The 57671-nt window shown below is 41.3% G+C and carries 59 protein-coding genes and 2 other annotated features; of the genes, 40 read left to right on the plus strand and 19 right to left on the minus strand.

Going from position 1 to position 57671, the window contains the following annotated elements; all coding sequences use genetic code 11:
• The first annotated feature begins 6 nt into the window (after nt 1-6).
• From ACUXV2_RS07830 to metH, 4 genes are read left to right on the plus strand one after another with little or no spacing between them, the layout of a single operon-like run.
• Nucleotides 7-1128, plus strand: coding sequence for a methionine biosynthesis PLP-dependent protein (locus ACUXV2_RS07830; protein ID WP_446246452.1), 1122 nt, complete (start codon nt 7-9; stop codon nt 1126-1128).
• Nucleotides 1121-2305, plus strand: coding sequence for a cystathionine beta-lyase (gene metC / locus ACUXV2_RS07835; RefSeq protein WP_446246453.1), 1185 nt, complete (start codon nt 1121-1123; stop codon nt 2303-2305). Before ACUXV2_RS07830 ends, metC begins: the two co-directional genes overlap by 8 nt.
• Nucleotides 2306-2323: 18 nt before the next feature.
• Nucleotides 2324-4174 carry a bifunctional homocysteine S-methyltransferase/methylenetetrahydrofolate reductase gene (locus tag ACUXV2_RS07840; RefSeq protein ID WP_446246454.1) on the plus strand — a complete coding sequence of 617 codons (1851 nt, stop codon included), beginning with the start codon at nt 2324-2326 and terminating at the stop codon, nt 4172-4174.
• Nucleotides 4155-7604, plus strand: coding sequence for a methionine synthase (gene metH / locus ACUXV2_RS07845; protein WP_446246455.1), 3450 nt, complete (start codon nt 4155-4157; stop codon nt 7602-7604). The genes ACUXV2_RS07840 and metH overlap by 20 nt, the downstream gene beginning before the upstream one ends.
• A 100-nt stretch (nt 7605-7704) precedes the next feature.
• Here the strand turns inward: metH and sda are convergent, their stop codons facing one another.
• Nucleotides 7705-7869 carry a sporulation histidine kinase inhibitor Sda gene (gene sda / locus ACUXV2_RS07850; RefSeq protein WP_446246456.1) on the minus strand — a complete coding sequence of 55 codons (165 nt, stop codon included), beginning with the start codon at nt 7867-7869 and terminating at the stop codon, nt 7705-7707.
• A gap of 26 nt (nt 7870-7895) precedes the next feature.
• On the minus strand, nt 7896-8096 hold the full coding sequence (locus ACUXV2_RS07855; RefSeq protein WP_446246457.1) for a hypothetical protein: 201 nt from the start codon (nt 8094-8096) through the stop codon (nt 7896-7898).
• Nucleotides 8097-8726: 630 nt separating this feature from the next.
• On the opposite strand from ACUXV2_RS07855, the gene ACUXV2_RS07860 reads away from it, so the two are divergent.
• The 4 genes from ACUXV2_RS07860 (at nt 8727) to ACUXV2_RS07875 (ending at nt 12754) form a co-directional block, all read left to right on the plus strand.
• Complete coding sequence (locus ACUXV2_RS07860; protein ID WP_446246458.1) at nt 8727-9797, plus strand: alpha/beta fold hydrolase; 1071 nt, start codon at nt 8727-8729, stop codon at nt 9795-9797.
• Nucleotides 9798-10114: 317 nt separating this feature from the next.
• Nucleotides 10115-10960: an STAS domain-containing protein gene (locus ACUXV2_RS07865; RefSeq protein WP_446247020.1), complete on the plus strand. Its 846-nt coding sequence runs from the start codon at nt 10115-10117 to the stop codon at nt 10958-10960.
• A gap of 187 nt (nt 10961-11147) precedes the next feature.
• The gene (locus tag ACUXV2_RS07870) at nt 11148-12128 is read left to right on the plus strand and encodes a ring-cleaving dioxygenase (RefSeq protein WP_446246459.1); all 981 of its coding nucleotides are present in this window, start codon (nt 11148-11150) and stop codon (nt 12126-12128) included.
• 17 nt (nt 12129-12145) lie between these two features.
• Entirely contained in the window at nt 12146-12754 is a 609-nt protein-coding gene (locus ACUXV2_RS07875; RefSeq protein ID WP_446246460.1) for an alpha/beta hydrolase, read from the plus strand.
• Between the two features lie 50 nt (nt 12755-12804).
• Here ACUXV2_RS07875 and ACUXV2_RS07880 read toward each other — a convergent pair whose 3' ends face one another.
• Both ACUXV2_RS07880 and ACUXV2_RS07885 read right to left on the minus strand, forming a co-directional pair.
• Complete coding sequence (locus ACUXV2_RS07880; RefSeq protein ID WP_446246461.1) at nt 12805-13257, minus strand: GNAT family N-acetyltransferase; 453 nt, start codon at nt 13255-13257, stop codon at nt 12805-12807.
• A gap of 41 nt (nt 13258-13298) precedes the next feature.
• On the minus strand, nt 13299-14219 hold the full coding sequence (locus ACUXV2_RS07885; RefSeq protein ID WP_446246462.1) for a hypothetical protein: 921 nt from the start codon (nt 14217-14219) through the stop codon (nt 13299-13301).
• Nucleotides 14220-14495: 276 nt separating this feature from the next.
• On the opposite strand from ACUXV2_RS07885, the gene ACUXV2_RS07890 reads away from it, so the two are divergent.
• Nucleotides 14496-15038: a hypothetical protein gene (locus ACUXV2_RS07890; protein ID WP_446246463.1), complete on the plus strand. Its 543-nt coding sequence runs from the start codon at nt 14496-14498 to the stop codon at nt 15036-15038.
• A 161-nt stretch (nt 15039-15199) separates the two neighbouring features.
• A complete protein-coding gene (locus tag ACUXV2_RS07895; RefSeq protein ID WP_446246464.1) occupies nt 15200-15811 on the plus strand; it encodes a YitT family protein in 612 nt (203 codons plus the stop codon).
• 46 nt (nt 15812-15857) lie between these two features.
• On the opposite strand, the gene ACUXV2_RS07900 is transcribed toward ACUXV2_RS07895, so the two are convergent.
• On the minus strand, nt 15858-16628 hold the full coding sequence (locus tag ACUXV2_RS07900; protein WP_446246465.1) for an MBL fold metallo-hydrolase: 771 nt from the start codon (nt 16626-16628) through the stop codon (nt 15858-15860).
• 266 nt (nt 16629-16894) lie between these two features.
• On the opposite strand from ACUXV2_RS07900, the gene ACUXV2_RS07905 reads away from it, so the two are divergent.
• The 8 genes from ACUXV2_RS07905 to ACUXV2_RS07940 all read left to right on the plus strand — a co-directional run bounded on the left by ACUXV2_RS07905 (nt 16895) and on the right by ACUXV2_RS07940 (nt 24686).
• Entirely contained in the window at nt 16895-17197 is a 303-nt protein-coding gene (locus tag ACUXV2_RS07905; RefSeq protein ID WP_446246466.1) for a TIGR04104 family putative zinc finger protein, read from the plus strand.
• Nucleotides 17198-17331: 134 nt separating this feature from the next.
• Nucleotides 17332-18333, plus strand: a complete 1002-nt coding sequence (locus ACUXV2_RS07910; RefSeq protein ID WP_446246467.1) for a DUF3231 family protein — start codon at nt 17332-17334, stop codon at nt 18331-18333.
• A 20-nt stretch (nt 18334-18353) separates the two neighbouring features.
• On the plus strand, nt 18354-18509 hold the full coding sequence (locus ACUXV2_RS07915) for a hypothetical protein (RefSeq protein ID WP_446246468.1): 156 nt from the start codon (nt 18354-18356) through the stop codon (nt 18507-18509).
• 265 nt (nt 18510-18774) lie between these two features.
• A complete protein-coding gene (locus ACUXV2_RS07920; protein ID WP_446246469.1) occupies nt 18775-19572 on the plus strand; it encodes an alpha/beta fold hydrolase in 798 nt (265 codons plus the stop codon).
• Nucleotides 19573-19783: 211 nt separating this feature from the next.
• Nucleotides 19784-20500: a YwaF family protein gene (locus ACUXV2_RS07925; RefSeq protein ID WP_446246470.1), complete on the plus strand. Its 717-nt coding sequence runs from the start codon at nt 19784-19786 to the stop codon at nt 20498-20500.
• Nucleotides 20501-20606: 106 nt separating this feature from the next.
• Nucleotides 20607-21164, plus strand: coding sequence for a glycerol-3-phosphate acyltransferase (locus ACUXV2_RS07930; protein ID WP_446246471.1), 558 nt, complete (start codon nt 20607-20609; stop codon nt 21162-21164).
• Nucleotides 21165-21222: 58 nt separating this feature from the next.
• The gene (locus ACUXV2_RS07935; RefSeq protein ID WP_446246472.1) at nt 21223-22836 is read left to right on the plus strand and encodes an aminotransferase class V-fold PLP-dependent enzyme; all 1614 of its coding nucleotides are present in this window, start codon (nt 21223-21225) and stop codon (nt 22834-22836) included.
• Nucleotides 22836-24686 (plus strand): LTA synthase family protein, encoded by a 1851-nt coding sequence (locus tag ACUXV2_RS07940; protein ID WP_446246473.1) that lies wholly within the window; start codon nt 22836-22838, stop codon nt 24684-24686. The genes ACUXV2_RS07935 and ACUXV2_RS07940 overlap by 1 nt, the downstream gene beginning before the upstream one ends.
• A gap of 72 nt (nt 24687-24758) precedes the next feature.
• On the opposite strand, the gene ACUXV2_RS07945 is transcribed toward ACUXV2_RS07940, so the two are convergent.
• Both ACUXV2_RS07945 and ACUXV2_RS07950 read right to left on the minus strand, forming a co-directional pair.
• Nucleotides 24759-26018 (minus strand): ATP-binding protein, encoded by a 1260-nt coding sequence (locus ACUXV2_RS07945; protein ID WP_446246474.1) that lies wholly within the window; start codon nt 26016-26018, stop codon nt 24759-24761.
• 141 nt (nt 26019-26159) lie between these two features.
• On the minus strand, nt 26160-27164 hold the full coding sequence (locus tag ACUXV2_RS07950; protein ID WP_446246475.1) for a DMT family transporter: 1005 nt from the start codon (nt 27162-27164) through the stop codon (nt 26160-26162).
• Nucleotides 27165-27580: 416 nt separating this feature from the next.
• On the opposite strand from ACUXV2_RS07950, the gene ACUXV2_RS07955 reads away from it, so the two are divergent.
• Nucleotides 27581-28438, plus strand: a complete 858-nt coding sequence (locus ACUXV2_RS07955) for a YitT family protein (protein WP_446247021.1) — start codon at nt 27581-27583, stop codon at nt 28436-28438.
• Between the two features lie 94 nt (nt 28439-28532).
• Here the strand turns inward: ACUXV2_RS07955 and ACUXV2_RS07960 are convergent, their stop codons facing one another.
• Both ACUXV2_RS07960 and ACUXV2_RS07965 read right to left on the minus strand, forming a co-directional pair.
• Nucleotides 28533-29186 carry a YdcF family protein gene (locus ACUXV2_RS07960; protein ID WP_446246476.1) on the minus strand — a complete coding sequence of 218 codons (654 nt, stop codon included), beginning with the start codon at nt 29184-29186 and terminating at the stop codon, nt 28533-28535.
• Nucleotides 29183-29512 (minus strand): NIPSNAP family protein, encoded by a 330-nt coding sequence (locus ACUXV2_RS07965; RefSeq protein WP_446246477.1) that lies wholly within the window; start codon nt 29510-29512, stop codon nt 29183-29185. The genes ACUXV2_RS07960 and ACUXV2_RS07965 overlap by 4 nt, the downstream gene beginning before the upstream one ends.
• Nucleotides 29513-29708: 196 nt before the next feature.
• Nucleotides 29709-29923: a binding site (T-box leader), on the plus strand.
• Nucleotides 29924-30011: 88 nt separating this feature from the next.
• Nucleotides 30012-30227, plus strand: a binding site (T-box leader).
• Nucleotides 30228-30273: 46 nt separating this feature from the next.
• Here ACUXV2_RS07965 and thrS point away from each other — a divergent pair.
• Complete coding sequence (thrS, locus tag ACUXV2_RS07970) at nt 30274-31476, plus strand: threonine--tRNA ligase (RefSeq protein ID WP_446246478.1); 1203 nt, start codon at nt 30274-30276, stop codon at nt 31474-31476.
• Between the two features lie 275 nt (nt 31477-31751).
• Nucleotides 31752-32489, plus strand: a complete 738-nt coding sequence (gene pyrH, locus ACUXV2_RS07975; protein ID WP_446246479.1) for a UMP kinase — start codon at nt 31752-31754, stop codon at nt 32487-32489.
• A gap of 45 nt (nt 32490-32534) precedes the next feature.
• Here pyrH and ACUXV2_RS07980 read toward each other — a convergent pair whose 3' ends face one another.
• Complete coding sequence (locus tag ACUXV2_RS07980) at nt 32535-32759, minus strand: hypothetical protein (protein WP_446246480.1); 225 nt, start codon at nt 32757-32759, stop codon at nt 32535-32537.
• A gap of 401 nt (nt 32760-33160) precedes the next feature.
• On the opposite strand from ACUXV2_RS07980, the gene pssA reads away from it, so the two are divergent.
• Both pssA and ACUXV2_RS07990 read left to right on the plus strand, forming a co-directional pair.
• Nucleotides 33161-33847, plus strand: coding sequence for a CDP-diacylglycerol--serine O-phosphatidyltransferase (gene pssA / locus ACUXV2_RS07985; RefSeq protein ID WP_446247022.1), 687 nt, complete (start codon nt 33161-33163; stop codon nt 33845-33847).
• Between the two features lie 329 nt (nt 33848-34176).
• Nucleotides 34177-34938 carry a nucleotidyltransferase domain-containing protein gene (locus ACUXV2_RS07990; protein WP_446247023.1) on the plus strand — a complete coding sequence of 254 codons (762 nt, stop codon included), beginning with the start codon at nt 34177-34179 and terminating at the stop codon, nt 34936-34938.
• Nucleotides 34939-35238: 300 nt separating this feature from the next.
• Here the strand turns inward: ACUXV2_RS07990 and ACUXV2_RS07995 are convergent, their stop codons facing one another.
• The gene (locus ACUXV2_RS07995; RefSeq protein ID WP_446246481.1) at nt 35239-35706 is read right to left on the minus strand and encodes a hypothetical protein; all 468 of its coding nucleotides are present in this window, start codon (nt 35704-35706) and stop codon (nt 35239-35241) included.
• 339 nt (nt 35707-36045) lie between these two features.
• On the opposite strand from ACUXV2_RS07995, the gene ACUXV2_RS08000 reads away from it, so the two are divergent.
• Together ACUXV2_RS08000 and ACUXV2_RS08005 are read left to right on the plus strand one after the other, a co-directional pair.
• A complete protein-coding gene (locus ACUXV2_RS08000) occupies nt 36046-37524 on the plus strand; it encodes an esterase/lipase family protein (protein WP_446246482.1) in 1479 nt (492 codons plus the stop codon).
• A gap of 265 nt (nt 37525-37789) precedes the next feature.
• On the plus strand, nt 37790-38839 hold the full coding sequence (locus tag ACUXV2_RS08005) for a M14 family metallopeptidase (RefSeq protein ID WP_446246483.1): 1050 nt from the start codon (nt 37790-37792) through the stop codon (nt 38837-38839).
• 52 nt (nt 38840-38891) lie between these two features.
• Here the strand turns inward: ACUXV2_RS08005 and ACUXV2_RS08010 are convergent, their stop codons facing one another.
• Entirely contained in the window at nt 38892-39560 is a 669-nt protein-coding gene (locus ACUXV2_RS08010) for an SGNH/GDSL hydrolase family protein (protein ID WP_446246484.1), read from the minus strand.
• Between the two features lie 194 nt (nt 39561-39754).
• On the opposite strand from ACUXV2_RS08010, the gene ACUXV2_RS08015 reads away from it, so the two are divergent.
• A complete protein-coding gene (locus ACUXV2_RS08015) occupies nt 39755-40525 on the plus strand; it encodes an alpha/beta hydrolase (protein WP_446246485.1) in 771 nt (256 codons plus the stop codon).
• A 31-nt stretch (nt 40526-40556) separates the two neighbouring features.
• On the opposite strand, the gene ACUXV2_RS08020 is transcribed toward ACUXV2_RS08015, so the two are convergent.
• Nucleotides 40557-40973 (minus strand): universal stress protein, encoded by a 417-nt coding sequence (locus tag ACUXV2_RS08020; protein WP_446246486.1) that lies wholly within the window; start codon nt 40971-40973, stop codon nt 40557-40559.
• Nucleotides 40974-41238: 265 nt separating this feature from the next.
• Between ACUXV2_RS08020 and ACUXV2_RS08025 the strand changes: the two genes are divergently transcribed.
• Entirely contained in the window at nt 41239-42720 is a 1482-nt protein-coding gene (locus ACUXV2_RS08025) for a SulP family inorganic anion transporter (protein WP_446246487.1), read from the plus strand.
• 49 nt (nt 42721-42769) lie between these two features.
• Here ACUXV2_RS08025 and ACUXV2_RS08030 read toward each other — a convergent pair whose 3' ends face one another.
• Nucleotides 42770-44398 (minus strand): M4 family metallopeptidase, encoded by a 1629-nt coding sequence (locus ACUXV2_RS08030; RefSeq protein WP_446246488.1) that lies wholly within the window; start codon nt 44396-44398, stop codon nt 42770-42772.
• Nucleotides 44399-44642: 244 nt separating this feature from the next.
• On the opposite strand from ACUXV2_RS08030, the gene ACUXV2_RS08035 reads away from it, so the two are divergent.
• The gene (locus ACUXV2_RS08035) at nt 44643-44972 is read left to right on the plus strand and encodes an HIT domain-containing protein (protein ID WP_446246489.1); all 330 of its coding nucleotides are present in this window, start codon (nt 44643-44645) and stop codon (nt 44970-44972) included.
• Between the two features lie 45 nt (nt 44973-45017).
• On the opposite strand, the gene ACUXV2_RS08040 is transcribed toward ACUXV2_RS08035, so the two are convergent.
• On the minus strand, nt 45018-46232 hold the full coding sequence (locus ACUXV2_RS08040; protein WP_446246490.1) for a S8 family peptidase: 1215 nt from the start codon (nt 46230-46232) through the stop codon (nt 45018-45020).
• Between the two features lie 424 nt (nt 46233-46656).
• On the opposite strand from ACUXV2_RS08040, the gene ACUXV2_RS08045 reads away from it, so the two are divergent.
• The 6 genes from ACUXV2_RS08045 to ACUXV2_RS08070 all read left to right on the plus strand — a co-directional run bounded on the left by ACUXV2_RS08045 (nt 46657) and on the right by ACUXV2_RS08070 (nt 49524).
• On the plus strand, nt 46657-47346 hold the full coding sequence (locus ACUXV2_RS08045; RefSeq protein WP_446246491.1) for a Type 1 glutamine amidotransferase-like domain-containing protein: 690 nt from the start codon (nt 46657-46659) through the stop codon (nt 47344-47346).
• On the plus strand, nt 47346-47864 hold the full coding sequence (locus ACUXV2_RS08050; RefSeq protein ID WP_446246492.1) for a GrpB family protein: 519 nt from the start codon (nt 47346-47348) through the stop codon (nt 47862-47864). The genes ACUXV2_RS08045 and ACUXV2_RS08050 overlap by 1 nt, the downstream gene beginning before the upstream one ends.
• Before the next feature lie 14 nt (nt 47865-47878).
• Nucleotides 47879-48223: a hypothetical protein gene (locus ACUXV2_RS08055; RefSeq protein ID WP_446246493.1), complete on the plus strand. Its 345-nt coding sequence runs from the start codon at nt 47879-47881 to the stop codon at nt 48221-48223.
• Nucleotides 48224-48260: 37 nt separating this feature from the next.
• Complete coding sequence (locus tag ACUXV2_RS08060) at nt 48261-48515, plus strand: hypothetical protein (RefSeq protein ID WP_446246494.1); 255 nt, start codon at nt 48261-48263, stop codon at nt 48513-48515.
• Between the two features lie 27 nt (nt 48516-48542).
• A complete protein-coding gene (locus tag ACUXV2_RS08065) occupies nt 48543-48701 on the plus strand; it encodes a hypothetical protein (protein ID WP_446246495.1) in 159 nt (52 codons plus the stop codon).
• Between the two features lie 262 nt (nt 48702-48963).
• On the plus strand, nt 48964-49524 hold the full coding sequence (locus ACUXV2_RS08070) for a GNAT family N-acetyltransferase (RefSeq protein ID WP_446246496.1): 561 nt from the start codon (nt 48964-48966) through the stop codon (nt 49522-49524).
• Between the two features lie 117 nt (nt 49525-49641).
• Here ACUXV2_RS08070 and ACUXV2_RS08075 read toward each other — a convergent pair whose 3' ends face one another.
• The 3 genes from ACUXV2_RS08075 to ACUXV2_RS08085 form a co-directional block, all read right to left on the minus strand.
• A complete protein-coding gene (locus tag ACUXV2_RS08075) occupies nt 49642-50199 on the minus strand; it encodes a GNAT family N-acetyltransferase (RefSeq protein ID WP_446246497.1) in 558 nt (185 codons plus the stop codon).
• 81 nt (nt 50200-50280) lie between these two features.
• Nucleotides 50281-50889, minus strand: a complete 609-nt coding sequence (locus ACUXV2_RS08080) for an FMN-binding negative transcriptional regulator (RefSeq protein WP_446246498.1) — start codon at nt 50887-50889, stop codon at nt 50281-50283.
• Between the two features lie 130 nt (nt 50890-51019).
• A complete protein-coding gene (locus ACUXV2_RS08085; RefSeq protein ID WP_446246499.1) occupies nt 51020-51514 on the minus strand; it encodes a DinB family protein in 495 nt (164 codons plus the stop codon).
• A 367-nt stretch (nt 51515-51881) separates the two neighbouring features.
• On the opposite strand from ACUXV2_RS08085, the gene ACUXV2_RS08090 reads away from it, so the two are divergent.
• From ACUXV2_RS08090 to ACUXV2_RS08115, 6 genes are all read left to right on the plus strand, one after another.
• Nucleotides 51882-52445 (plus strand): sigma-70 family RNA polymerase sigma factor, encoded by a 564-nt coding sequence (locus ACUXV2_RS08090; RefSeq protein ID WP_446246500.1) that lies wholly within the window; start codon nt 51882-51884, stop codon nt 52443-52445.
• Nucleotides 52442-53458, plus strand: a complete 1017-nt coding sequence (locus tag ACUXV2_RS08095) for a DUF4179 domain-containing protein (protein ID WP_446246501.1) — start codon at nt 52442-52444, stop codon at nt 53456-53458. Before ACUXV2_RS08090 ends, ACUXV2_RS08095 begins: the two co-directional genes overlap by 4 nt.
• A gap of 49 nt (nt 53459-53507) precedes the next feature.
• A complete protein-coding gene (locus ACUXV2_RS08100) occupies nt 53508-53876 on the plus strand; it encodes a hypothetical protein (RefSeq protein WP_446246502.1) in 369 nt (122 codons plus the stop codon).
• 88 nt (nt 53877-53964) lie between these two features.
• A complete protein-coding gene (locus ACUXV2_RS08105) occupies nt 53965-54075 on the plus strand; it encodes an RAxF-45 family protein (RefSeq protein ID WP_446246503.1) in 111 nt (36 codons plus the stop codon).
• Nucleotides 54076-54181: 106 nt separating this feature from the next.
• Nucleotides 54182-55375, plus strand: a complete 1194-nt coding sequence (locus tag ACUXV2_RS08110) for an MFS transporter (protein WP_446246504.1) — start codon at nt 54182-54184, stop codon at nt 55373-55375.
• 901 nt (nt 55376-56276) lie between these two features.
• Nucleotides 56277-56861: a nucleotidyltransferase family protein gene (locus tag ACUXV2_RS08115; RefSeq protein ID WP_446247024.1), complete on the plus strand. Its 585-nt coding sequence runs from the start codon at nt 56277-56279 to the stop codon at nt 56859-56861.
• Between the two features lie 49 nt (nt 56862-56910).
• Here the strand turns inward: ACUXV2_RS08115 and ACUXV2_RS08120 are convergent, their stop codons facing one another.
• Nucleotides 56911-57519, minus strand: a complete 609-nt coding sequence (locus ACUXV2_RS08120; RefSeq protein WP_446246505.1) for a hypothetical protein — start codon at nt 57517-57519, stop codon at nt 56911-56913.
• Nucleotides 57520-57671: the final 152 nt, after the last annotated feature.

The raw sequence follows: 57671 nt of genomic DNA on the forward strand, positions 1-57671 counted from the left end.
AAAAATATGAAAAAACACATCGATACCATTCTCGTTCAATCAGGAAATCGTACGGACGCAGGGACAGGAGCTGTAAGTCCCTCCATTCACTTGTCAACGGCATATGAGCACAAGGGGATCGGTCAATCATCAGGATTTGATTATTCCCGGACTGGAAATCCCACCAGGTCCATTCTGGAAGATACACTCGCCCTTTTGGAGGAAGGCAATAGAGCTTTTGCCTTCAGCTCGGGAATGGCAGCCATTCAGGCTGTGCTGAGCCTATTCTCATCTGGAGATGAATTAATTGTCTCCCAGGACTTATATGGGGGAAGCTATCGTTTATTCCTACAGTATCAAAGTCAATATGGTATCAGGTTTCATTTCGTGGATACTCATGAAGAAAGCCGTGTTGTCGAGAAGATAAACGAAAAGACCAGAGCGATATTCATCGAGACTCCAACCAATCCATTAATGAATGAAACCAATATTTCCACCGTTTCCTCCATCGCAAAAGAAAACGGGTTATTGCTGATTGTGGATAACACATTTTACACGCCAATCCTGCAAAAGCCAATTACAGAAGGTGCCGATATCGTCGTTCACAGTGCTACAAAATATTTAGGCGGTCACAATGACGTGCTTGCGGGTGCGGTCATCGTCAGAAATGAAGAATTGGGAGAGAAGCTATTTACCATTCAGAATTCAATCGGTGCCGTACTTTCACCATTTGACTGTTGGCTGTTACTCCGCGGCATGAAAACCCTTAGCTTGCGAATGGCCAGGCATGAAAAAAATGCGATTGAAATTGCAGAGTATTTGACTCATCACGATTGCGTGACTGATGTCCTATATACCGGCAGAGGCGGAATGCTGTCTTTTCGGATCTCAAAGGAAGAATGGGTAGGGCCTTTCCTTGAGAAATTAGAGGTGATTACGTTCGCTGAAAGTCTTGGCGGGGTTGAAAGCTTCATTACGTATCCTGCAACCCAGACCCATGCTGATATTCCTGAAGGTGAAAGGGTTACACTCGGTATATGTAACCGACTCTTGAGGTTTTCAGTCGGGATTGAGAATGTGGAGGATATCATTTCAGATTTGGAGAACGTGTTCAATCAATTAAGAGGAGAGGTGCTTATACATGAGTGAAAAAACGTACTCAGTGCAAACTTCCCTGCTTCATTCTCACGGATACGATGCCCATACTGGAGCGGTTTCTACACCACTGTACCACGCAACCACTTTTCATCAGAATGATTTTGACCGATTTGGGACGTATGATTACAGCCGGTCTGGAAATCCGACCAGGGAAGCGTTGGAAGATACAATTGCAGAACTCGAAGGTGGTATTAAAGGGTTTGCTTTTTCATCTGGCATGGCAGCCATTTCAACCAGTTTCCTCATGCTTTCCCAGGGGGACCATGTCCTCATTTCGGAGGAAGTATATGGGGGCACCTATCGATTGATCACAGAGGTATTGAATCGATTTGGTATACAGTATTCTTTTGTTGACATGCGGGATCTTCATGAGGTGGCCCGCTCGATCAGACACAATACAAAAGTGGTTTATATCGAAACTCCTTCGAATCCCTTACTTAACATCACCGATATTGAAGGGGTCGTAAAATTGGCAAAAGCCAATGACTGTCTGACCTTTCTGGATAATACGTTCATGACCCCTCTGCTGCAAACGCCTTTATCACTTGGTGTGGATGTGGTTTTGCACAGTGCAACTAAATTTTTGGCAGGTCACAGTGATGTACTTGCCGGACTCGCTGTGACCGGAAACGAAAAAATAGCCCAGAGACTTTCTTTCCTACAAAATTCATTTGGTGCTGTTTTGGGACCGCAAGACAGCTGGCTCTTATTGAGAGGTCTTAAAACATTACATGTCCGCCTGAAGCAGTCATCCGAAAGCGCCTATAAGATTGCCCGTTTTTTAGAATCGAAAGAGGAAGTGGAGGAAGTGTATTACCCGGGACTGAGCTATCATAAAGGCCAAGAAATCCATGTCCGGCAGTCAAAAGGACCTGGAGCTGTTCTATCTTTTCGCTTAAAAGGTGAAGAAGAAGTCAGGAAATTGACTAAACAATTAGATATTCCGGTATTTGCAGTAAGCTTGGGTGCAGTTGAATCCATCCTTTCATACCCGGCAAAAATGTCGCATGCATCCATGCCGGAAAAGGAAAGAGAAAGACGGGGAATCACAAATGGTCTGCTGAGGTTATCAGTCGGATTGGAGAACGCAGATGAACTGATACAGGACCTTGACCAGGCTTTTCATTCTCTTAAAGAAGCACCTATTAAAAAAGTCATCAATTTTTAATAAAGAAGGAGGGATCGAGTGAAACCGCTGATACAATCTTTGAAAGATAGAATTTTAATAGCAGATGGAGCAATGGGGACTCTCCTGTATTCATACGGAGTGGATCGTTGTTTTGAGGAGTTGAACCTTTCACACCCCAAGGAAGTCTTGAAGGTCCACAGAGATTATATCGAAGCAGGAGCAGATATCATCCAGACCAATACGTATGGAGCAAATTATGAAAAACTTTCACGTTACGGACTGGAGGATTCTGTTAAAGAAATCAATACAGCAGCGGCCAGACTTGCCAAAAAGGCTGCAGGGGATCACACCTATGTTGCAGGGACCATTGGTGGCATCAGAGCGATCAAGCAAAATATTCCCCTGGAGGAAATTAAAAGAAGCTTCAGGGAACAACTTTACTGTTTGCTTCTTGAAGGTGTCGATGGAATCCTTCTTGAAACGTATTACGACTTTGAGGAATTGACGACAGTCCTTAAAATTGCAAAGCGGGAAACCGATCTTCCCGTCATTGCACAGGTATCGCTGCATGAAACGGGAGTCCTTCAGAATGGCATGAATGTTAAAGATGCACTTCATCAGCTGGAAATGCTCGGTGCAGATGTTGTCGGCATCAATTGCAGGATGGGACCGTACCATATGGTTTCTTCTTTGGAGGAAGTCCCGATTCCCAAGGGAGCTTTTCTATCCGTTTATCCTAATGCCAGTCTGCCGAACTATGAAGAAGGAAGATTCTATTATTCTGCCGAACCTGAGTATTTCGGGGATATCAGCAACGAACTGCGTGAACAAGGGGCGAGGATCATAGGCGGGTGCTGCGGAACGACTCCTGAGCACATCCGGGCTGTGTCAAAGAAATTAAAAAGCAGGGTGCCTGTGACGGAAAAAATAGTGAAGACCAAAAAATCAGTACAACTATCATCTCAGCCTTTAAAAGAAAAGCTCCTGCATCATAAAGTGAAAGAGAAGAAGACGGTGATTGTCGAGCTGGATCCTCCGAAGCACCTTGATACAGATTTGTTCTTCAAGGGTGCTCAAGCTTTAAAGGAAGAGGGGATTGATGCATTGACCCTTGCAGATAATCCGTTGGCATCTCCGAGAGTGAGTAATGACGCCATCGGGACAATGATAAAGGAAAGATACGACCTCACGCCATTGGTTCATATTACATGCCGTGACCGTAATCTGATCGGTCTTCAATCTCATTTAATGGGCCTGCACACACTGGGGATCCACAATATTTTAGCGATTACAGGCGACCCCGCCAAGATTGGGGACTTTCCGGGGGCAGCTTCCGTATACGATCTATCAAGTCTGGAACTGATCGAATTGATCAAACAAAATAATGAAGGAATATCATTTTCAGGCAAGTCACTCAGGCAAAAGACACAATTCTCAGTCGGTGCTGCTTTCAATCCGAATTTCAGACACTTGGATGCGTCTGTGAAACGCCTTGAGAGAAAAATAACTGCAGGAGCCGATTATTTTATTTCTCAGCCGGTATTTGGAGTGGAAGAACTATTCCAAGTCTATGAAGCTACCAAACATTTGGACACCCCGATTTTCATCGGGATCATGCCTTTATTGAGTTCGAGGAATGCAGAATTCCTTCACCATGAAGTTCCCGGAATCAAGGTTCCTGAAGAAACAAGAAAGAGAATGAAGGATGCAGGTACAGACCCTGTTCATACAAGGGCAGTCGGAATGGAAATTGCAAAGGAACTATTGGACACCGCACTTAGGTTGTTTAACGGTATCTATCTGATTACCCCATTTGTCCGTTATGATATGAGCATAGAATTGCTTCAGCATATGAAAGGAAAAGCCGGGACAGAAAAGGAGGTTCCTTATGGCCAGCGCATTATTTAAAAGACAGCTTAGAAAGAAAATATTAGTACTGGACGGGGCTATGGGAACGATGCTGCAGGAAGCTAGTTTATCTCCGGAAGATTTCGGTGGTGAGGAACTTGATGGGTGTAACGAACATCTTGTCCTCACTGTTCCGGAAGTCATTTACAATATCCACAGTGAATATCTGCGGGCCGGAGCGGATGTGATTGAAACGAACACATTCGGAGGTACTCCCGTTGTACTGGATGAGTATGATTTAGGCTTTAAAGCCTACGAAATAAATAAAACAGCCGCTGAAATTGCAAGAAAAGCGGCAAATTCCTTCTCGACTGATGAATGGCCAAGATTCGTAGCAGGCTCTATGGGGCCTACGACTAAGACGTTATCGGTAACAGGGGGGATCAGTTTCGATGAATTAGCAGAAAACTACCGCATACAGGCGAAAGGACTTCTGGATGGTGGAGTCGATGTTCTTTTACTCGAAACAAGTCAGGATGCGTTGAATGTGAAAGCAGCCAACCTGGGTATCCGGGCAGCCTGTGAAGAGAGTGGAAGGGAAGTCCCCATTCTTTTATCCGGAACCATTGAACCCATGGGTACCACATTGGCAGGCCAAAATATAGAAGCTTTTTATTTGTCGCTTGAACATCTGAATCCTCTGGTGGTTGGGTTGAACTGTGCGACTGGACCAGAATTTATGAGGGACCATCTTAGGTCTCTTTCAAATTTAGCGACGACTTATGTTAGCTGTTATCCAAATGCAGGACTGCCTGATGAGGAAGGGAATTATAATGAAACTCCGGAATCGCTCAGCTTAAAAATGCGGGGATTTCTTGAGAAAGGGTGGCTGAACCTAATAGGGGGATGCTGCGGGACCACTCCTGAGCATATACGTGCTTTATCTCACTTGGCAAAAGAATTTCAGCCAAGGATACCGAACGAATCACATGCTCATGCCGTATCAGGAATCGAACCATTTTTATATGAGGACAAGGACAACCGCCCCATCCTGGTGGGTGAACGGACGAATGTGATTGGATCAAGGAAATTCAAGCGATTGATAGCCGAGAATAAAATCGAAGAAGCTTCAGAAATCGCAAGGGCACAGGTGAAAAACGGAGCCCAGGTCATCGACATTTGTGTGGCCGATCCGGACCGGGATGAAGTGGAAGATATGAATACCTTTATCCAGGAAGTCGTGAAAAAGGTGAAGGTTCCCCTGGTCATCGATTCTACCGATGAAGAGGTTCTGGAAACGGCTTTGAAATACTCACAAGGTAAAGTGATCATCAACTCCATCAACCTGGAGGACGGGGAAGAACGATTTGAAAAAATTTCTCCGCTCATAAAGAAGTACGGAGCTGCAGTGGTAGTAGGCACCATTGATGAAAAGGGAATGGGAGTGACGGCAGAGCGAAAGGTCGAGATCGCTCTAAGATCCCATGAACTGTTGACGGGGAAATACGGACTCGCTTCACAGGATATCATCTTCGATTCTCTTGTATTTCCTGTAGGGACAGGGGATGCACAATATATAGGATCGGCGAATGCCACCGTTGAAGGAATCAAGAAAATTAAAGAGCTGCTCCCTGATTGTCCGCACATACTCGGGATAAGCAACGTCTCTTTCGGTCTGCCCCCGGTCGGCAGGGAAGTGCTAAATGCCGTATATTTATATCATTGTACGAAAGCAGGGCTGGATTACGCGATTGTGAACACAGAGAAACTCGAACGGTTCGCTTCCATTCCGGCGGAAGAGGTGGAACAGGCAGAAAAGCTCTTGTTTGAAACAACGGATGCGACTCTTGCAGCTTTCACTGAATTTTATCGTGGAAAGAAAAAAGAAGTGAAAATACCCGTCAATACGATGACACTCCAAGAACGACTTGCTCACTATATTGTCGAAGGGACAAAAGAAGGATTGATTCCTGACCTTGAACTGGCTCTAAAACAATATAGTGCACCGCTGGATATCATCAATGGTCCTTTAATGGATGGAATGAGTGAAGTGGGACGCTTATTCAATGATAATCAGCTTATCGTGGCAGAAGTACTCCAAAGTGCCGAAGTCATGAAAGCATCTGTCGCCTTTTTGGAGCCGCATATGGAACAGAATGAAGCATCATCTTCTTCTAAAGGAAAAGTGATCCTTGCGACAGTAAAGGGCGATGTTCATGATATAGGTAAGAATCTGGTGGACATCATCCTTAGCAATAACGGGTATGAAGTGAAAGACTTGGGCATTAAAGTCACGCCGCAAGAATTAATTGAAGTGATTAGAAAAGAAAAGCCTGATATTGTCGGACTATCAGGACTGTTGGTGAAATCCGCACAGCAGATGGTCGTAACAGCACAAGATTTGAGGCAATCAAACATCTCGGTGCCAATCATCGTAGGAGGCGCGGCACTGACAAGGAAATTCACCACTAACAAAATAGCGAAAGAATATGAAGGACTTGTTCTCTATGCAAAAGACGCCATGGATGGATTAAGCATCATCAATGGGGTTCAAGATGAAGGGACGAGAAAGAAGTGGGAAGAAGAAAGCAGACAGAAGATTCTCGAAGGCAGTAACAGTGTTGAAAAAGAATCTGTAAATCAATCGTCGGTTGCAGTCAAGGTCCGTTCAACGGTATCAAAAGATGTACAGGTACATGTTCCACCTGATCTAAGGCCCCATACCATTAAAGATTTTTCGTTGAATCAAATTCATCCTTATATTAATCAGCAGATGCTTCTTGGTCATCATCTCGGAATCAAAGGGAAGATTACAAGGCTTCTGGAAGAAGAAGATGAACGGACACTCAGGATCAAGGAAATTACGGATGATTTATTTGATAAAGCAAAAAATGAGGGTCTTATTCATGCTTCAGCTCTTTATCAATTTTTCCCTGCTCAGGCAGAAGGGGATGATGTCATCATTTATGACCCTGATGACGTCACGAAAGAAATTGAGCGATTTCATTTTCCGCGGCAAAATCGAAACCAGCATCTGTGTTTAGCGGATTATCTTCGTTCGGTAGATAGCGGTGAGATGGATTATGTCGGTTTCTTTGCGGTTACAGCCGGCCGCAGGATCAGAGAATGGGCTGCGGTATTGAAGGAGGAAGGGAAATACCTGGAAAGCCATGCGATTCAGGCACTGGCACTGGAGACAGCTGAAGGACTTGCGGAAAGAGTTCATGAAATGATGAGAAGCAGATGGGGCTTTCCCGATCCGGTTGATTTTACGATGCAGGACCGTTTTCGAACAAACTATCAAGGTCAGCGCTTTTCATTTGGCTACCCTGCCTGCCCGGACCTTGATGACCAGCAGAAACTCTTCAGGCTTCTAAAACCTGAACGGATCGGCATCGAATTGACGGATGGATGTATGATGGAGCCGGAAGCATCTGTTACGGCGATGGTATTTGCCCATCCTGAAGCCCGTTACTTTAATGTGCTTTAGTGGAGGCGCTTTTCACAGTCTTCCTATATGATGATAGAAAACTGTTATACCAGATAACATACTGAAAAAATTCGAAAGCACCCTGTCAATGACAGGGTGCTTACTCTTTTTTCTCTTTATGTGTTTTTACTTTTTCTAAATTAAGATTATCGAGTTTTCTCGTAATGATTTCTTGTTTGAGCATGTTTATGAACAAGGGGTCCAATTGCAGCTTTACACTATTGTCATATGCAGCAAGCAAGTGGTAATCGGATAGACGGTTCATAAATCCAGCTCCTTTCTCAGGTCCCTTTATATCATGCTTTTTTTCTTGGGTGAAGAAGGACATGTTGGAAAGTCAAGTTCGATAAGTTCCAGGATCTTTTCTTCCGAAAAACCGGTTATCATGGAGATATTCGATATACTCGGCGTCATGTCCATGTTTATGCAGAATTCTCGCGCACTCTTTACCGATAGGACTTCTATCATTGATCTCGATAGTTTTCTTTCCATCCTCATCAACTCCCCAATTAAATGGCCATCGGCTAAAAAAGCCATACTTTTAATACTATCTTAAAATTTCATCTGGCTCTTAATTGTGAGATCTCCCGGAAGAGTATCCATACTGTAACAGACAATTCGTTAAATCGACATAAAATTCAAAAAAAAGTTCCTTTCTTACATTATATACCCTAATAGGTGTAGAAGCGAGAAAAAATAACGAAAATCAAATGAAATTTTTAATGAATATACATTAAAATGAATTCTTTTACATTTTTGAAAATTGAATGGATAATTTTTATAGAATACGAACCTTTATAATGGATAATGGTACAATAGAAGTAGTGAAAAGGGAGTGGATTTGAAGAAGCTGGTGCTGTTTTGGAAGGGGTACTTACCTCATGAATGATAAACTCGCCCGCTTTAAACGTGGCTCTCCCCAATTGCAGCGTCTATAGGCAATTACTAGAAGAAGCAGTTTTATAGATTTGGTTTTCTGAAAAATCAGAAATATAAAGGTGGATTTGGGAATAAAGTAATGAAGTACTATATTCTCATAAGCGCAGTGAAAAACAACAAGGAAAGCTCTTTTTGCGGGGATTTTATAACCCATCATTTGTAGAGGTGAAAGGGGGATCATGCATGGCAGAGTGGTTAAAGAAGAGGGATTTTTCAATTGGGGATCAGGGGATAGACCGTGTTGAAACAATTACTATCGGCGGAGTATCCCAGACAATCTTAATACAAGGGGAAAGCATTGATAGTCCAATATTATTATTCATCCATGGAGGACCATCAATGCCGCTCCCAGGTGTGTCAAGCAGGGGGCAGGATTACACGATTGCAACAAATACAAAAGAACTCGTGAAGCATTTCATTTTAGTTTTCTGGGACCAGCGGGGCACCGGAAAGTCTTATTCATCAAGTATCTCTTCAGAATCTATCAACCTCGAACAATTCATCCATGATGCATATGATGTAACCCATTATCTAAAGAAAAAGTTTAATAGGAAAAAAATCTTCCTGGCCGCTCATTCGTTTGGAAGTCTAGTCGGGATTCATTTGGCAGGAAGGTCTCCAGAAGATTATTATTCTTATGTTGGGATTTCACAAATTGTAAGTTGGACAGAAAATGACCGCCTTGCTTTGGAGTGGGCTAAGCTTGAAGCAGAAAAAAGGGAGAATATTCAAGCGATAAATGAATTAAATGACATAGGGGCGCCTCCATTTACAGAAAGTTATAAGCAATGGTCGGTTCTTAGAAAATGGCAGTCAAAATTCAATTCGCTTATTTATACTGATGGTCTAACAAAGCATCCTGGACTTGCAAAAATCATGTGGAGGATGCTTGCATCACAAGATTATTCATTATTGGATATATATAATACTATGTATAAAGGTTTTAAACTTACATACACCGACAATTTCATAAAAGGCCTGCCATATCTTGATTGCCGGAAATCAGTGTCAAACTTGAAAATACCGGTAACATTTATACATGGTGCAAAGGATGTTCATGTTTTCGGTTCATTAGTTGAAGAATACGTTGATTTCCTTCATGCTGAGAAAGAAAAAAAACTGATCTTCCTTGATCATTCTGCTCATTTATTCCACCCGATCGATACACGGAAGATAGAACAGTTACTGATTGAAGAAAAGAAGCATTGCGAAACGCTAGATTCAAGAAACTGGGATAGGATAATTGAATCTTAAAGGAGAGAGTGGATGGGTTTAAGACCAATGCATTCTACCATTGCTTAAATGATTGCCACTATTCTTGAAGTGGATGACCGTACATCTTTGATTATAGGGGGAATCTTTCCCGATGCTGCTAATAATAAAAACTGATCGAATTTTTTAGGAAAAGAGGAACCCTGACAATAAGAGGACCTTTTTTGCACATTTGGTATTCATTCCAGCCCATAATGATTGGATAATGGTAATTTACTATACTATAATGGACTGAAAGCGATTAAATGAATGATAATCTAAAATGGGGTATCATCTATCAGGGGAGGAACGTGCCAAAAATGCATAGAAATAATGACTTACATACCTTTTTATTAACCAGGGCCCGCCAATTGACGGAAGCCTGGTATAATTCAATCGATAAGAGTAAAGCATCAGGAGTGTACTCCTCCAGTGATCCGAACGTGATTGAAAATTTAAAAAAACAAAATTTTGAATTTCATCAATTATTTTGTGAAGTATTTATCATTGATAAAGAGACATTCAATAAACGACTGGATGATTGGGTACTTACCATCGCTGAAGATAAACAGCATCTTGAAACCCCTACCCATAATATCATCAAGGAATTCATGCGGGTCCGTAATCAATATCTTGATTTTGTGAATGAATTTGCCCAAGGGTATCAAGATCATAATATTTTTGATCAGATGAGAATGTGGGAGGATATTGTGATTGAATCCTTTGACAGGGCGATGTTGAGGTTTATGGAGCTTCAAAATCAAGTAGTTGAAAGTCAGATTCAGTCACAGCAGCAAATCATTCATGAACTCGGCACTCCGCTCATCTCATTGAATGAAGATACTGCATTAGTGCCTCTAATCGGGAATATCGACCCGACCCGTGCCAAATTGATACTTGAAAACACATTGCAGCAATGTGTTCAAAAAGAAGTTTCCTATTTATTTATAGACCTTTCAGGTGTGGTTATGATTGATACGATGGTTGCACATCAGCTATTCCAGCTTATAGATGCGCTTGAGTTAATCGGAGTGAAGCCGATTCTTTCCGGGCTGCGTCCTGAAATTGCACAGACGGCCGTTCAGCTTGGCCTGAACTTTGACAATCTGACGATTACGTCTACATTGGCACAGGCGATTACGATCAACAGCAAGGCTCACCCTTAAGTTAAATGCATTCGTCTACGTACGAACTGCCCCGTGAATGTTAGACATGACTCTGACATTACGGGGTTCTTTTTTTATATAAAAGGCAAAAAGCTTCGAAATTAAAAGTCTTGAATTAAAGATAAATATAAGATAAACTATTTGTAGATACTGAATAGAACGATTTCGGATTGGGAGTGAGTAAGGAATGAATGTAAAACCATTGAAAGGTCAGCATCATGTTTCTGCCTTAACGGCCAACGCCAAGAAAAACTATGAATTTTATACAAAAACACTCGGTATGCGGCTTGTGAAGAAGTCCATCAACCAGGACGACACCTCTGTTTATCATCTTTTTTATGCGGATGAACGGGGAAATCCAGGTACGGATCTTACTTTTTTTGAAATCCCGCATGCTGGTAATACGTATAAGGGAACGAACAGCATCAGCTTGACAGCACTAAGGGTAAAAAACGATGAAGCCCTGACATTCTGGAAGGCCCGCTTTGAAGAATCAGGAGTGGAGCATGATGAAATTTCTCATCATACAGGAAGAGCTGCAATGGGGTTTCGGGATTTTGAAGGACAACGTTTGATGCTGGTATCCGATGAGAACAATGATGGAGTCCCGGGGGGAAAACCTTGGGAGAAGAGCCCGGTACCTGTCGAATATGGAATAGTGGGACTGGGTCCGGTTACTATTACTGTAGCAAAAGGAGAACTTACCGCTAAAGTATTGACAGACGTTTTGGGCTATCGTGAAACGAGAAGCTTCCCTGCATATGAAAAAGGGCAGCCTGAAGTTCGTGTATTTGAAACCGGAGATGGCGGAACAGGGGCAGAGGTGCACCTTGAAGAGAGAAATGACCTGCCGCAGGAAAGACCAGGAAGAGGGAGTGTGCACCACGTTGCGTTCCGTGTTGAAGACGAAAAGGAATTACGTAAATGGGTGGACTGGATTACCCAGACACGACTGCCCAACTCGGGATTTGTAGAACGTTATTATTTCCGTTCACTTTATTTCCGCGAACCAAACGGCATCCTATTTGAACTGGCTACGGACGGACCAGGCTTTGAAACAGATGAGAACTTTGAAAGCTTGGGTGAAAATCTATCCTTGCCGCCATATTTTGAAAACCAGCGTGAATCCATTGAGGCAAAATTAAAACCGCTGGATACGAAAGAATAAATAATGGAGGGATGAAATTGAAGCATATTTTTAAAAAAGGTAAAAATGATAAACTGCCTACCTTATTACTTTTGCATGGCACCGGTGGAGACGAACGGGATTTATTGCCACTTGCTGAAATGATTGCTCCTGACGCGTCTGTATTGAGCGTAAAAGGAAACGTGGACGAGAATGGGATGGCTCGTTTCTTTGCCCGTTTGCGTGAAGGGGTCTTTGATGAGAAAGATTTACTATTCCGTACAAAAGAATTAAATGAGTTCATTGATGAAAGTGCCAAGGAATATGAATTTGACCGTGAGAATGTGGTGGCCATAGGCTATTCAAACGGAGCCAATATTGCGGCGAGTCTCATATATCATCATGAACATGCACTTAAAGGCGGGATCCTTTTTCATGCAATGGTTCCCCGCCGAGGGGTCACACTTCCGGAATTGAGTGATTCCCCTGTATTCATTGGAGCGGGCAAGAGAGATCCATTGATCCCATTGGCTGAAACGAAGGAACTGATCAAGAACCTGATCGATGCGAAATCACCTGTTACCGAGTATTGGACTGATGGCGGCCATGAATTAAGAAGAGAAGAAGTGGACGCTGCAAAAGAATGGTTTGTTTCGAATTTTAAATAGTAAATAGAGTAAAGAAACCCGGGAAGTGTGTAATCTCCCGGGTTTTAACTTTAGATTGATTTTGCCATGATTACATTTGTGACTTCATAGCCGATATTTTCATAAAGGCGTCTGGCTGTCGTATTATGGGCAAACACATGCAGTTCTATTTTATTCAACTTTAATTCCTTAGCCTTCATTTCGATTTCTTTCATTGCCAATTTACCCAAACCTTGTCCACGATAGTCTTCTTCTATTTCGACATTATAAATATATCCTGTGTTGTTGGGCATAACGGCAAGCCAAAAGGAGCCGATCTGCGAATTGTCTTTATGCAGCGAATAAAGATAATTGTTTTCCGTATTTTCACCTTGCGGAAGAAATCTCTTATAATCTGATTTCGCCCTTTCAATGGATTCCTCTTCGGTCCAGTTTCCTGAGCGTGTTTTTTCTTTTGCATAGCTTACTACCGATTTCTCCAGGAATAGCTTGAATTCTTCAGGTGTCATTGGTTTGACGTTCATATTTTTTCCTCCTCAAACAGTTAAGCAGCTTATCATAGTAGTTATTTCTTTATTTTCCCGTAGGCATCAAGTGTCCTCAGCATGGAAAGAGTCAAGATTCCCCGCCATTCGATTTCTGCCTTTTCCCACGTATCTTCGTAGTCACCAAACCAGGACCAGGCGGGCTGCCAATAGCCATTTTCGTGCTGAGAATGGATTTCGGCATCTAATTGAATCTCCACTTCCTTTTTCAGGTGTTCATGAAATGGAGAAGAAGGAAACGGCGCGATATCTAAAGGTTTTGCGACATAATTATTCCACTGGTCAGGATCTTTGCAGACAGTTCCATGAATTGATTGTGATAATGATGCATATATTTCTTGTTTGGCTTCTTCATCATCAGAGATGTTTTGAAGCAGCCTGGAATAACAAAGGAAATCATGATGACCAATAGGATGGGGGAGATTGGGCAGTTCCGCCAATGCTCGTTTTGTCCATTTTTTTAATGACGGGTATTCTTTTTGATATAAGTGAAAATAACCTACAATTTCAGCATTGGGATTAGCCCATGTTGTCTGCACTCCACAGAATCCCCGTTCCTTATTGAAATGCCACCATGGTGCATGTGGAACGTCATTGACATCGGATGGTACAGCATGCCATGTTTCCAAACCGGCATCATATGCTGATTCCAGATACTCCATTGCTTTTACTACAACAGGGTGATCCTTCTCAAGTTGAAGATCCTTGGCAATCTGTAAGCCCACAGTTGTAGCCATAGGAGTTGAAACTCCTAATCTGAAATCCGGTTCGAGGCTGTTCCCGAAGCCGCCATCGCCATTTTGGAAATAGACTAACTCCTTCACAACATCTTCTTTGCTTCCGTTTTCAAAGTGATAAGCGAAAAGCTTTTGCTCCAGTGGACGGGCATGCGAAAGTAAATAAGACTTTGCTGCATCCCAGCCTTCCTTTGTAAGCATCATCTATCATAACTCCTTTACTAAGTTGTGAATTAAATAGCCGGACTCAATTTAAATTGATCTGAATACCCGTATCCGGTGGGAAGAAAACAGTAATCAAAAAGACTCTTTGTTAAAACGTTCACCTTACTACATTTGATATGGGTCATCAAAATTCCTGCTTTTCGGCAAACTTCTCAGATGAAGTGATACAACTATATGTATCTTTAAATGAAACTTTTCACGCATTCAATACGTATGTAAGGAAAGAGATTTAAAAAGAAGGTGGGGTTTTCATTCATGTTTTTTGTGACCGGCTGTATCTTGATTTCCATATTAGCAGTATTTCTTATTGCCAGACGATTGGCACCTCAATCTGAACTCATGAATGCCTTTAAGGGGAAACATTCATTCAGAAATACAATGATTGGCTTGGCTGCATTGGCAGGTGCCGCATTTATATTGAATGCATTTGTTACAGAAGGAGAAGAATGGAGGGAAGCTGCCATCATCCAAGTGGAAGATGCACAAGGTGAAGTTCATTTGTTTCAAGGAGTTGAGGGAGAGGCAGCCATTGCTTTTGAGGAAACTCCAAAAGCAGGAAGAGAATACCGTACTTCTTTATTGATCTGGGGAAATCATGAAGATGTAGATCTGGAGTTCAGTAAAAAAGGAGAAGATACACAAGGGGTTCAAATGGAAGTAAGTGAGGATTTCACCACATTTAATGCGGATGCATATAGTGTGCCGATCACGTTAAACTTTAAAGAAGATGGCATGTGGAAAATCACTGTAAACAAAAACGGGGATGAAGCAGGCAAAATTGTATTAATGGTAGAATGAAATAATGCGCTATTATTTGTTCTTTAAAAACAAACACTTCTGTTAGTGCATGCAAAAGTGCCTGTCTAGTTTAGCGTGAGCATATTTTCACATTGCAGACTCTATAAAAGACTACTAAACTTGTATATAAAAGACGCAGCGAAGCAGGAGTAATGCAAAAGATGAATTACTTATTGAAATCAGTCATCCTCACAATAGCATCAGGTATCCAAGGAGCGGCAATGGCTGTCTTTCTGTTTCCGCATTTCATCCCATCAGGCGGGGCTGCAAGTGCCAGTGTATTGCTGAACTATCTTTTCCACATACCCTTCTCCATCACCCTTTGGGTGTTAAATGCAGGACTATTGATTGCCGCTGTTAAATGGCTGGGAAAGGCGAATGCCTTTTGGACAATGTTCTGTGTGACAGTTACATCTGTTACGGTCAACTACTTTAGTCCATATATGAAAGCACCGTTAACGAATGTTTTCCTGGATATGATGCTCGGGGCAGTATTGTTTGGAATTGGAATCGGGATTCTATTTAGAATGGGCGCGTCTTCAGGGGGGATGGATATACTTGCACTCATCATCTCCAAATTGCAGGGATATTCACCCGGCAAGACCCTTTTTGTCATCAATGCCAGCTTGTTATTATTAACTGGGATTGTCATAGACCTTAAAGTCATCCTATATGCGCTCATCTGTCAATTCATCGGAACGAAAATTCTTGATTTCATCTATAAGTTGGAAATCAAGCAGGGAGTCCCCTGGGTTGAAAAAACCGCAAAGTGAAGGTCCGTCCAGCAGTGCTTTAATGCGCTGCGGGACGGGCCTTCACTTATTTTTTGATGATTGAGTTCACCGTGTGTATAGGAGAATTTTCAAAAAGGGAAAGGTATTGGAAAGGTTTATTTTTCGGGAATAGCATATTCCTGATTTCAGAAATGGTCCGTCCTTCACGATAGTGGTTCAGAACAGTCTCCTGAATGTTCAAGAGAAAATCCCTTTTCCGCTCCATTAATCTCCTTCCATTGGGAAGGTACCCCCCGTGTGAACAGTAGACTTCCTTGAAAGAGTAGGTAAGCGCTATGTTAAGAGAGTGTATCAATTCAGGCACAGATTCAAATGAAAAATGGGATGTCGGTGAGTGATAAAGGTATAAATCACCAGAAAGGCAAATTCCATTTTCCTCATCAATGAGAATGATGTGATCATCAGCATGGCCGGGTGTATGAACGATTTTAAATGTATGTTGTTTTGTTTTGAACTCATCACCCGACAATTCCATTGGGTTAAACGCTTTCCGGTTATTCCAAAACACCGAACGATAAAAAGGGAGCTTTGTGTCCTCCAGACATTTCTCCACACCATTTGCATGAATCCATTGAGGAATCTGCATGTGCTTCTCGATCCAGGGGCTGTTCCCTGTATGATCCTCATGATGATGAGTGTGAATGACGCTCTGTATTTGATGTTCCCCAATGATCTTCCGGACTTGCCTATGTAAACTATATGGACCCGAATCAACCAGTGCATCATCAATCATTGTGATATATACCGGCATTCGAAGAGCAGCGATTTTCCTGACTAACTTAAATGTTTTAATCAAAACAGGATTCCCTTTCTTATTCATTGTTTAGTGATTATATTCTAAACTTAAAGGGAAAATCCTCTTTTTAATCCGCAATTACCGGTATAAAAATAGATGGATTTTTTGAAGGATGGTTACTTACATAAAAACAGAAAAAAATATACCAAGCTGTCGATAGTTTTTCTTTAGAGGAAGCGAAGGGAAGATCTACTGAATGAAGCGTTCTTATTAGATTTTATGGTAAAATAGAGGGAGATTCAGATGGATTCCTAGGAGGAAAAGTTTTGCAGAATTGTGAAGTGTGTAAGAGTAAATTTAAATGGAAAGAACTATTATTTTCGATATGGAGTTCCTACAAGCCTGTCGAATGCAGAGGCTGCGGAAAGAAGCATACAATCAGTTTTGCTTCAAAGTTTTTTGTCTCATTTTTGATCATCGTCCCAGCCGTTATTTTTGGGTTGTTGATCGCTCCTGATATGGGGCTGTCCAAAGTAGTGACATTCGTGCTCATTGTTATGATGGCTTTTGTGATTTCGCTGCTGCTTCCATTCTTTGTTAAGTATGAAGTGAAACCTAAGGAGAAATAGTGTTTGTAAGGGACTGCCGGCACGGGCAGTCCCTTTTATTTTACATTCATTATTTCTTAATGATGATTTTTTTGGAATAAGCCTACCAATTAAGAAAACACTAATCTGTAATAATGACTTAAAGGAGCGGGCTGATGGCTAAAAATGAAATTCCTTTAACAACAGCTGAAATATCAGCTTTATGGGTTAGTTATATGAATTGTTCTGCTACGATTTGCTTTTATAAGTATTTCCTTCATCACCTCGAAGACCATGAAATAAAAGAATTATTAGCAGATGTATTAAAAACATGCAATGATACGATTGAAAAGATAAAAACTATTTTCGAGGAAGAAGACTTCCCGGTGCCACAAGGTTTTTCAGATAAAGATATCGATCTTACAGTCCCGCCTTTATTCACAGATTTATTTTCTCTAAGTTTCATTTATCGGGCGGGTCAAATCATCATATCTCATTATGCAACGTATCTGGGAAAAGTGGCGAGGGGGGATATCGCTGCATTTTTTCATGAAAAATTGAATCAAACAAGCGATTTATACAAGAAATCCTTGAATTTAATGATTACGAAAGGGATTTATGACCGTCCACCTAAAATGGAGTATCCGACTTCTGTCAACTTCATCAATCATCAGCCGTCCTTGTTGGAAACCTGGTTTGGTGAATCCAGGCCGTTAAATGCATTTGAACTGAGTGAACTCTTTTTCGCGATCGAGAGAAACTGTATTGGCATGGTCATGCTGAAGGGTTTTCTCCAAGTATCAAAAGACAAAGACGTGAAAGAATATTTAAGGCAGGGAAAGAAGTTAAGCGAGAAACAGATTTTCACTCTCAATAAAGTATTGATGAAAGACGAGTTCTTTCCGACGTATCCTGTAACGATGGAGGTTAAACATACAACAGCTTCCCCTTTTTCCGAGAAACTGATGCTATTCTTCATTTCTGCCTCAAACACAGTAGGTTTGACTACTTTATGTCATGCAGCAACAATGTCAATGCGTAAGGATCTTTCTGTGCATTACGGATTATTTATCACGGAAATCATGAAATATTCAACAGATGGACTAAGCTTGTTGATCAAAAGAGGATGGATGGAGCAGCCGCCTCAATCAACTGATCAAAAGGATTTATATAAGTGAATGGATAATGGGGGATTATGATGAATAAAGGTGAAATCTTTCTTTCGAATCTAGTGGGAATCCTATTGGTATTCGTTTTCAGCTTATTTAAAGCAGCATCATTCAGAAAGCAGCTGGATTATAGACTGAATTCTATCTTTTTAAACATTCGATCGTTTCTGTATACAATTAGATAAGAAGCTTCATCAAGGTTGCCTGCTGGGTGACCTTTTTTTGATAGGAGCCCCACCAGAATTTGTGAGAGTCTTCCATATGTAAGGGGATATACGAATATTCTCACAAAAAAGTCGAATTTTCTGCACTTCTCCTATGTCAATGCATCAAGTATTAAGATACAATAAAGATTATGTATAGAGCGTTATCATTCCGTGTTTGGTAACTCAATACTTATTACGGCAACATCCAATGGTTTAAGTTTCGTGCATTTGAAGGAGAGAACACATGCTGGAATATAGAGTTCATCAAGGAGAATTCGAGGAATATGTTGTATTCCTCCACGGTATTGGAGGAAATTCGAGTATTTTCGGTAAACAACTCCTTGCATTTAAAAAACATTATAATATTATTACCATACACTTGCCCGGGCATGGGCAGTCGCCAAGCGTAAATAGCTACAAAGAAGAATTTTCCATCGAGTTAAATCTTCGCGAAGTATTGAAAGTACTGGACCATTTGAATATAGAACGCGCTCATTTTGTAGGGGTATCCCTTGGATCTATCTTCATCCATGCTTTGTTACAGGGTTACCCCCATCGTGTGAAGAGTGCTGTTTTAGCTGGCTGCATCACACGCTTTACACCGTTTGCTTCCATTCTTCTGAAACTGGGGGATGCAATCAAATCATTCATTCCATTTATATGGTTGTATAAGATATTTGCGTATATTATGATGCCGAAGAAAAATCATGCCATTTCACGCAAACTCTTCATTAGAGAAGCCCAGAAAATGAATCGACATGACTTTCTGAGCTGGTACAGGCTGACCCCTTATGTGAAATCGACCTATCAGCGCGTACAGAAAAAAGCATCACATATCCCGAAACTGTATATTTCCGGGAAAGAAGATCATTTATTTGTTAAAGCTCTTGATAAGGATATACAAGGAGATCCCTCTGCAGAAAAAATATTCTTAGAGGATTGCGGCCATGTATGCAATGTTGAAAAACCTAAAGAGTTCAACCATTATGCTCTGGAATTCCTTTCCCGTCAACAAAGATTGCCGCTGAGACAGGTGCAATAAAACTCAACCCATTTTACTTACTGTAAAATGGGTTTTTTTATTTAAGGAATGAATGAGAAATGTCACAATCAGCTTATTGAAGGTGAATGCTCATCTGATCCAAAATAAGGTCCAGTCATGAATGGTACCGGGCTGCAGCGTTTAACAGAGATTAACAGAAAAAAGGAAAAACAGGCACGAAACAAGAATATAGAAATAGAGGAGGAAATGAATGAAGGATTTATTGAATTTTCAATACGAAAAATATCCATTTGAATTATTTTCACTTTCACATATAAGTGCCATCATTCTTTTGCTTGTCTTTGTTTTTCTTTTATATCAGTACAGAAACAAATTCAATGCCCTTGGGAAAAAGGTGTTAATATGGGTGCTCATTTCGGTGATGGCAGCAGGAGAAATCGTTTTTCATATATGGTATGCAGTGAATGATGTTTGGTCCCTTGCTGTAAACCTTCCTTTTCAGTTATGTTCCCTTTCTCTTTATTTATGCATCATCATGCTTTTGACCAGAAACAGGTTTCTATTCGAAATCACTTTTTTTGCTAGCATGACGGGTGCCTTTGTTGCCATGGTCACCCCGGAATTGTTTTTTGGTTTCCCTCATATAAGGTATTTTCAGTTTTTTACCGTACATGCGGCAATCGTGCTCTCCTGCTTGTATATGGTGTGGGTAGAAGAATTCACAGTAACCTTCTTTTCCCCAATAAAGTCATTTCTGGCATTGAATGTGATTTCTGCAGGGGTGTATGGGATGAATGTACTTTTGGGAGCAAATTATATGTTTCTCACTCATAAACCCATCAATCCGAGTCCGATTGATTATTTAGGTGAGTATCCTTGGTATTTATTATCATTGGAGGCTATTTCCCTATTTCTGTTTTATTTGTTATATCTTCCATTTTATATCAGAGAAATTGTAAAAAAATGAAACTTTATCAAATCATAAACGTCTATTAATTAGGCTCTTTTCTGTTGAAAAAATGAACATGGTCAATATGAAGGAAAAGGATCTTTATAGAATAGGGTGCAGAGCTTTGGGAAATGCAGTTAGTATGTATGTCGTTATCATGGTAGTTTCCTATATCGCCGGAAGTGTGACCGGTGCTTACTATATTGTGAAGCTGTTCACCGGCCAAGATATCAGGGAATTGGGGAGCGGAAATGCCGGGGCTACAAATGCAGGGCGTATACTTGGCAAGAAAGGTTTCCTGCTCACCTTGTCGGTTGATGCAGTCAAAGTTTTCGTTACTTTGATGATGATTCAGAAATGGTTTGGTGGAAGTGATATTGCACTGGTCATCAGTTCTGTTTTCCTGTGCATCGGTCATTTATTCCCTGTGCAGCTAGGGTTCCATGGAGGTAAAGGAGTAGTCGTCTACCTGGCTTCTGCCTTGTTTTTATCACCGATTGCCATAGGGGCAGCCGCAGTTGTCATGGGACTATCATTTGGTCTTTTACGCCGCTATAAAGCTGCAGGTTTTCTTTCAATGGCATCCATTCCTATTACAGTATTTTTGATTGAAGATTCATTCATCATACCGTGCGGTCTCCTATTTTTGTTTGTCATAGTGGTAATGTCTCATTTTAAATAAAAACGTCTAGCGTCACATAAGAACCATGGAGTTTACTTCATCAAGAGGAGGTACATATATGGGGCAGCACTCATTTGTATATAAGATTGCAACCGAATCAGTCGAATTCCAACAGATCAATCAATTGAATTACCAAACCTTTGTAAAAGAAATCCCGCAGCATGAGGAGAATGACAGGGAACAGCTCGTCGATAAGTTTCATGATGAAAATACATATATTATCGCGAAAAAACAAGAACAAATCATCGGGATGATTGCAGTACGTGCGAATCGTCCTTTTTCACTTGATCAAAAACTTCAAAATTTGGATGTATATATTCCTGCTTACAGTGTACCTTGCGAAGTACGCCTTTTGTCCGTTAAGGAAGAATATAGAAGTACTCGTGTTTTTTATGGGTTATGTGAAAGACTTGTTCAATTCTGCTTGGAAAAAGGGTATAATCTTGCTCTCATTTCAGGAACTGTCCGTCAACTAAAACTGTACAGGAGAATTGGTTTCATACCTTTTGCATCACTCGTGGGGGAGGAAGGAGCAAGGTTTCAGCCCATGTACATAACGAAGGAGAGCTTTGAGCAATCGACAAAGGCTTTTCAAAGATTGATGAGGGCAGCTTCACATCATGGCGCCGGTACAGAGTCACATTCCTTTCTTCCGGGACCGGTTCCTCTTCATCCAGATGTGCAAAGGGCTTTTAGGAAAGGTTCCATCTCTCATCGAAGTACATCTTTTATTCAGGAATTGAAAGAGATTCAATTCGCTTTATGTCAATTAACAAAAGCGAATCATGCTGAAGTCGTGGTGGGAACGGGTACCATGACCAACGACATGGCCGCTCAGCAGCTGAAGCTGTTAAACGGAGAAGGATTGATCCTTGCAAACGGGGAGTTTGGATATCGTCTTATCGATCATGCCTCGAGAAGCGGGTTATCTTTCAGGACGATTGAAAAACAATGGGGAGAAGATATTTCACTTTCAGATATCGAATCATCTTTGAGAGATTTTGCGCCAAAATGGATATGGACCGTTCACTGTGAGACATCCACAGGCTATTTATACGATCTTGAAGGTATTCTTGCTTTGACAAAAGAGTACCGGGCTGAATTATGTGTGGATGCATGCAGTTCTGTCGGTATCATTCCGGTGAATTTTCAAGATGTTTACCTAGCAACTTCAGTAAGCGGGAAGGGGATTGGTGCTTATCCAGGACTTGGAATCGTTTTTCACCGCGATGAAGTTGTTACTCATCCATCTATACCGAGATATTTGGATATAGGCATGTATGCAGAGAAGGGCAGCATACCCTTCACACACTCTTCAAATCTGACAGGGGCATTAAAAGAGGCATTGATGAACCTCAATATGACCGCGAATAAACGATTGTCCCAGGTAGTGAGGGAAACGATAAGAGAATGGGATATTTCAATAATAGGAGACGAAAGCTTTTCACCGGGCGTCATTACGATTGAGATCCCTTCAGGGGTATCAAGCAGGGTTATCGGGGATGAATGTAAGGATAAAGGAGTCTTGCTCAGCTATGAAAGTGATTACCTACTCAATAGGAACTGGGTCCAGCTTGCATTGATGGGATATCAGCGGGAAGAAGAAGTGATGAAATCCATTGATGTTCTTAAGGGTGTACTAAGTCCCGCAAAGGAAATCAGGTTTGTATAATGGGAAAAATAGAGCAATATCTTGTTAGATTGAAAGCGTTCAAACTGATTGGAATCATCCTGCTTCTGCTATGGCTGAAAACCTTGATCGTCATGTTTGCGGGCTTCAATATCTCGATACATTCATTTCTCGACTTCTGTCTACTTCTTTTTAATTCAATAGGATCTTTAATGATTGCAGTGGGTTTCAGCTTTTACTTCAGCAGGAAGGTTCATGCATTTACGTTATTCCTGACCATGGTGATTACCACCGGGATCCTATATGCAGATGTACTGTATTTTCGTTTTTATACGGATTATGTAACCCTTCCAATTTTATTTCAATTTAAAAATGTCGGGGGGATAGGTCCAAGTACTTTTGAATTGATGAGTCCCTGGGATTTATTGCTTTTTGTTGATGTCATTGCTGCCGGATGGTATCTGAATAAAAGAAGAGGGATGCCTTTCTTTACTTCAAAGGAAAAACTGACATATTTGTCTGCCGGCTTGGCAGTTGTCATATTGACAGTGGCTCTTGGTCTGATCAAAAGTCCATATCTGTTTCAAGAAGCTTATGATCGTGAACAGATGGTTACCGCAATCGGTCCTTATAATTATCATGTGTTTGACACAGCCTATGCACTCGGAGTGAATCTCAATCCATTAGTCGCATCTCAAACTGACACAAATTCACCACTGAACTATACAAAATCAAAGAATAATGATCAGTCTGATTTATTTGGTATAGCAAAAGGGAAAAATGTCATCCTGATCAGTATGGAGTCGACCCAAAACTTTGTCATCAACAAAAAAATCGAGGGAGAAGAAATCACTCCATTTTTGAATTCACTTGTAAAAGACAGTTATTACTTTAATCAAATTTACGACCAGACCGCTCAAGGAAAAACGTCTGATTCGGAATTTATGATTGATACAGGGCTTTACCCGCTTGCGAGCGGCTCTGTGTTTGTAAGGAATCCTGAGAACAAATTCAAGGGAATGGCTCATATCTTGAAGGATAACGGTGATTACTACTCAGCCGTATTTCATGGAAATGATGCCACCTTCTGGAACAGGCAGACCATGTATGATTCTCTTGGATATGATCGATTTTACTCTAAGAAAGATTATCAGGTGACAGAAGAAAATTCCGTTAATTATGGGATAAAGGACATACCATTTTTCAATCAGTCCATTACTTACCTTCAAGATTTGCCAAGGCCATTCTATACTCGCTTCATTACTTTGACAAATCATTTCCCTTTCTTATTGGAAGAGGAAGATCAATTCATCCCTCAAGCAACGACCGAAGTGGATGTCGTCAATCGGTATGTCACAACCGTTCGCTATGAAGATGAGGCGATCAAACGATTCTTTGGCAAGTTGAAGGAAAAAGGCATGTATGATGACTCGATCTTTGTGTTGTATGGAGATCATTATGGCATTTCAGAAAAATATGAATCAGGTGTGATGGAGTTAATGGGTATGGAAGACACCCCAATGAATCATGTGAAACTTCAGCAGATTCCTCTTATCATTCATGTGCCTGGATCAGGGGGGAAGACCATATCATCAATCGGTGGAGAAATTGATATCCGTCCTACCATTCTTCACTTACTTGGCATAGAATCGAAAGAAAACCTTTCTTTTGGCCACAACTTGTTTACCAGAGTGAAGAATCATCCGGTCATTTTTCGTGATGGAGGATTTGTCACAGAGAAATACGTATATAAAGATAATGTCTGTTACAGCCGGAAGAAAGGGCAGCCTGTGCTTGATAACCAATGCAAACCATATAAAGAAATCGCTAGAAAAGAACTGGGAATATCAGATGATATCATTTATGGGGATTTATTACGATTCATCGAATAGATGATCATAACATTATTATGTAAACCATCAGTTCAAGAAGAATGCTCAGGCAACGAATGTCTGAGCTTCTTTTTATTGCAGCTTTTTATGATCCAATGGAAAGGAGATTTTCACTTTCGTTCCTTTCTCCTGTTCACTTTCGTATTCAATCATTCCATCCATTTCACGGATGATTTTATTCGTGACCATGCTGCCCAGTCCGGTTCCCTTTGATTTGGTTGTATAGAAGGGGAGGCCGATCTTTTTCAATTCCTCATGTGTCATACCTTTCCCATCATCAGAAATCGTCACGACGATCTGATTAGCGGAAGGATTTTCTTTCGCTTCGATTTTCACGTCTCCTTGCCCTTCAATTGCTTCTATACCATTTTTTATTACATTCATGATCGCCTGTTTCAAATACTGTTCGTCCCCATTAATCCAATGACGCCCGGCTCTATGATAGGATATCGATACATTTGAATAGGAGGCGAATGGTCTTAAAAGTTCTACACAATCATGAAGTACATTGTCGACATTCAATCTGGTCAGATGGTATTTACCTGGCCTTGCCACGTTTAAATAGTCGGTAATGATCTTATTCGTTCGATCCAATTCATCCAGGATGAGAGGTGAATATCTTTTGAATTGTTTATCTTTTGTATCCTCTGCAAGGTGTTGGATGAACCCTCTTACCGTAGTGAGGGGATTGCGGATTTCGTGAGCGATGGAGGCTGCCATTTGCCCTGCCATATTCAATTTGTCTAAGTACATCATTTCCTCTATCTGTTTATTTGTCTTGATCAAGTGTTCAATAATGAAAACCATTGAAACGAATGTAAGATAGAAAATACCGAAGTATACGAAATAAAATGCTGTATTTAAAATAGGGACGTAAATGAAAATACAGACAAAATAAATAGTCGAATAGATTGTGAAAATGATAGAGCTCCACATCAGCTTGCTATCCGATGTAAGAAAAAGCTTACGAAACACGACAGCGGCAATGAATGCAAGAATCGAAACAACTAAGCCAATCGTTACAAAAGGACCTCCGATGATGGTTCTGTAGATCAGTACAAGCAAAAGTACAAGAGATCCTGAAATCCAGCCAGCATATAGAGTGACAACCAGTATCGCGATCATTCTAAGGTCAAAATGTGTGTTTCCCAGCTTTTCAATAGGATAAAGCATACATAAAAATGCTCCGAAGGCACCAATGAGGCCATAAGTGATTTTATGCTTTAAAAATAGAATCTGTTTAACTTTGAACGGAAAAAAAATATTAGCATTGTACGTTAATGAAAAGAGAATGGTGATATTAACCAACAACGTTTTGATAAGTGTTATCAAATGAAAGCCTCCATAAAATCTTAAACCATATTATAATCCTAAACCTACATAAGATACCAAATTTCGCACAATATTACAAGTACAAAAGGTACTTTAATCACCAGGTGCCGTGAAGGTTACAAGGTAATTATGATCCTTTCATTACTTTTCGAAAGGCACTCCTTGCCGATGTTTTAGTTTAGCATGAATTGGCAGATGCGTTTTTTTACCCATGCCAGAATGGTTCAAGCTGTGCAGAATCATCCCGATGACGATGATAACGAGCCCCGATAATTCTATTCCATCAGGAATTGGGGCAGAGAACAACAATACTTCTCCAGTCATGACGAATAATACCTGCGTTGATTGTGTCGCCTCAACGGAAGCAAGCATACCCTGATGATTTCTGACCCGGTCGGTTGCAATGAAAAAGAGAATGGTTGCAACGATACCAGAGCAGACCGCAACAATCAACGATTGAAGGACCTGACTAGCTGAAGGCAGGCCAACCTGCATATAACCAGCTGACGCAATCAGCAGCCAAAAAGGGACTGTGGCTATTGTCATACCAAACACCCGTTGAAAAGTATCCAATCTTCCATCGCATACTTCCATCATCTTCCTGTTTCCGAGGGGATAACAGAATGCCGCCAGCACAACGGGAATGATGCCGCTCATCACCATTTTCATAGAAAGTCCTTGAGCGTTTGGGATCTGGATAAGTATGACTCCGGACAAAATGAAGAAAGAAATGAAAAGGGAACGCAGCGGTATTTTATGACGTACCATTTCTGTTCCGGAAGATGTATTGACCTTTTGAACGAATAAGGGCCCGAGGAGTGTCCCGGCTACAATCGTTATCTGCCAGGTTCCGGCTGTAAGCCAGCCTGGACCATACACAGCCGCATAGGTAATAGGTGCATAAAACAAGACAAATCCAACAAAGCTCCATCCCAGCCATGGTAGAGGACTTCTTAGCATTTCCAATAGGACCTGCTTCATGTTTTTCCTTACCATCACAATCAAAAGAAGAAAGGGTACCATGAATAAGAATCTTAACGAGGAGCTCCAAAGCCAGTTTCCGCCTGAAAGCTCCATTGATCTGTTCAAAATGAACGTCACGGCAAAAAACATCGAGGCCATTATACCTAACATCATCTCTTTCATGCTTCTCATCCTTTTCAGACATATATTGTATAATATATTAAACTTTTATAACAAAATAGTATACTCTTTTGTGATGGCTATTCCCCCTGCCTGGGTTGTTTTACATATATTATTATGGATTGTGCATCAGCTGTCCGTTTGAGTTGAATTAGAAAAAAGCACGTGCACGCAATTTATGTGAATTTCCTAAACACTTACGAAAAACAACAATCTTAGAGAAAACACCCCAGATGAAAACGAATTGGCAGTCGTGTTCCCCGTTTACTGCAGCAGGTATTTTCGATGCAATCTAGAATATATACTATATAAGTGAAACACGTTGGAATCCAAAATGAAGTGGTCAATCATTCATGAATAGATCTATTAGGGGGTTGATAAGGTTGAACGAAGCTGAAATCCTTGAACGTCCTCAAGTCATGCATAGAAAGATCCCACGGAAAGAAATGGTGAAGAGGGTAATCCTGATTACGATAGGAGCCATCATTATGGGGGTCGGTCTGGAAATCTTTCTTGTACCGAACAATGTTATAGACGGAGGTATTGTAGGGATTTCAATCATCCTCTCCCACTTAACCGGCCTGAAACTTGGACTATATATATTTATCCTAAACATTCCTTTCTTTTTCATTGGTTATAAGCAGATAGGAAAGACGTTTGCATTTTCAACTCTCTACGGTATCATCATCCTCTCGGTTACCACCCTCTTTCTACATCCTGTTCCTGCTTTTACACAAGATATACTGCTCGCATCCCTGTTTGGCGGAATCGTCTTGGGGATAGGGGTGGGAATGGTCATTCGCTACGGGGGATCACTTGACGGTACAGAGATCCTCGCCATACTTTCGAGTAAAAAACTCCCTTTTTCCGTCGGGGAAATCATCATGATTGTAAACCTGTTCATATTATCAAGCGCAGGTTTTGTTTTTAGCTGGGATCGGGCCATGTACTCATTGCTTGCTTACTATGTAGCCTTTAAAATGATCGACATCACCATCAAGGGTCTGGATGAATCTAAATCTGTCTGGATCATCAGTGAGAATTACGAACAGATTGGTGATGCGCTCCTCCATCGATTAGGGAGAGGAGTTACATATCTTAAGGGAGAAGGGGCTTTTTCAGGGGATGATAAAAAAGTCATCTTTTGTGTGATTACCAGACTGGAAGAAGCAAAGCTGAAAGATATCGTGGCTGAACACGATCCATCGGCATTCCTTGCGATTGCTGATATAGCTGAAGTAAGAGGGGGCAGGTTCAAGAAAGTTGATATTCATTAATGAAAAATAAAGATGCGCCTTGATTACCGCGCTTTTATATTAAGGAAGGATAAACGCAAATGACTTCTGTCGTTTGCGTTTTTCTTTTTTTGTGTCACAGGATCAATTCTTCATCGGGTGAGACAAGATGACCGAGTTGACCGTAGTGAATGATTCTCCTGTATTCCCCCCAAACTCTTTTACGTCCTGTTTCTGTATTCAACCAGTTTTCACGGTTGATTTCCTCACTCTGATATGTCGCATTGAATGTAAATGGAATATAAATTAAGTCAGGTGGGAAATGCTTCATGAGTGTCCTGATCTGCCTGCCTGCTACATGGCTTTTACAGATGACCAACAATGATTTTATCTCGGAAAAATCAATGATATCCTTTGCAAATAGTACATTTTCAAGGGAATTCGCCGATTGATCTTCATATACGATTTTGTCTTGGGGTATACCGGCTTGCAGGAGGTAAGAAATAATCACAGATGCTTCCGTGATAGAATGAGAGCGCTGCCCTTCCCATTCAGGATGGGCTGTGCCAGTCAAGCTTCTCCCCCCGGTCACGATGATTCTTGGAGCAAGATTCAGTTTGTAGGCCTCGATTGCTTTTTCCCAATGACCTGGATGGGTTCCGCTAAAGATAAAGATAGCATCACACCTTTTTGGCTGAATGCTCTGGAAAAAGGTAAGTTCAGTGACTTGTTTCAATTGTTCTTCATTCAACTGGGGCATTTCAGATTCTTTGGGTATGACTGGTTTCATCTTGATCCTCCTAACATACTGTAATCGCTTGTCATCTCCCAGAACTCTTGGTGTGTGGAGAAAAATAGGGGACCCAGCTCATCTTTTCTGATTTGCGCTCTTTTATGCAGGTTTGTTCGTTTGATTTTTTCCTCTATGGACTTGTACTGTGCCAGATCTTTATATTCCCAGATGGCCATAATGGATGTCTTATCCGAATTCACCCATCGTCCCACCAATTTGGAACCAAATCGAAGCTGGTTTGGCAGTAAATAGTTATGAAAAAACTCGCTGAAACGTTCAAGTTTGTCTGGATCAATTTGATAAGTCCGCATTCTATATACCATAATATTCCTCCTCTTGAATAAAATATTACACGTTTGTTCTTTTTTGTTCAACTATTATTTAAACGTTTTTTCTGTTTTGTTAATGTTTATTCGTTTTTCGTGATGTTATAAAGTTTATTTAATTGGTGTATTGACTATTAGAAAATACTGCCATATAATCTTTTTAACGATTTGGTAAAGTTTTGAATATACTATCTGTAAAGCAATGAAGAGGACATGAATCATTTTTGATTTTTTTTCAGAGAACAGGGTCACTGGCTGAGAGCCCTGAAGAAATGGAAATGGTTTACCACCTCGGAGCAATTATGGGGAATTTACAGTATCCATAATCGGGTCAGACCGTTATCTTTTTTGAGCGAAGCGAAACTGCTTCGGAATTAGGGTGGAACCACGACCGCACACGTCCCTTGTACTGGGATGAGTGCGGTCTTTTGTTTGTGAATGGACCAATTTATTTGGTAGTTGATTCACAACAGCATATATACATTAAGAGTTATGATTAAAAGCAATGAAGAGGACATGGGTCATTTTAGATTTTCTTTCCAGAGAACGGGGTCACCGGCTGAGAGCCCTGAAGAAATAGGAATGATTCACCACCTCAGAGCAATTATGGGGAACCTTCAGTATCCATAATCGGGTCAGACCGTTATCTTTTTTGAGCGAAGCGAGACCGCTTCGGAATTAGGGTGGAACCACGACCGCACACGTCCCTTGCTTGGGGATGAGTGCGGTTTTTTTATTTATTTTTAGGAGGGATGATCATGTCAATTCAAAATGAAGCAGAAAAAAGGAATCATCGGAAGCTTGGTGCGCAGCTTGAATTATTTATGTCAATGGAGGAAGCACCGGGTATGCCGTTTTTCCTGCCTAAGGGAATGGTTGTCAGAAATGAGCTTGAGAGGTTCTGGAAAGAAGAGCATCGAAAAGCAGGATATGAGGAAATAAAGACACCGGTCATGATGAAACAGGAGCTGTGGGAACAGTCAGGACACTGGCAGCATTATCATGAAAATATGTATTTCTCGAAAGTTGATGATCAATCATATGCAATCAAGCCGATGAATTGTCCGGGGGCCGTATTGATTTATAAAAGCAAGAGAAGGAGCTATCGTGAACTGCCGATCCGTTATGGTGAGCTTGGACTGGTCCATCGACACGAACTTTCCGGTTCATTAAGCGGGCTGCTCAGGGTCAGGACTTTCACTCAAGATGATGCACATTTATTCGTGCTGGAGGATCAGGTCCAATCGGAGCTGAATAACGTTCTCGATTTGATTGATGTTTTTTATGCTAAGTTTGGATTTCAATATAAAATTGAACTGTCCACTCGCCCAGAGGAATATATGGGATCGATAGAGATGTGGAATAAAGCCGAAGAAGATTTGGAAAGAGTTCTGCAGAGTAGAAATGCAGATTACCAAATCAATGAAGGGGACGGCTCATTTTACGGACCAAAGATCGACTTTCATCTTGTAGACTCCATCGGACGCAGCTGGCAGTGCGGTACTGTGCAGCTTGATTTCCAGATGCCCGAGAAATTCAATTGTGAATACATTGGTGAAGATAATAAAGTACACAGGCCAATCATGATTCACCGTGCCATTTATGGTTCCATTGAGCGTTTCATGGCCATACTCATTGAACATTATGAAGGGAATTTTCCACTGTGGCTTGCCCCGGTACAAGTAAAGATTCTTCCGATATCGCAGGTACAAATGGAGTACGCTCTCCATGTGAAACAACATTTGTCCCATAAGGGAATCAGAGTGGAAGTAGATGACCGCAGTGAAAAAATCGGTTATAAAATAAGGGAGGCACAGCTGGAAAAAGTACCTTGTGTAATGGTTGTCGGAAATAAAGAAAGCCAGGAAGGGAAGGTTTCCTTGAGAAATCGTGAAGGCAAGTCCGAGGTATTTAGTCTTGAAGCAGTCATTCAATATGTGATGGATGAAATGAAGAAATAGAAAATAAATGGAATATATGTGTATTTTTTCTTGACGGTGACTTATATATTATATAGACTAATTGAAGGGAAATTTGCAATTTTTAAAAAAGGGGGAAGAAGGATGGGATCATTCATCTTAGGCAGATCGAACGGAATACCTTTCTTTCTTTTCCTTTTAAGGACTAAAAGTATTTATTACTTTTGGTCCTTTTTTTGTCCGGTAATGACTGGTGGTGAAAGAAAGCGGTGCCTGTAATTTGTGGTTCACGCGATAATCTGAATGGGGGTATGATGATGGGGAAATTCGAACGGGTATTGGTGAAACTGAGCGGCGGTGCATTGGCTGACGGTGAAGGGAATAATTTCGGAACCGATCAACTTGAGCATATTGCAAATGAAATCCTGTCGATTGTTGATTTGGGTGTGCAGGTATCGATTGTGGTTGGAGGCGGGAACATTTTTCGCGGGAACTTGGCTGACAAATGGGGGATTGAGAGGGTAGAGGCAGATAGTATAGGAACGCTTGGCACGATCATCAACAGTCTAATGCTGAGGGGCGTCCTCAAGAGTAAAACAGATAGGGAAATAAGGGTAATGACCTCCATGCCGGTCTCTGCTGTAGCAGAACCATATATCCGGCTCCGGGCGGTACACCATCTTGATAAGGGATATATTGTCATTTTCGGCGGCGGGAATGGGCAGCCATTCGTCACCACCGACTATCCGAGCGTACAACGTGCAATAGAAACGGACAGCGATGCGATATTTGTCGCAAAGCAAGGTGTGGCTGGAGTGTTTACAAGTGACCCAAAGGTAGATCGGGATGCGAAAATGTATCATAATCTCAACTACAATGACGTGGTAAAAAACAATATCAAAGTAATGGATCAGTCCGCGCTCCTTCTTGCAAGGGATTATAAACTGCCAGTGCATATCTTTAACTTTGAAGAAGTTGGTATGATGAAAAGAATCATTGAAGGGGAAAAGGCTGGAACACTGATCAATCATGAGAAATCCAGGCTGAGCTTGTGAATGTGTTGAAAAAAATGAAACCCCGCCTATAACGGCGGGGCTGCATTAAAATACTTTCCTGTTCTCATTCGGTTCATCAAGTGTCATTTGCTTAAGCTCAAGCTTCATTTTCTCTGTTTCAATCACAAAATTTTCATGTTTTAATTGTTCGAGTTTCAATTGATCTTCAATCATTTTCTGCTTCATTTTTGATTGTTTTTGAATATGGTCTGTAAAAATAGCAATGATAGGAATGGAAAAAATCATGATAACTGCAATGGTCCCAGTCATTTTTTACCTCCTTGTTTCATTGAAAACCCTTTATAGTTCATTCTTGATAGTAAAATTATAACAAAAACAGAAGGGCTCGTATATAGATGCTTAACATAATATGTAAAAGTAGGAAATCACTACTTGATTGCTTTTTCATGATTATATAATGTTGGACTTTGAATGGATGATGTTTATAGGAGGTTGGGGGAGGAGTTCGGCTGAATGTGATCCGAAAATACATGAATTGACTTGAATTCATCAAAAAGAGGATTGCTTCCTTTGCACCGATCCAATTTCACAAAACATTCCCGCCTGCTAATGAATATAATTGATTAATTTTACACTTATACCTGTCCCATCCATGAAAACATGGTATCCTATAAGTATGATTAGATTTAGACTGGAGATTACATATGCGAATGAGATTTACAAAGAAAATACCTAATACGCTGACATTGGGCAACTTATATTGCGGTTTTTTATCGATAGGGTTTGCAGCCAATGGTCAGTTTAAGAATGCAGCTGTATTGATTATCATTGGGATGATGCTTGACAGTATGGATGGCCGGCTTGCGAGGATGCTGGATGCTGACAGTACCTTGGGAAAAGAACTCGACTCGCTTGCTGATATCGTTACATTCGGGGTGGCTCCATCGTTCTTGGTTTACTATACTTCCTTTCATCAATTTGGTTTGCTGGGATTTTTTGTTGCAGGACTGCTGCCATTATTCGGAGCTTACCGACTGGCACGCTTCAATACAAGTCCGCCTAAATCTTCACTTCAGTATTTTATCGGTGTCCCGATAACTGCAGCGGGAGGGATTCTTGCCATTTTGACTTTATTCGGAGATCGTATCCCGAATATCGTAACCTCTGTCATTTTTACCGCGATGTGCTTTTTAATGGTTAGCAGGATCCGTATTCCAAGTTTCAAAGAAATACCGCTTCCAAAATACGGGACAATCGTGACCATATTCATCGGTGCACTGTTGTATGTCATCTATAAAGGAACATATGAACAGTTCCCTTATTTGATTTATATCGCTGCCCCGCTCTACTTCGCTTACGTTGCCTATCGATTTATTAAAAGAGGGAAGCATGAATAAAAAGGCATTGGACTTTCCATAACGGGTTCGGTTTAGGAGTAAAAAAGTTTAAATATCATCCTATTTAACAACACAAAACACAAGTGAATTAAAACCAGAAAAAGCACAGTATTTTACTGTGTTTTTTCTATTGCTAAAAAATATTAACTAACAAATATCCCCTAATTATATGGAATTTTTTCTTACAATAAATAAAGAGATTGTGAAATGATGTTCTTAAACTAACGAAGCAGGATAGTGAAAAAAGCAATAAGAGAAAAATTTATAAAATGATATACTTTTAAACAGGGGGAGATAAAATGATTTTAGAAGATAAAAGGAGACCAGATTTGGTTTTGGAGAAGGTTATAAAGAAGATCAATATTCAGAGTGAGTACAAGACTTTTGTAGAGGAGTATACAGCTAGTTTGCTTTCAGAGTTCAGTGGGAAGATTCACAGTATTTATATGTGTGGCTCAATTCCTAAAGGTACTGCTAAACCATTTAAGTCTGATGCAGATTTTACAATAGTATGCGAAAGACCAGAAGATATAGATTATGATAGAGTATCATGTCTGAAGGACCAGATTTTACAAAAATATCGAATAGTAACTAAGGTTGATACGGTTATTTGTTCACTGGATGATGTAAGAAGCAAGCCCAATGAATGGGGATTTTGGATCAAGATAATCTGTGTTTGTATACATGGTACTGATATTGGTGAAGAAGTACCGCCTATTCTTATTTCACCTGAGTTCATATTAGACTTGAATTCAGACACTCAAGAGGCAGTGGATCGCGTTCGCGGTTTTCTATCTAATGCCAATGATGACACACTGAAATCTAGATATACTAAAGGTTACTCAAAGAAATTAATTCGTGCATTATACTCTTTGGTTTTAGAAGATACAGGGGTTTGGCAAGATGACATTACTAAGATGAAGAGTGCCATATCAGATCATTGCAATATTGATTCAGCTTTAGTTGACTATCTGTATACGTGTTACTTGGATAGTAATGTAGATGTTGAAGAGTTTCTGGGGATTGCAGAAGAAGTATATAGTTATATTGAGAAGTCTTTAACTGCATTGGCTGCTTCCAGAACTTCCTGAACCAATCCACATTTTCAGCGTTATCGTTCTTTGGTTTAATGAATTTTATCCTTATATACCTCCAGTTTGAAAATTAGCATTAGTTTTAGCACTATTTTTAACAATACAACATAAATTTTTGTGGTGCTATTAATTACCTTGCTAAAACCGTTGCTAATTATTGTGCTAATATAAATTAAAGGCTAATTTAACAATAAAAAGAGAGACACCAATTCATATGAGAATTGTGTCTCTAAAATGTGTTCTAATTACTATTTTGTACTCCAAAACCGAACCCGTTGGACTTTCCAATGCCTTTTTTTAATCCACAGATGGTACAAACACTTTTTCCTGCCATTTATGATAGAAGTATATGATAAATGAAAGGCCAAAAATCACGAGAAGATACTGCCACGGTGCGATGTTCTTATAATTTGCAATTCCCAATACGTTTAATAGTGGCAGGGCTGCAAAGCACATAAAGGCATCCATGATGAAATTGATCAGGATATAAAGTGGAAACCGATGAGAGGTGAAACGGAATATCCAGAACGTACCAACTGCAAACACCCCATAAGCAAAGCTGACATCAATCATATATCCCCAAGGAACGATATACTCATGTATCTCCCACCAGTCATAGGTATAAGCGATTTGAAAGATAATCGTCATCAATAAACAGGTGAATATCGTCACCGGCATGAATCTCCTGATTGTATCAGGTTTGGCAAAAAACAAGGTGAACCAGGGTAAAAGAAATCCGATAAATAGAAGGATTCTCATTGTCATATAAAAACTCCCATTACATTTGATACTATTTATTTTTGCGCTTGAATTGCAGAGTATGCATTTAAATTAATATCTTTTTACTTAAAGAAGATGACAAACCGGGAACGACAGTGTTTTCGGTTTTTTTTCGTGCGATCAATTCTTCCAATGACAAGGTTCGTTATCGGCAAGATCCTATTCATGCAAACGGCACCTATATTATCAGGAATGGTTTGGATGGTCCCATGGCTTCTTCAATGGGCATAGTTCTTTTTTATCATTTTATAACTTCACGTAATATGCATATCTTTTTGTAGATATACTTTACAGGTTTCATTCTTATCGATAAGGAGAGATGCTATGTTAAAGAAAGTTTGGATGCTGGCTGCTGCTTTTTTCTTGCTGTTCCCGTCATTGAGTATGGCCGGTGATTTCGGGAAAGACGATCCGTCCGGTGTCCCGGGACAATGGTATGTTGGTACTACCCCTTCGTATGTGGCACCTTCTAAACACCCGGTCTTATTTGTACATGGATTGAATTCGTCTTCGAATACGTGGTGGAATGATAACAATATGTATGATACAGCATATCAAAATGGCTATGAGACATCCTTCATTGATCTCTACCCGACGAAGACGATGTGGGATAATGGAGCTTTATTAGCTGGGAAGATCCGTGATATATACAATTATTTTGGTGAAAAGGTCGTCATTGTAGCTCACAGTAAAGGCGGCATTGACACCCAATCTGCACTGGTCCATTACGGGGCTTACCCTTACGTAGCACGCGTCATAACACTTTCATCGCCTCACAGCGGTTCAGAGCTTGCGGACCTTGCCTATAGCAGCTGGGCCGGCTGGCTTGCTGGGATACTCGGAAGCAAAAGTGACGCTACTTATTCACTGCAGACAGGATATATGAGTTATTTCCGCGAACAAACGGATACGCACAGCAATGTCGGAAAAGTCCCTTTCTATACGTTTGCCGGTACAAAGTGGGGGAGCTTTGGAAGTTCACTTTATTGGGGCGGATTGTATCTGAGCTCATATGGGAGTAATGATGGTGCGGTTACAGTAAACAGTTCACGCCTGCCCTATGCAGCTCATCTCGGCACAAGTTCCTGGAATCATTCTACGATCAAAGAAGGCTCTTCCACATTTAATCTGTTTAAAAACTACTTAAATGAAAGCACTCCTGCAAGTTCTGGTTTTGGTGCTGGGAGCACTGATTCTCAAACGGAAACAGCTTCGTCATATATTCGCGGGGGAGCGTATAAAGGATACAAACAAGAAACCATTTTTGTTGAGGAAGGAACCGAAGAAGTGACGATTGACTGGATCAGCAGTCTTAAAAACACTTCCCTGACACTGGAAGATCCTGACGGGAAGCATACCAAGATTGTTCATACAACACTAGAAGAAAACGGATTATTCTATGGTGCCTATCATCACAGTCTGGCCATTAAAAGTCCCAAATCAGGCGAATGGAAGATACATGCGAACACACTTGTAGAAGAGGACTACTTGATGAATGTCACCTACGATAGTGAAATGAATGATTCAGTAATTGTACAAATAAATTCAGAGAGTATAGAAGTTAAGGAGAAGAGAAGCGGAGTTAAAATCAAAACGGATAGTACCGTTGACTATTACAAGGATGGGAAACTGAAAAAAGCTAAGATAAAAATCAAAGATTCCACATTCAAACTCCCTGAACTTGGAGAAGGGGTCTACAATGTAACCATAGATATTGAGGGGAAAAAGGGTAAAGAGAACTTTAAGAGGACGATGGTGAAATCCATATACGTGGATTCAGGAGGTAAAATGTATTTTCAATGAGTCTTACTATCACATCATTGAAGCCCGTTTGATTGGGCTTCTTTTTTTATGGAGACGTTCAACCCTTGCACAAAATTGGCCTGTATATTTAGTCCTTGGCACAAGGAATCATTTTTCTTCACTTACTCACATCATCATTAGTAAGTATTCACCATCCGCTCTTCCGGAACTTGGTCCTTTTGTTTCGTTTTTTCGTAAAGAAAAGGGTTTCTTGTCGAACGAATCAAATATGTTTAGAGTACCGAAACATAAAGGAGGAATACATATGAAGAACAAATGGATTAAAGGAACAGTATCAGGGGTTTTGATGGCATCAGGAATCGCGTTGACTGTACCAACCTCGCCAGTTTCAGCAGATGGACCAGAATACAATGGGAATGAAACGATTAAGAATGAACGCTTACACAGTTATGAAGAAATGGTGAAGCTGCTTGAACGCCTTGACGCAAAGTCAGAAGCGCTGTCACTTGAAGTATACGGACAATCCGTGAAAGAACGTGACTTATACCTTGCAAAATTCGGCACAGACGAGAACAATCCGACAATCCTATATTTAACCCAGCAGCATGGGAATGAAGCACTCACGACAGAAGGGGCTCTAAAATTCATTCAACATCTTACTTCTAATTCAAAAGAAGTAAAAGACATGCTGGACAATGTGAACATCTTGGTGGCTCCTCGTTTAAATGTCGATGGGGCAGAGGGTGACGTGAACTTTTCACTAGAGGATTATGCAGCAGGCACGCATACCCGATACAATGCAAATGAAGTGGATTTAAACCGGGACCATGTGGATCGTAAACAGCCGGAAACACAGGCACTCCACAAAAATGTTCTACAGAAATACAATCCTGATTACATGATCGACCTTCATCACCAGGGTGCGGAGACCACACTTGGAGACACAGATGAACTGGTTTCCGGTTCGATTTTATATCCAACGAACGAAGAGGTAGACCCTCAAATCGTTGAAAAGTCCAAGCAGCTTGGAGCAGTATTATATAATACAGTAGAAGATAGAGGATTCGGGACACTCTCAAAATATATCGGTGGAACTGCTCAAACCATTTCGAGAAATGGGCTGGCAGCCGAGTATGGAATTGCTACGCTGCTTTTTGAAATGAGAGGTATGGCGGATCATTACAGGGAGGATTATGTCCTTGGTCAAAAGAGTAACGGATACTTGATCAAGCAAGCGGTCATCGGAATGGAAGCAACGGCGAAAGCCATTGCTGACGGCTCGATTAACGATGCGGATACTTCATTCTGGGATACTCTACCTGAGAGTTCCCATAATCATGGTGAACATGAATAGACGTTATTGAGAAAGTGAAAGTGCGATCCCTTACTATTGGGATCGCACTTTTTTATTGATCGATGAATCTGGCATATTCATTTGCGGCAATGAGTGCGCCCTTACTGTTTAGATGGATTCCGTCAAGAGTATATCTCAATCCCCTTTTGGCTGAGAGTTGATCAATTTTACTGTGATTCTTATAGAATAGGGCGTCTTTCATAATACTGAGTACATTGGTATTGATAAAGTCGCTGCTAGCACCGACAGAAAGGTGTTCCTTGAATGCTTCATACATATTGAGACAGTCAACGTTCTTGTGTTTGCTTGTAATAAACTGAATGAGAAATGATAGTTCCTGTAATTCCTTGTTGGTTTCATTATCGGCTTGTTCCCCGATCAATGCAGGGGTAACGGCGATTACCCGTTTGGAATGAAAGGATAAAAGGGATAAGTGTTTTTCATAGTACTCCCTGAATTCTTCGTGATCGCTGACTGGTGGTTGGGCTTTAACTATTAATAGTTTGGAATAGACATCATTAACACCGATCCATAAAAAAGAGAGGTCATAGCTTGAGGTTAGCGGTTCCTTTGAAAATCGTACATCCAAGCTTTTGATCGTTTCACCTGGTTTACCTTGATTAACAAATTCATGCTGGGGATATCTTTCTTTCAACAGCTTAACAAAGGACACACCAGGTCTGCCTTCCGTCAAACTATCTCCAAACAAACCTATTCTCATAAAAAAGCCCCCTTTCTTGTATTATACAATATTTTCCTTGTTGTCTGATGAAAATCTTGACTCCATTTGGCAAAATGAGTGATGCTGGACTTTAAATAAGTGAAGGACGGTAAATTGAAGGATCTCAATCATATGAGCTAATGGTTAAGAAATCATGGTAAACTATTAATAAATTCAGAATAGGAGGTCGGAACATGTACGAGAATTTTGAAGTGACGATTACACCTCTCAAGAGAAGGAGGCGTGTTCGTGTTTACTTACCAGATACATATCATGAAGATGAGAGAAAACATTATCCCGTCCTCTATATGCATGACGGACAGAACCTTTATAAGGATGAAGATGCAGGGTACGGGATGGCTTGGAGAATCGGGGATTATCTTGATAAAAGTGATTTCGACTTGATTGTAGTGGGGATCGACTGTAATGAAGGATTAAAAAGACTGGATGAGTATGGACCATGGGAAAGCACGGCTATGACTGATGTATTTTCTTCTGACCGCCAGTCAATCGGTGGAGAAGGAAAGGATTATATCGAATATATTGTTCACGAGTTAAAGCCGATGATTGATAAGAAGTACCGGACAATACCAGATGAAACAAGTATGGCGGGGAGTTCGATGGGTGGGCTTATTTCTACGTATGCAGCATGCATGTATCCCGATGTTTTTAAAAGGGTAGCTTCTATCTCATCCGCATATTGGTTCAATCAGAAAGAGATCGAAGACCTGATAAAAGAGAGTGATTTATCAAGTATTGAGCGGTTTTACTTGGATATTGGAACGAAAGAAAATACGGAAAGCATTGATGATCTGACTTACATACATTCAAGCAGGGATATTTATGCTTTGCTTCATGAAAAAGTGCAGGATTGCCGATTTGAGGTTGTGGAAGGTGCTGTCCATAACGAGGTGGCATGGAGAGAACGGGTTCCGATGATAGTTGATTACTTATTAAAAGGATGAAAAAAGCTTGAGGGCAGCCCCAAGCTTTTTTCTATTTCACGATCATGACGGGACATTTTGCCCGTTTAGCTACTTTATGGCTGACGCTTCCCAAAACCATTTCCTGAAAAGTATTGAGGCCGCGGCTTCCGATAACGAGCGCATCATATGTATCCTTGTTTGCAAATTCAACTATTGAAGGACCGGGTTCTCCGTGTAAAATGATCGTTTCGTATTTTACTTCAGCATGTTTCGCTTTTTGTTCAATCAATTGAAGTTTATATTTTCTTTTGTCTGAGGCATCTCTCCCCCAGTGCTTAAGAACATCATCTTTTGATTGCTTGGCATCAATCACATAAACAATATCAATTTCTGCACCCTTTTGTAATGAAGCAAGTGCAATGGCTTTATCAGCGGCCCTGATTGAATGCTCAGAACCGTCGGTGGCAAGCAATATTTTTTTGAACATAGAACCCCCCCCTTGATGAACCGAACTTTCTGAATATATTCTATTTTACACCTTTTTTCACATAAAAAAATGTATCTTTTTTTACATTTTTAAAATATGAAGAAAACGAAAGAAAAACGTAAAAATTACGAGATAATCATTTGTGGTTTCGCTTACATTGGCGGTTCACAAATGGATATATCCATTATATAATGTGCCTTGTGTAAAACGGCCCCGACTTTCATGAGAGTTGAAAGTCAAGACAAAAAAATAAAAGAGGTGCATTATGAATTTATCTTCAAAAATAAAATATGAGTGGTTTGGAAACATCCGCGGGGACATCCTTGCAGGGATGGTCGTTGCCATGGCTTTGATTCCAGAAGCGATTGCATTTTCGATCATAGCCGGCGTGGATCCGATGGTCGGATTGTACGCCTCATTCTGTATTGCAGTTGTCATTGCGTTTGTCGGCGGGCGTCCTGGAATGATTTCAGCTGCGACTGGAGCAACAGCTCTATTAATGACAACTTTAGTGGCTGAGCACGGGTTAAAATATCTGCTTGCCGCCACTATCCTGACAGGTGTGATTCAAATACTCATGGGTGTCCTTAAATTAGGCCGCTTAATGAAATTTGTTCCACGTTCTGTCATGATTGGATTCGTTAACGCGTTGGCAATCTTGATTTTCACAGCACAATTGCCTCATTTTGTCGGAGAAGAATGGATGATGTACGTGATGGTGGCTGCGGCACTGGCCATTATTTACATTCTCCCACGTTTTACGAAAGCAGTTCCTTCCCCGCTGGTTGCAATCATTGCGGTGACGATTTTTTCTGTTATGGCAGGCACGGGAGTAAGGACAGTGGGGGATATGGGTGAATTGACACAAACACTGCCTGTATTCTTGATTCCGGATATTCCATTTACCTTCGAGACGCTTCAAATCATCTTCCCTTATTCATTATCGATTGCAATTGTAGGGTTGGTTGAGTCTTTACTGACTGCTTCCATTGTAGATGATATGACGGACACGACAAGTGATAAGAATAAAGAAGCGAAGGGGCAGGGAATGGCCAACATCGTATCTGGTTTCTTCGGCGGTATGGCAGGATGTGCCATGATCGGACAATCAGTCATCAATGTTAAATCCGGCGGCCGGGGCAGACTATCTGCTTTTGTGGCAGGTACATTCTTGATGATCCTGATTCTCCTGCTGAATGATTTCCTCGTGCAGATTCCGATGGCAGCCCTGGTAGGGGTCATGATCATGGTATCGATTGGAACATTTGATTGGGGATCTGTCATGAATCTTCACAAAACGCCAATCACAGATACCATTGTCATGCTTGCTACTGTCATTACAGTGTTATTCACTCATGATTTATCAAAAGGAGTACTGGTAGGAATCATTCTAAGTGCCATTTTCTTTGCTTCCAAGATTTCAAAAGTGAAGATTACGACAATGGCATCCGAGCAAACCCATAAGAAAGTATACCGGGTGTCAGGACAACTTTTCTTTGCATCCGTTACAGATTTCGTTGAGAGCTTTGATTTCACGGAAGATGTGAAGGAAGTGACGTTGGATCTTACAAATGCACATTTATGGGATGATTCAGCCATAGGGGCGATTGATAAAATCGTGTTGAAATATCACCAGAACGGTGTAAAGGTCAACTTATCAGGCCTTAATGAAGAAAGTAATAAATTGATGGATAAACTGGCCGTTCACAATAAGCCGGGTGGACTTGACAAGGTTGTAAACCATTAATATGTATAAAACCAGCAGAGAAGAATCTCTGCTGGTTTTTTTAATATGATTAATTGATTCCGACTGCATCAAAGGAAAGGTTCACTGCATTCACCTCTGCCGAACCGCTTCCATAGAGGTCCGCTGCCGCCTGTACTGCTGCCGCTCTTGCCTGACTGAAAGTAGAGGAAGAAGTGAGGTATACAGTATTCATGCGATAATAGATGTCACCAAGCTTCTCACGTCCGATGCCCGGTACGGTGACACCGTAGAACGTACCGCCTTCACTTAATAGATAAGCTTGCTTGTTGATGATTCCAGAGTTGATGTGAACGCCGCCGTTATCCTGAGTTCCAGTGTAACGGACGGAGTAATGGTCAGGGTCACCGTATTTGCTCGGGTCGCTCATGGATCTGAGGGCATCCCCGCTTGTACCAGGAGTGTAAATGTCTTCACCGATTTCAAAATCAGGATTTGAACCTTTTTCAAATTCTACAAGTGTTCCAAAGATATCGGAAATCGCTTCGTTCAATGCACCAGATTCGTTCTGATAAACGAGGTCGGAGGTGAAGTTGGTAACGGCATGTGTGAGCTCATGCGCGACAACATCGATTCCGCCTGAAAGCGGTGCGAATGTGGTTCCGTCCCCATCACCATAAACCATCTGTGAACCGTTCCAGAATGCATTGTTATAACCGCTGCTGTAATGGACGGAAGAAACAAGTTCCGCTCCATTGTTGTCATAGGAATTCCGATTATAGTTTTCTTTGTAGAAATCATATGTTTGTCCCGCGAAGTAGTGAGCATCAACCGCTGCTGCATCATAAGAATCGTTGAACACATTATCACTGTCTGCCCACAGCGATCCCGGCAGGAAGAACTGAGGGAAGAAGGTCATGTTATCCATGTCGTATGTATAAACTCCTCCTCCACGGGTATTGTCCTGCAGATAATAAGTGCTTCCTGAAAGTGTAGTATTCAGCTGTTTCGTTCCGCCAAGTACACCTGTGCCTGTACCGACTTGATTCGTCCCGCTGACTTCGTGCATATCATTGTATTTATTGAGGATTTCCCCGGTTTTTGTATCGATGAAATAGTTCCAGTTCCCCGGCTCGGGGTATAGGAAATTCAAGTTGATGAAGTATGCGTATCTGGCAGAATCACCATCTGTATAAATAACAAGCTCTGGATTTGCTTCCTTTTCGAGTTTTGGATCGATTCCTAGATCCTTTTTAGCGATTATTAGTGCTTTATTTGCATTCACCTTTTTACTTGCCTTCAAGCTTTTCTTATCCAGATCGGCAGCCACTGCGCCTGAGAAGGCTTTGATGACCCCATCTTCATTCACAACAGCCGATTGAGTGGAGCCCCAGACCGGCACACCTTTGAACATTTGCTGAAAGCGGACGACGGTGTAGCCGAGCTCATCTTTTTCCACAGATAAAACCTCGAACTGTTCTTTTGCACCTTTATCCGTTAACTTGAATGTATGTTTGTTCTTTTCTAAATAAGAAAGAACGATGGATTCTGCTTTTTCATTGGAAGGGGCGGACAGGACTCCTGAAACAAATTCTGGCGTACCTGCTTTTTCATTCCATTGGACATTTGCTTGAGGCTGTGCAGCAGCACTTCCTGTTGCAAGCATTCCCGTTATCAAACCCACCGACAAACCAACACCTGCTAATTTTCTCTTTTTCACATGATCTCCTCCTGTTTTCTATTTCTAAAAATTCTGTCAATAAAATGTTAACATTCTATCATATCTTTTGGTATTGAGAAAAACAGGGACTATTTTAGTAGAAAAAGTAGAGTGTTTTTATGATGATTCAGGAAAATTTTCATGTGATAGACGGTTAAATGGATGAAGAATTGTTTTTATGTCAAAATTGGATAATTATGTTATTGTGGTAGAAGATCAATAACAATAAAAAGAGGTGTGTGAATTGACGGATGATTTTTATTGTGAAGAAGTCTTGAGTGGAAAGACTACAGTGAAAAAAGTGTATGAAACGGAAAATACACTGGCATATTATCATACGAAGCCTTATTACAAGCTGCATATTGTAGCGATCCCTAAGAAGCACATTCCTTCCTTAACTGAAATAAGGGAAGAAGATCATCATGTATTCGTGGAATTGATGGATACTGTCAGAAAGGTGGCAGATGATGTAGAAAAGGAATATGAGGCATGCAGAGTGATAACGAATCTCGGAAAATACCAGGATTCCAAACATCTTCATTTTCATATTGTTTCTGGAGAAGTCATTAAATAAAAAAAACCTCTGTTCCGGTTAGGAACAGAGGTTTTTTTGGATAGATTAGTATCTTACAGCATCATAAGAGTTGATGCGGCCATGCTCGAAGTAGGAACCAGTGCCGCTAATCGGATCCGCAGTTTGTTCGATCGCCTGGCGGATTTGAACATTGTTACGTCCCTGTGATGCAAGAAGTCCGGCAAGACCAGCCACATGAGGGGAGGCCATTGATGTACCTGACATGTATGCGTACCCGTTATTAGGGACTGTCGCAGCAATGTCTACACCCGGTGCTGTTACATCGACCCATGTTCCGTAATTAGAGAAAGAAGCTTTACGGTCATAACTGTCTACAGCACCAACTGCGATGACATTAGAATAAGAAGCAGGTTCAAATGTAGTGGATACTCCGTCGTTTCCTGCAGCAGCAATAACCACACTGCCTTTGTTCCATGCATAGTTAACTGCATTTTCCAATGTCGTGGTAGAGCAATCACAACCTAAAGAAAGGTTGATGACTTCTGCACCTTGGTCTGCGGCATAACGGATACCATCAGCGATATCTGCTAATGAACCGCTTCCGTTTGCATCCAGCACACGAACGGCAAGGATTTTAGTATTAGGGGCCATGCCTGCGATACCTGTGCTGTTATTCGTTTCAGCTGCAGCTGTACCGGCAACGTGAGTACCATGTCCATTAAGATCCATTGGGTAATAATCATTATCTACGAAGTCATAGCCGCGGATCGTTTTACCGTCCAGGTCAGGGTGGTTATAATCTACGCCTGTATCAAGAACGGCGATTTCCTGTCCGCTGCTGCCGCGGGTATAATCCCATGCGTAATTAGTGTAGGTATTTTGAGGACCGTATTGGTAGCCTTGATAGTACGTATCATTTGGTGTCCATGTTCCGGCGAGCTTGTAATTAGGCTCTGCGTATTCAACATTCGGGTTGTTGTTCAAAGCTTTAACAACTGCTTCAACATTACCAACCTTGAGAACTTTGAAAGGAGATTCAACTGCATCTGTATCCTCGACCTCAGAGACCTTCAGACTTTTAAGCACATTTCCTTTTGCTGAAGTCGAAGCAGAATCCTTAAACTTTACAATCACTTCACCGTTAACATATTCATTTTGTTCAAGGCTTTTATTTACGGATGTATTTTTTGTTGCGGTGTCCAAAGAGGTGGAATCCTTCGCAAAAGCACTCCCGCCAAAGCTTGGGAAGATCGCGAGTGATGCAGCTAATGATAAAGCGGCTATTTTCTTAAACTTCATAAATGTATTCCTCCATTTTCTTTTTTTAGAGTGTTCCGATTTCACAACGACAAATGAATGTGCTTGCCTTACGTTTTCTCCTTTCCATATAAGTTTGGAGATGCTGTTGAAGAAGTGTCCTGGTATGTAGTGCATCTCGCTAAATAGGATTCTAGCAAACTATAAAAAAATACAAAATACCTGCAACGTTAAGCGTTTTGGTTATAAAAGGAAATTTAAATACCAAAAATTAAAAAATTCACTCAATTCATGAAAAGTTTCCTTAAAACGGCAATTATTGCACCGTTTCGTATAGGAAATCAGTCACGCCTTTTCTCAACCTGATCGATTAAATTTTTTTCTATGAAAGAAAGATTCATAAGTTTATATGGAGAATGATGACAATTAAGTGGTAAAATGACAACTATGAAGAGGGGGAGAGGCAATGCGCACAATTGTCATTTCAGGAGGAGGAAATGAACAACAGACAGAGGCGATTGATCGTCATTTTGTTTCCTTACTGAATCCCGCCATTCCTCTTTTATATATCCCGGTGGCAATGGATTCGCCTTCAGTTTCATACGAAGAGTGCTACGAGTGGATATTGGGGGTCTTCAGTCCTCTTGGAGTGGATCATATTGAAATGTGGACAGATTTAGAAAATAAGAGTCTGGCAGATCTTATGGGCTTTTCGGCTGTCTATATTGGCGGAGGGAATACATTTCATCTGTTAAAAACACTGAATGATACACATTTTTCAAGGGTGATAACTGATTATCTGGAGAATGGCGGGACTGTTTATGGAGGAAGTGCCGGGGGAATTGTTTTAGGCAGTCATATCATGACCTGTGCGATCAATGATGCAAATAAGGATCATTTAGAAGATTATGAAGGTCTGGGCTTCATAGGACGCTATGCCGTGCTATGTCACTATGAAAAAGAGCAGCAATCATTCATAACGTCATTTATTCATGCGTTTCAACGTCCTGTCATCGCACTGACAGAGGAGACCGGGTTATGTATACAGGGGTGTGATGTGAAAGTGATTGGAAATAAAAACGCAGTCGTTTTTGACGAAAGGGAAAGTTATGAGGTTGAAAGCGGTGCTTTGATTAAGGGAACGAAAAGACATTGATGAATAAACCTGAAGTTGAATTTGTAGATTATAATCCCCGGTGGCCAGCACAATTTGAAATGGAGCAAAAAAAAATCCTTGAAGCTGCAGGTGAATGGGTCATAGCTGTAGAGCACATTGGCAGTACGTCCGTGACCGGATTAGCTTCCAAGCCAATTATTGATATTCTGGCAGGGGTCCGGCAAATGGAAGATGCAGAAGAATTAATAAAGCCTCTCAAGTTGATTGATTATGAATGTGTTCCCAAACCACAATGGGAAGACAGAAGATTTTTCAGAAAGGGTTTATGGGGCAAAGGATCCCATCATATTCATGTGTGTGTGGCTGGCGGTGATGAATGGAAAGCAAAAATAGGTTTCAGAGACCTTCTCAGAGCATCCAATCATTACAAGGAAGAGTATGCTTCATTAAAAAAGAGGCTCGCACTGCAACATAAACATGATCGGTCACTCTATACAAAAATGAAAGAACCATTTATCCTGAAGGCACTAGAAATAGCAAATAGGCATCAACGTTAAGATAGGTGATAGAAATGAATTTAAAACTACTGGTCATTCCCGCGGTCGGTATTCTGATCATGCTGGGTATGTTTGTGAGAAATGATTCCCGCACATTACATATTGAAGAAAGCGATTTACCTGTCAACAGAACATTGGCAATCGACATTTCCAAACGATACCTTGCCGGCTGGTGGAAACCATCAAAGAAGCTTGATGAAACACCATACGCAGCGAAAGATGTGTATCAAATGAGTGATGAAGTAATCGTTGAGCTTATCGATGAAAGAGATTCTTCATCGTGTGAAGGATATGAAATCATCATTAATAAAAACACCGGAAGCGTTAATAGCAAAGAAGACATCAATTATTGCAGGTAGACGTTTTTCTTATGGAAGGTTGGTTGATGGATACATAATGAATAACATATTATTTTTCTTTAGCTGTCTGTGCGCTTTTTTTGGCGTTGCGGTTTTGTTCCTTACTGGAATTCTTAATGCAGTCATGCCTATGGTGGGCAAGGCAGTGTTCCAGGCAGCTATGTCAGGAAGTTATTCTCCGGATGACTATGTAATGGATGTGACATTCATCAATTCGTCAGCAGTCTTTTTGATTGGAGCAGGCGGATATAGTGCATATTTAATATATAAAAAGGGAATGTTGGAGAAGTAAACAAAGAGTAGAAAAGGGGCAAATGAATTGAATGCCATTCAGGATTTCTGCAAGGAATTATTTTTTGATGTACTTGCAGCAATAAAAGGATTTCTATATGGTGTAATCGTTGTTGGATTGACAATTGGAATGATCGGTGTCATGATTTATCTCTTTTTATATTTGAAAAACGTGATATTGTCATGAGGTCAATATGATTCAGTTTCCAACACAAAGGTCCGCGGCTCACTGTTTTAAAGCACTGAGCCACGGACCATTATGATTTATTTTCGTGAAAGTTCGATAATGAACGAATGAATGGCTGCATCCTTGCATTCAGAGAGGCCGCGTTTGTTCATAGCCGAAATTCGTATTAGTATGGGAAGAATTCAAGAAGACATCCATTATATTATACTAGCAATAATGTATTCTATTAGAAAAAAGACGGAATGAAGATGGGGGAGTTATGATGAATTACATATTGATTGATGTGCCAAGCAGTATAGAAACAGAGAGGCTGCTATTAAGGATGCCGATGCCGGGCGACGGCAACGTAATCAATGAAGCGATAAAAGCGTCACATAGTGATTTGAAGCCATGGCTGGGCTTTGCTCAAACGTTGCCTTCAGTGGAAGAAACCGAATCCAATACACGTGAAGCACATGCGAATTTCATAGCCCGCAAAGCTCTCAGGTATCTCGTATTTTGCAAAGAAACCAACGAATTCATCGGATCAACAGGCTTTCATAATATCGATTGGGATGTACCAAAGTTCGAAATCGGCTATTGGATTGATTCCAGAAAGAGCGGTAAAGGATATATGAGAGAAGCTGTAAACAGACTCACAGAACTTGCACTGACAGATTTAAATGGAAAGAGAGTCGAGATCCGTTGTGAAAGTGAAAATGTAAGAAGCAGAATGATTCCGGAAAAGCTTGGATATGAACTGGAAGGTATTTTGAAGAATGAAGATCTGTCAGTTGATGGGAAACGAGTAACGGATACTTGTATCTATGGAATGGTCAGATAAAATGCAGGGTTGATAGCGATTGCTAGCAATTGGTTAGCTATATGATGTGCAGTGCTATCACAAGGAAATGAATGAACCCGCTGCATCTACTGCAGCGGGTTTAAGGTGTTTGTTACATCATCGATTGTTATGTGCATTATTCCATTCAGATGCAAGCATGCTGTATGTAACAATGTCCTCATAATGATCATATAACCACTGTCCATCACGAGTAACCCCTTCTTTTATAAAGCCCAGGCGTTCTGGGATTGCAATGCTCCTCCCATTCTTGACAGAGCATTGAATTTCCACCCGATTTAGTTTCATTTCAGTAAAGAGGTAGTTTAATAGAGCTGAAATGACCGTAGTTATGATTCCTTTTCCTTGTGCATGCTGAGATAAAAAGTAACCGATACTGGTTGATTTCGTCTTCCAATCGATGTAATGCAGTCCAATCATGCCAACTAATTCACCTTTATAACGTATTCCTGCATCAAATCCATTATTATCAGCATAATTACGGATCCATATTGGGATGATGGGTTCAAAATCTGCGGGAGATTGACGTTTATCCACCCATTGAAGCCACCTCCGCAAGTGCTCCCTATTTGTATCGATTAACTCAAACAACTCCTCTTTATGGTGCTGTTGAAATAATTCTATCGAGATGTCCTTATTGACTGTGAATGAAAACATTGACCTCGCCCCTTTGTGAAATTTAGAAAATTATACCATAATTAAAGGGTAAAAAGTTAACATGTTTTTAGGAGATTACTATTAAAAACGATTCCCTTTCATCCACATTGCAATACCCTGTTCATTACTACGGGGGATCTGCTCCAACTGCTGAATCACCCGCTCTCGTCGGTCTACCGAGTGATTTTGACTTAGTTTCGCTTTTCCTTCTATTTTTGTGATGTTCAGTTTGAAGCCTTGAATCCCTTTATTCAAACCTGACATATACTGAGGATCGACATCTTCCAATTTGTAGGGACTGTCAGGTGCTTCATATTTCATAACCAAATCGTGCAGGGAGTTCTTTACCTCTTCTTCATCGTCCACAAGCTCGATTTCCCCGTATACATGTACAGTCACATAATTCCAGGTGGGGACGGCTTGATTCGTCTCGTACCATGAAGGGGAGATGTAACAATGGGGACCTTGGAAAATGGCGAGAACGGTCTGGCTGCCGATTTCTTTCCACTGAGGATTCGGACGGGCGAAATGTCCGTATAAACAGGTGTTGTCCTTGTTTAAAAGCAGTGGTAAGTGTGTGGCAACAGGCATCCCGTTGTGCTGGGAAATGAGTGTCGCAAAGCCGTGCTCCTTAATGATGTCATGGATGATCGATTCGTCTGTGATTTTAAAATGATGCGGGATGTACATGGTGGTGCTCCTTTCGAGTGATCTATGTCATACACATTCGGCGGGAAAGGGGGGAAACCCTTTTTTATGTTGAAAGAGGGGATCACTTTAATCGTACAAAAAAACCGGCTTCCGCCGGTTTTCTCTCTGCCTATTTTGAAGCATTCATCGCTTCCCATTCTTCTTTACTCGGACCATAGACGCCAGGGACTCTCAAATCAGCCTGTCTCATCAGGACTGTCAATTGTCCGCGGTGATGGGCCTGATGCTGGATGAGGAGGCGGAATACAGCCTGAATCGGCATGTCCATCCCGAATAAATTCACCATTTCGTTCATCTTTTCATCCGAGACCTGCCCCGACACGGCTTCTGTCAGACGCTGACTTACTAGTTTGTACGTCTCGCTGATTTCTGTAGCTGAAGCCGGTGCCTCTTTTCGAAGATCCGGAACCTCGAACGTGATGCCGACTTGAGACGGGAAGTAATAAGCGGCTCCCGTGACGTGCCAGGCGACACTTCCAATGCTGTACAATCCCGGAGCAGCCTCTTGATTTAACGACTCATCCGTCAGAGCGCCCAGCACCTTTTGTGTGACCGCTGCTTCCTGTTTCCATTCCTGTAAGAAATCATTGACTGTTGTGAACATAGTAATCCCTCCCATTATTTGAAAAACGGACTTTCTGCTTCATTGTATCACGGCGGGTTTGCGCGGGGCTTGTTTGAAGGACTGGGTTTGAGAAGATTTTGGTATAGACCCATTAATCACTGGGTCAGTTCGACCATGTGCCGTGCAGTTCGATTATATCGAAAATAGTTTGATAATATGGAAGGGTGTTCGATAATAAAGGTAAGAGACTGAGTCATACATTTACATATTCGTGCAATTTTTTATGTGATTTATAGTGTTTTTATAGCTGAATTCCGGCAAATTTTATTTTTATTGAGAATAACCCTTTACGCCATTCGTTGTACTTTATGAAAAAGCTTTTTCAATAACAAAAGGAGCGGAAAAGATGAAAAGTTCCTCGACAAACTTTATCACCCGGTTAAAGAAGCAGAAAGAAGATGCACTTGAGTTCATCATCGAAGCGTATATGCCGCTTGTGAAGACGATTGCGGCAAAGATCCTTCACAGCATGAAAGAGCCGGATATCGATGAATGCATCAATGATGTGTTTCTGACGGTTTGGCAGAATGCGCACCAGTTTCAAGGTGAACCGCAGGATTTCAAAAAATGGATCGGAATGATTGCGAAGTATAAAGCAATCGATCGCTATCGTCAGGCGAAAAAGCGGATCGAGCGTGAACAGTCGGATGTCATGTTGAGCGAGAAGGAGAGTACCATAAGGACGGAAGAGTCGATCTTGAAGCGGGAAGAGCGAAATGAATTATTGGCTGCGATCAGTCAGTTAAAGGATCACGACCGGGATATTTTTATGATGAAATATTATTTGGAGCTTTCAAATGGGGAAATTGCTGACAGCCTGGGATTGACGAAAGCTGCCATCGATAACCGGCTGTACCGCGGGAAGAAGATCTTGGCCACTAACTTGAAGGTGAAGGAGTTATTAATATGAGCATGAAGGAATGGATGGACCTCGATGTCGATCAGCTCCAGTTGCTGGACGTGACAGATGTGGAGAAAGAACGGGTCAAACAACACGTATTGAAAAAACGCAAAAAAGCACCGGTTTGGCGCAAGGTTGCAGCGGCTGCCGTCATGATTGTCGGGGCGACAACGGCAGCAAGTTTTACTATTCCTTCTGTTGCCTCGCAGATTCCGTTCATGGATGATGTCATCCGATATTTCAACGGCGAGGACAACAAGAACTTTGAAACGTTCTCCACTGATATCGGTCTTGCCGAGACGGACAATGGGGTAACAGTCATGATTGATAATGCGGTATACGACGGAACGAATATTACGGTGTCGTATGCGATTGAAACGGAAAAAGATTTCGGAGAGGCAATGCACATCACAGGGCCGAATTGGTTTGAAGTCGCCGGGTCGAAAGGAAGCAGCGGCACGAACGAAATCACGAAGATCAGTGAAACGCGCTATGTCGGCTTATTCACCTTTACGCCGCACTTTGAAGATGGTGAGTATCCGGAGGTGGACATCAGCTGGACACCTCACGCCTTTTCGAATATCGAAAATGATAAAGAGGTCGAGGGAGACTGGTCGTTCGCTTTTTCACTGGAGCGTGTGGAGGGTGATCAGAAGCTAGTGAATGAAACCGTTCAAGATAAAAATGTGACCTTTACGCTGAAATCGATTGAATTCACGGATGTGTCGACGGTCATTGGCTACGAGCAGGCAGTGAAGGCAGAGTTCCTTGAAAATTGGCCGAGTGTGACGCCGGTATTCCGTGTCACCGATGATCTCGGTCATGTGTACATGGACGGAACGGGCGGCGGAGGTGTATCGAAGGATGAAGGGAAGACGTTTGAAGGGACGACCGCGTTCGGAACGATCCAGGAAGGTGCCAGCCAGCTCATCATTCAGCCGATTGAGATTGCCAGCTTGATGTCTGGAAAGGGGCATGAGGAGATTAAGCTGGATCCGATTGTGATTGAGTTAAAGAATTAAAAGGGATAATGGGAAATGCACCTCAAGACAGTCCGGAAGGGGGGATTCAATGAATAAAAAATGGCTAGCTGTATTATGTTCATTGGTTGTGTTGGCAGCAGGGGCCGCTGCCATGCTAATCAATAAACCGAATGAAGATGATTTTGTTCAATGGTTTTCGGACAACTATGAAGTCGACTGTTTGGATGATCAATGTTACACGCTTCAGGTTGCTTCGACAGACAACGTCTATTGGAATGCTGAGGGATACTATGATTCATCGACTGGCTTCTTGAATATGGGCATGCAGATAAAGCGGCTTTACAGACACAAAGAAGACCCCAATCAGCTTTTTTCAATCGAAGCGGAAGGTTTTTGGGGGAATTTTAAAGAAATCGACTTTCAACCTAATGATGTAGAGGTGTCGAGACGGGAGTGAAATGGGAAGAGGCACCATTATTCTCTTGTCTAAAATTCCCAAGACACTTATAATAAAAGAGAATCTTAAACTTAAAGGAGGGAGTATCATGCATTCATTCACTGTAGTCATCAAAGCTGAGAAGAAATTTCTTATGTTTATGATGTCTATTTTTGGAATTTCAGCCGTCAACGGGACAGGTCTGTCCATTTTTAGCTGAATTCCATAGATGTGAACGATGTATGATTTCCTGAAAATAGTTAAGCCGCAGGGGATGATGCCCTGCGGCTTTTTGTGACTTTTTGTTTAAGAGAGGACGACATTCAATGATGAAGACAAAAAACAATATATATTTGCTCTATTTTTATTTATTCTTTGCACAGTTATTTTTTGACCGGGCCCTGTGGGTCATTTATCTCGGCGATAAGGGCATGACGTTCGGGGAGATCGGGATCTTGGAGGCCTTGCTGCATCTCGCCATCGTGTTATTCGAGGTGCCGACCGGCATGATCGCTGATTTGTACGGGAGGAAGGTCAGCCTCGTAATTGGGAATCTGTTCAGCCTCCTTTATGCGCTGTTGATGCTTGTGAGCGGAACGTTTACCGTGTTTACGCTCGCCTTTCTGTCGATGGGGCTGATGGTCACTTTCCATTCCGGGGCCGAGCAGGCTTTTGCTTATGATACATTGAAAAATGATAAACGCGAGAAAGACTACACGAAGGTCATCGGCAGCATGACGGCGATATCCTTATTATCACTGAGCCTGGCCAAATTCCTCGGAGGCTTCATGGCTGAAGTCAGTTGGGAATGGGTATACGGCTCGACGATCGTCACACACGTGCTTGCCGTCATCCCGCTGTTGTTCATGAAGGAACCGCCACGCGAGAAGACGGAAGACATCGGTGGGCGATGGTATAACAAGTGGGTCCATCAATTCAAACTGGGAGTCAGGGTCTGGAAAAACAACCCCGTCATCCATCGGCCTGTAGTCCTGTTCATACTGGCGAGTGCGGTCATGGTGATCATTGTGTTCTATGGACAGGAATACTTCATTCAACTAGGATACTCGTCAATCGTCGTCGGCGCGGTGTTCACGATCGAGGGTCTCCTTGGTGTTGTGATGGCGAAAATCGCCTACAAGGTGGAGGAACGGTTTAAGTTTTTCAATATCCTTTATTACGGATTGGGACTTTTCCTGTTGTTCTTCATCCTGTTCATCTTTGCCACAGACTGGGCGATCCTGCTGTCATTCCTATTTCTGGCGCAGCTTTTAAGCCTGTTCGAACCGATCTTCAGCTCATTCATTCAGCGGTTCCTGGACAGCAATATCCGGTCTACGTTCCTTTCGCTGATCGGGTTGATGGAGAGCTTTGTGATCATGATCAGCTTTCCGTTGTTTGGGTTGGCGATTGAAAGGAGCGGGTTTACGGATGGATTTGCCGGACTCTTGATCATCTTTATGGTGATGGCAGGAGGGTATTTGGTTGTTGGAAGGATCAGGTTGAAGAATAGAATGTAAGAATGATTTTTAAAATAGCTGCCTTTTACTCCAATGTAATAGGTACATTTAGAAGTACTCAAATTTAATGCTATATTACACACTTTTTAAAAAGACTCGCATTGACGAGTCTTTTTATATGAATAAAGGAATGGTAAAGCACCCGAGGAAGAGAATTAATTTAACTACAATACTTTTTTCCAACTCCTAATTATTGAAGTAATAGCTATAAACACTATCAAGGAGATAATTAGTATAATAATAGACGTAACTATATAACTATCTACCAGATAGTTAAGCCCGACCCATGGTGTCAAGAACAAAGCTGCAAAAGGAATAGCCCATGCAAAAAAAACCGGAGTATCTGTAAAATTAACGTAAGCAGTCAATACAGCTATTCCTAGAGTCAGTATCCAAAAAATTGTATAAAATCTAATGACAGCTTTGTTTTTCGTTTTAGAGACGATTACAAGACACAATATCCAATTAACCAAATATGCAAACGTAACGATTAAGTTCTTGAGAGTTGCTGGACTTCCACTTAAGAACACATAAAAATTTAGATTTATTCCAAAAACCATAATTATGATGGGTAAAACAAAACATAATATCAATTTATAATTCATCTTTTCCCCCTCCATATTTTTCCTCCTTTGCTTGTTTAGTGTAATTTTACACCAAAAGGGAAATATCATCAATTTAATTTTTAACATTCCGACCTTTCTTGTTCCGATATACTGGCCAATGCCAATTCATAAGTTAGTTTCAATGTTATATATTAGAAAAGCGCCCGGTAACTGAACTCTTTATTCTTCATTGGAAGGCAGCATTTTCTCTGTGGTAAATCAGATGTAGAATCCTGCTTCCTCTTCATGCCAATGTGCTAAAATAAGAATATATGCTCGAGTTTGAGGAGAGGGTTATATTGTTGAATACAGAAGAAGATATCATCGCGTTGATCCAACGCGATAACGAGATGATGGAGATCCTGAATGCTGCAAGCGAGTTGGATTTGCCTGACTGGTGGATCTGTGCAGGGTTCGTCCGGTCGAAAATATGGGATGCGCTGCACGGGTTCGAGGAACGGACGAAGACCCCGGATGTCGATGTGATTTATTTTGACGATACAAGTATGGATGAGGCTGTTGAAAAGGAACTGGAGAATGAGTTGAGACGCATGCTTCCAGGCATACCTTGGTCTGTCAAAAACGAAGCAAGGATGCACGTCGTCAATTACATTCCACCCTATACTTCATCAGAGGATGCCATTTCGAAATTCCCTGAAACGGCGACGGCCCTTGGCGTGAAGCTCGACAAGAGAAATCGGTTGGTACTCACCGCTCCCTGCGGAATAGAGGATGTCCTGAATCTCCAGCTGAAACCGACAGCCTATTTCACTGAAACAAAGGAAAGGGCTGCGATTTACGAGGAGAGAGTCAGGAAGAAAAATTGGAAGGGGATCTGGGATAGGATCACGGTCCATCATATCGTCGATCATGAAGGTTAATATAAAAAAGCTCACCGGCCACTCTTGCCGGGAGCTGTCCCCTCAACCATTACTTCAACTTAAGCTCGATTTCATATTCCTTCATTTCCGATTCAAAATCATCCTCCGGCCCCTGATGTCCGCTGAATTCAAGCTTGATCCACTCGATATCTCCAGCATGGCCTCTTTCAAGATACCAAATGATATTGCCTTCCTTGATCACGCCTTTGTCGATCTCACCGCCGATGTTGTCGGACACCCACATATCTGGCATATCGATCTGTTCACCAGTGCTGGTGACTAGCACGGCCTGGTCCGGGTAGAAGGTGAATTTGCCGTCGGTTGTATTTTCCATTCTGAATTTAACGCCGACTGCCGATGCGTTGGCATTCTCATCTTCCATCGTAGGAGCTTTATCCGAGACGACGGCTTTTTGGATCTCCATCTTCAAGCCATTGTAATCATCCGACCACTTAGCGTCATTGTAGTACGTCCATATGTCTTCATCTTTTGCTTCTTCTTCCGGCGGTTTTTCTTCCTTGTCTGCATCACTGCCCGTTTTTGCCTCCGCTTTTTCCGTGTCGTTCTGATCGAGTTCCTCCACTGCCGAGTCGCTGCCGCATGCTGCGAGCATAAGGACCATGACACCTGCAACCAATACATACACTATTTTCTTCATGAAAAAATCCTCCCCTTACATAGTCAGTTGGAAATGAACCATTTCCTTATAATTACAGTTTACTGGGTGACCACGTTGGATTTTTGATAAGGTTGGAGTTCTATTTTTAAAAGTGAAAAAGTTCTCTATGATGCAGTGCCGATCAAGCGGGA

It is taken from the genome of Rossellomorea sp. NS-SX7, assembly GCF_052828565.1.

What these genes read in the sequence shown, in the direction of transcription:
- ACUXV2_RS08105 (WP_446246503.1), top strand. Translation starts at nt 53,965, where the DNA reads ATGCATTCATTCACTGTAGTCATCAAAGCTGAGAAGAAATTTCTTATG.
- ACUXV2_RS08015 (WP_446246485.1), top strand. Translation starts at nt 39,755, where the DNA reads ATGTACGAGAATTTTGAAGTGACGATTACACCTCTCAAGAGAAGGAGG.
- ACUXV2_RS08095 (WP_446246501.1), top strand. Translation starts at nt 52,442, where the DNA reads ATGAGCATGAAGGAATGGATGGACCTCGATGTCGATCAGCTCCAGTTG.
- pssA (WP_446247022.1), top strand. Translation starts at nt 33,161, where the DNA reads ATGAGATTTACAAAGAAAATACCTAATACGCTGACATTGGGCAACTTA.
- ACUXV2_RS08005 (WP_446246483.1), top strand. Translation starts at nt 37,790, where the DNA reads ATGAAGAACAAATGGATTAAAGGAACAGTATCAGGGGTTTTGATGGCA.
- ACUXV2_RS07830 (WP_446246452.1), top strand. Translation starts at nt 7, where the DNA reads ATGAAAAAACACATCGATACCATTCTCGTTCAATCAGGAAATCGTACG.
- ACUXV2_RS07920 (WP_446246469.1), top strand. Translation starts at nt 18,775, where the DNA reads ATGCTGGAATATAGAGTTCATCAAGGAGAATTCGAGGAATATGTTGTA.
- ACUXV2_RS07890 (WP_446246463.1), top strand. Translation starts at nt 14,496, where the DNA reads ATGTTTTTTGTGACCGGCTGTATCTTGATTTCCATATTAGCAGTATTT.
- ACUXV2_RS07950 (WP_446246475.1), bottom strand. Translation starts at nt 27,164, where the DNA reads ATGAAAGAGATGATGTTAGGTATAATGGCCTCGATGTTTTTTGCCGTG.
- ACUXV2_RS07980 (WP_446246480.1), bottom strand. Translation starts at nt 32,759, where the DNA reads ATGACTGGGACCATTGCAGTTATCATGATTTTTTCCATTCCTATCATT.
- metC (WP_446246453.1), top strand. Translation starts at nt 1,121, where the DNA reads ATGAGTGAAAAAACGTACTCAGTGCAAACTTCCCTGCTTCATTCTCAC.
- ACUXV2_RS08020 (WP_446246486.1), bottom strand. Translation starts at nt 40,973, where the DNA reads ATGTTCAAAAAAATATTGCTTGCCACCGACGGTTCTGAGCATTCAATC.
- ACUXV2_RS07895 (WP_446246464.1), top strand. Translation starts at nt 15,200, where the DNA reads ATGAATTACTTATTGAAATCAGTCATCCTCACAATAGCATCAGGTATC.
- ACUXV2_RS08025 (WP_446246487.1), top strand. Translation starts at nt 41,239, where the DNA reads ATGAATTTATCTTCAAAAATAAAATATGAGTGGTTTGGAAACATCCGC.
- ACUXV2_RS07925 (WP_446246470.1), top strand. Translation starts at nt 19,784, where the DNA reads ATGAAGGATTTATTGAATTTTCAATACGAAAAATATCCATTTGAATTA.
- ACUXV2_RS08000 (WP_446246482.1), top strand. Translation starts at nt 36,046, where the DNA reads ATGTTAAAGAAAGTTTGGATGCTGGCTGCTGCTTTTTTCTTGCTGTTC.
- ACUXV2_RS08070 (WP_446246496.1), top strand. Translation starts at nt 48,964, where the DNA reads ATGAATTACATATTGATTGATGTGCCAAGCAGTATAGAAACAGAGAGG.
- ACUXV2_RS08050 (WP_446246492.1), top strand. Translation starts at nt 47,346, where the DNA reads ATGAATAAACCTGAAGTTGAATTTGTAGATTATAATCCCCGGTGGCCA.
- metH (WP_446246455.1), top strand. Translation starts at nt 4,155, where the DNA reads ATGGCCAGCGCATTATTTAAAAGACAGCTTAGAAAGAAAATATTAGTA.
- ACUXV2_RS07965 (WP_446246477.1), bottom strand. Translation starts at nt 29,512, where the DNA reads ATGGTATATAGAATGCGGACTTATCAAATTGATCCAGACAAACTTGAA.
- ACUXV2_RS07910 (WP_446246467.1), top strand. Translation starts at nt 17,332, where the DNA reads ATGGCTAAAAATGAAATTCCTTTAACAACAGCTGAAATATCAGCTTTA.
- ACUXV2_RS08090 (WP_446246500.1), top strand. Translation starts at nt 51,882, where the DNA reads ATGAAAAGTTCCTCGACAAACTTTATCACCCGGTTAAAGAAGCAGAAA.
- ACUXV2_RS08110 (WP_446246504.1), top strand. Translation starts at nt 54,182, where the DNA reads ATGATGAAGACAAAAAACAATATATATTTGCTCTATTTTTATTTATTC.
- ACUXV2_RS07880 (WP_446246461.1), bottom strand. Translation starts at nt 13,257, where the DNA reads ATGAACGTCAAACCAATGACACCTGAAGAATTCAAGCTATTCCTGGAG.
- ACUXV2_RS08010 (WP_446246484.1), bottom strand. Translation starts at nt 39,560, where the DNA reads ATGAGAATAGGTTTGTTTGGAGATAGTTTGACGGAAGGCAGACCTGGT.
- ACUXV2_RS07960 (WP_446246476.1), bottom strand. Translation starts at nt 29,186, where the DNA reads ATGAAACCAGTCATACCCAAAGAATCTGAAATGCCCCAGTTGAATGAA.
- ACUXV2_RS07955 (WP_446247021.1), top strand. Translation starts at nt 27,581, where the DNA reads ATGCATAGAAAGATCCCACGGAAAGAAATGGTGAAGAGGGTAATCCTG.
- ACUXV2_RS08100 (WP_446246502.1), top strand. Translation starts at nt 53,508, where the DNA reads ATGAATAAAAAATGGCTAGCTGTATTATGTTCATTGGTTGTGTTGGCA.
- ACUXV2_RS08075 (WP_446246497.1), bottom strand. Translation starts at nt 50,199, where the DNA reads ATGTTTTCATTCACAGTCAATAAGGACATCTCGATAGAATTATTTCAA.
- ACUXV2_RS08040 (WP_446246490.1), bottom strand. Translation starts at nt 46,232, where the DNA reads ATGAAGTTTAAGAAAATAGCCGCTTTATCATTAGCTGCATCACTCGCG.
- ACUXV2_RS07865 (WP_446247020.1), top strand. Translation starts at nt 10,115, where the DNA reads ATGCATAGAAATAATGACTTACATACCTTTTTATTAACCAGGGCCCGC.
- ACUXV2_RS07915 (WP_446246468.1), top strand. Translation starts at nt 18,354, where the DNA reads ATGAATAAAGGTGAAATCTTTCTTTCGAATCTAGTGGGAATCCTATTG.
- ACUXV2_RS07855 (WP_446246457.1), bottom strand. Translation starts at nt 8,096, where the DNA reads ATGGAAAGAAAACTATCGAGATCAATGATAGAAGTCCTATCGGTAAAG.
- ACUXV2_RS07935 (WP_446246472.1), top strand. Translation starts at nt 21,223, where the DNA reads ATGGGGCAGCACTCATTTGTATATAAGATTGCAACCGAATCAGTCGAA.
- ACUXV2_RS07860 (WP_446246458.1), top strand. Translation starts at nt 8,727, where the DNA reads ATGGCAGAGTGGTTAAAGAAGAGGGATTTTTCAATTGGGGATCAGGGG.
- ACUXV2_RS08080 (WP_446246498.1), bottom strand. Translation starts at nt 50,889, where the DNA reads ATGTACATCCCGCATCATTTTAAAATCACAGACGAATCGATCATCCAT.
- ACUXV2_RS08060 (WP_446246494.1), top strand. Translation starts at nt 48,261, where the DNA reads ATGAATAACATATTATTTTTCTTTAGCTGTCTGTGCGCTTTTTTTGGC.
- ACUXV2_RS07940 (WP_446246473.1), top strand. Translation starts at nt 22,836, where the DNA reads ATGGGAAAAATAGAGCAATATCTTGTTAGATTGAAAGCGTTCAAACTG.
- ACUXV2_RS07995 (WP_446246481.1), bottom strand. Translation starts at nt 35,706, where the DNA reads ATGACAATGAGAATCCTTCTATTTATCGGATTTCTTTTACCCTGGTTC.
- ACUXV2_RS07870 (WP_446246459.1), top strand. Translation starts at nt 11,148, where the DNA reads ATGAATGTAAAACCATTGAAAGGTCAGCATCATGTTTCTGCCTTAACG.
- ACUXV2_RS08120 (WP_446246505.1), bottom strand. Translation starts at nt 57,519, where the DNA reads ATGAAGAAAATAGTGTATGTATTGGTTGCAGGTGTCATGGTCCTTATG.
- sda (WP_446246456.1), bottom strand. Translation starts at nt 7,869, where the DNA reads ATGAACCGTCTATCCGATTACCACTTGCTTGCTGCATATGACAATAGT.
- thrS (WP_446246478.1), top strand. Translation starts at nt 30,274, where the DNA reads ATGTCAATTCAAAATGAAGCAGAAAAAAGGAATCATCGGAAGCTTGGT.
- ACUXV2_RS07885 (WP_446246462.1), bottom strand. Translation starts at nt 14,219, where the DNA reads ATGATGCTTACAAAGGAAGGCTGGGATGCAGCAAAGTCTTATTTACTT.
- ACUXV2_RS08085 (WP_446246499.1), bottom strand. Translation starts at nt 51,514, where the DNA reads ATGTTCACAACAGTCAATGATTTCTTACAGGAATGGAAACAGGAAGCA.
- ACUXV2_RS08045 (WP_446246491.1), top strand. Translation starts at nt 46,657, where the DNA reads ATGCGCACAATTGTCATTTCAGGAGGAGGAAATGAACAACAGACAGAG.
- pyrH (WP_446246479.1), top strand. Translation starts at nt 31,752, where the DNA reads ATGGGGAAATTCGAACGGGTATTGGTGAAACTGAGCGGCGGTGCATTG.
- ACUXV2_RS08055 (WP_446246493.1), top strand. Translation starts at nt 47,879, where the DNA reads ATGAATTTAAAACTACTGGTCATTCCCGCGGTCGGTATTCTGATCATG.